At 41.7% G+C, this 57,671-nt stretch carries 50 protein-coding genes (1 of these 50 running past the window's edge); 33 read left to right on the top strand and 17 right to left on the bottom strand.

Going from position 1 to position 57,671, the window contains the following annotated elements; translation table 11 throughout:
* Positions 1-175 carry the start of a cellulose biosynthesis protein BcsG gene (gene bcsG, locus AN394_RS10405; RefSeq protein ID WP_055021465.1) on the bottom strand. It extends 1,406 nt beyond the left edge of the window, so the window shows 175 of its 1,581 coding nt (coding positions 1-175); its start codon is at positions 173-175; the stop codon falls past the left edge of the window.
* Positions 176-344: 169 nt separating this feature from the next.
* Positions 345-1,970: a cellulose biosynthesis protein BcsE gene (bcsE, locus tag AN394_RS10400; protein WP_055021464.1), complete on the bottom strand. Its 1,626-nt coding sequence runs from the start codon at positions 1,968-1,970 to the stop codon at positions 345-347.
* A 121-nt stretch (positions 1,971-2,091) separates the two neighbouring features.
* Here bcsE and bcsR point away from each other — a divergent pair, with 121 nt between their 5' ends.
* From bcsR to AN394_RS10340, 12 genes are all read left to right on the top strand, one after another.
* Entirely contained in the window at positions 2,092-2,304 is a 213-nt protein-coding gene (gene bcsR / locus AN394_RS10395) for a BcsR/BcsP family cellulose biosynthesis protein (protein WP_055021463.1), read from the top strand.
* A 10-nt stretch (positions 2,305-2,314) separates the two neighbouring features.
* Entirely contained in the window at positions 2,315-3,037 is a 723-nt protein-coding gene (bcsQ, locus tag AN394_RS10390; RefSeq protein ID WP_054561935.1) for a cellulose biosynthesis protein BcsQ, read from the top strand.
* On the top strand, positions 3,027-5,693 hold the full coding sequence (bcsA, locus tag AN394_RS10385; RefSeq protein WP_055021462.1) for a UDP-forming cellulose synthase catalytic subunit: 2,667 nt from the start codon (positions 3,027-3,029) through the stop codon (positions 5,691-5,693). The genes bcsQ and bcsA overlap by 11 nt, the downstream gene beginning before the upstream one ends.
* Positions 5,690-7,939: a cellulose biosynthesis cyclic di-GMP-binding regulatory protein BcsB gene (bcsB, locus tag AN394_RS10380; protein WP_055021461.1), complete on the top strand. Its 2,250-nt coding sequence runs from the start codon at positions 5,690-5,692 to the stop codon at positions 7,937-7,939. The genes bcsA and bcsB overlap by 4 nt, the downstream gene beginning before the upstream one ends.
* Complete coding sequence (gene bcsZ, locus AN394_RS10375; RefSeq protein ID WP_054561938.1) at positions 7,939-9,054, top strand: cellulose synthase complex periplasmic endoglucanase BcsZ; 1,116 nt, start codon at positions 7,939-7,941, stop codon at positions 9,052-9,054. The genes bcsB and bcsZ overlap by 1 nt, the downstream gene beginning before the upstream one ends.
* On the top strand, positions 9,045-12,857 hold the full coding sequence (locus AN394_RS10370) for a cellulose synthase subunit BcsC-related outer membrane protein (protein WP_055021460.1): 3,813 nt from the start codon (positions 9,045-9,047) through the stop codon (positions 12,855-12,857). The genes bcsZ and AN394_RS10370 overlap by 10 nt, the downstream gene beginning before the upstream one ends.
* A gap of 244 nt (positions 12,858-13,101) precedes the next feature.
* Positions 13,102-14,532 (top strand): peptide MFS transporter, encoded by a 1,431-nt coding sequence (locus AN394_RS10365; protein WP_054561940.1) that lies wholly within the window; start codon positions 13,102-13,104, stop codon positions 14,530-14,532.
* 115 nt (positions 14,533-14,647) lie between these two features.
* Positions 14,648-17,371: a metallophosphoesterase gene (locus tag AN394_RS10360; RefSeq protein ID WP_055021459.1), complete on the top strand. Its 2,724-nt coding sequence runs from the start codon at positions 14,648-14,650 to the stop codon at positions 17,369-17,371.
* 315 nt (positions 17,372-17,686) lie between these two features.
* A complete protein-coding gene (gene hppD / locus AN394_RS10355; RefSeq protein ID WP_055021474.1) occupies positions 17,687-18,733 on the top strand; it encodes a 4-hydroxyphenylpyruvate dioxygenase in 1,047 nt (348 codons plus the stop codon).
* Between the two features lie 144 nt (positions 18,734-18,877).
* Complete coding sequence (gene fahA / locus AN394_RS10350) at positions 18,878-20,191, top strand: fumarylacetoacetase (protein WP_055021458.1); 1,314 nt, start codon at positions 18,878-18,880, stop codon at positions 20,189-20,191.
* A gap of 151 nt (positions 20,192-20,342) precedes the next feature.
* On the top strand, positions 20,343-21,494 hold the full coding sequence (locus AN394_RS10345; protein WP_055021457.1) for a M23 family metallopeptidase: 1,152 nt from the start codon (positions 20,343-20,345) through the stop codon (positions 21,492-21,494).
* A complete protein-coding gene (locus tag AN394_RS10340) occupies positions 21,484-21,966 on the top strand; it encodes a polymer-forming cytoskeletal protein (protein WP_054561944.1) in 483 nt (160 codons plus the stop codon). Before AN394_RS10345 ends, AN394_RS10340 begins: the two co-directional genes overlap by 11 nt.
* Here the strand turns inward: AN394_RS10340 and AN394_RS10335 are convergent.
* A complete protein-coding gene (locus AN394_RS10335) occupies positions 21,963-22,439 on the bottom strand; it encodes a hotdog fold domain-containing protein (protein ID WP_054561945.1) in 477 nt (158 codons plus the stop codon). The genes AN394_RS10340 and AN394_RS10335 overlap by 4 nt on opposite strands.
* A gap of 177 nt (positions 22,440-22,616) precedes the next feature.
* On the opposite strand from AN394_RS10335, the gene AN394_RS10330 reads away from it, so the two are divergent.
* The 4 genes from AN394_RS10330 (at position 22,617) to AN394_RS10315 (ending at position 27,058) form a co-directional block, all read left to right on the top strand.
* The gene (locus AN394_RS10330; RefSeq protein ID WP_054561946.1) at positions 22,617-23,789 is read left to right on the top strand and encodes a multidrug effflux MFS transporter; all 1,173 of its coding nucleotides are present in this window, start codon (positions 22,617-22,619) and stop codon (positions 23,787-23,789) included.
* Positions 23,790-24,012: 223 nt separating this feature from the next.
* Complete coding sequence (locus AN394_RS10325; protein ID WP_055021456.1) at positions 24,013-25,854, top strand: S8 family serine peptidase; 1,842 nt, start codon at positions 24,013-24,015, stop codon at positions 25,852-25,854.
* Between the two features lie 98 nt (positions 25,855-25,952).
* Complete coding sequence (locus AN394_RS10320) at positions 25,953-26,585, top strand: LysE family translocator (protein ID WP_055021455.1); 633 nt, start codon at positions 25,953-25,955, stop codon at positions 26,583-26,585.
* A gap of 8 nt (positions 26,586-26,593) precedes the next feature.
* Positions 26,594-27,058, top strand: a complete 465-nt coding sequence (locus AN394_RS10315; protein ID WP_054551787.1) for a methylglyoxal synthase — start codon at positions 26,594-26,596, stop codon at positions 27,056-27,058.
* A 32-nt stretch (positions 27,059-27,090) separates the two neighbouring features.
* On the opposite strand, the gene yegD is transcribed toward AN394_RS10315, so the two are convergent.
* The 6 genes from yegD to AN394_RS10285 form a co-directional block, all read right to left on the bottom strand.
* Entirely contained in the window at positions 27,091-28,458 is a 1,368-nt protein-coding gene (gene yegD, locus AN394_RS10310) for a molecular chaperone (protein ID WP_055021454.1), read from the bottom strand.
* A gap of 67 nt (positions 28,459-28,525) precedes the next feature.
* Entirely contained in the window at positions 28,526-29,365 is an 840-nt protein-coding gene (locus AN394_RS10305) for a DNA ligase (protein WP_054561950.1), read from the bottom strand.
* 83 nt (positions 29,366-29,448) lie between these two features.
* On the bottom strand, positions 29,449-30,105 hold the full coding sequence (locus AN394_RS10300; protein ID WP_054561951.1) for an HAD family phosphatase: 657 nt from the start codon (positions 30,103-30,105) through the stop codon (positions 29,449-29,451).
* A gap of 48 nt (positions 30,106-30,153) precedes the next feature.
* Positions 30,154-30,453 (bottom strand): hypothetical protein, encoded by a 300-nt coding sequence (locus tag AN394_RS10295; protein ID WP_054561952.1) that lies wholly within the window; start codon positions 30,451-30,453, stop codon positions 30,154-30,156.
* Positions 30,454-30,563: 110 nt separating this feature from the next.
* The gene (locus AN394_RS10290) at positions 30,564-32,825 is read right to left on the bottom strand and encodes a TonB-dependent receptor (RefSeq protein ID WP_054561953.1); all 2,262 of its coding nucleotides are present in this window, start codon (positions 32,823-32,825) and stop codon (positions 30,564-30,566) included.
* 368 nt (positions 32,826-33,193) lie between these two features.
* Entirely contained in the window at positions 33,194-34,888 is a 1,695-nt protein-coding gene (locus AN394_RS10285; protein WP_054561954.1) for a mechanosensitive ion channel family protein, read from the bottom strand.
* Between the two features lie 155 nt (positions 34,889-35,043).
* Between AN394_RS10285 and AN394_RS10280 the strand changes: the two genes are divergently transcribed.
* The gene (locus tag AN394_RS10280; protein WP_054561955.1) at positions 35,044-35,592 is read left to right on the top strand and encodes an HdeD family acid-resistance protein; all 549 of its coding nucleotides are present in this window, start codon (positions 35,044-35,046) and stop codon (positions 35,590-35,592) included.
* Positions 35,593-35,615: 23 nt separating this feature from the next.
* Here AN394_RS10280 and AN394_RS10275 read toward each other — a convergent pair whose 3' ends face one another.
* Positions 35,616-36,488, bottom strand: a complete 873-nt coding sequence (locus tag AN394_RS10275; protein ID WP_054561956.1) for a mechanosensitive ion channel family protein — start codon at positions 36,486-36,488, stop codon at positions 35,616-35,618.
* Between the two features lie 195 nt (positions 36,489-36,683).
* On the opposite strand from AN394_RS10275, the gene AN394_RS10270 reads away from it, so the two are divergent.
* The 5 genes from AN394_RS10270 to AN394_RS10250 all read left to right on the top strand — a co-directional run bounded on the left by AN394_RS10270 (position 36,684) and on the right by AN394_RS10250 (position 42,288).
* Positions 36,684-36,893 (top strand): hypothetical protein, encoded by a 210-nt coding sequence (locus tag AN394_RS10270; protein ID WP_054561957.1) that lies wholly within the window; start codon positions 36,684-36,686, stop codon positions 36,891-36,893.
* Between the two features lie 217 nt (positions 36,894-37,110).
* Entirely contained in the window at positions 37,111-39,249 is a 2,139-nt protein-coding gene (locus AN394_RS10265; RefSeq protein ID WP_054561958.1) for a M3 family metallopeptidase, read from the top strand.
* A gap of 89 nt (positions 39,250-39,338) precedes the next feature.
* Positions 39,339-40,196: a carboxylate/amino acid/amine transporter gene (locus AN394_RS10260; protein ID WP_054561959.1), complete on the top strand. Its 858-nt coding sequence runs from the start codon at positions 39,339-39,341 to the stop codon at positions 40,194-40,196.
* A gap of 95 nt (positions 40,197-40,291) precedes the next feature.
* A complete protein-coding gene (locus tag AN394_RS10255) occupies positions 40,292-41,461 on the top strand; it encodes a glycerophosphodiester phosphodiesterase family protein (RefSeq protein ID WP_235575476.1) in 1,170 nt (389 codons plus the stop codon).
* An 89-nt stretch (positions 41,462-41,550) separates the two neighbouring features.
* Positions 41,551-42,288: a dienelactone hydrolase family protein gene (locus tag AN394_RS10250; RefSeq protein ID WP_054561961.1), complete on the top strand. Its 738-nt coding sequence runs from the start codon at positions 41,551-41,553 to the stop codon at positions 42,286-42,288.
* Here the strand turns inward: AN394_RS10250 and AN394_RS10245 are convergent.
* Positions 42,285-43,196 (bottom strand): LysR family transcriptional regulator, encoded by a 912-nt coding sequence (locus AN394_RS10245; RefSeq protein WP_054561962.1) that lies wholly within the window; start codon positions 43,194-43,196, stop codon positions 42,285-42,287. The genes AN394_RS10250 and AN394_RS10245 overlap by 4 nt on opposite strands.
* A gap of 134 nt (positions 43,197-43,330) precedes the next feature.
* Between AN394_RS10245 and AN394_RS10240 the strand changes: the two genes are divergently transcribed.
* Both AN394_RS10240 and AN394_RS10235 read left to right on the top strand, forming a co-directional pair.
* Positions 43,331-44,017, top strand: a complete 687-nt coding sequence (locus tag AN394_RS10240) for a type 1 glutamine amidotransferase domain-containing protein (protein WP_054561963.1) — start codon at positions 43,331-43,333, stop codon at positions 44,015-44,017.
* Between the two features lie 112 nt (positions 44,018-44,129).
* The gene (locus AN394_RS10235; protein ID WP_054561964.1) at positions 44,130-44,720 is read left to right on the top strand and encodes a rhomboid family intramembrane serine protease; all 591 of its coding nucleotides are present in this window, start codon (positions 44,130-44,132) and stop codon (positions 44,718-44,720) included.
* A 32-nt stretch (positions 44,721-44,752) separates the two neighbouring features.
* On the opposite strand, the gene AN394_RS10230 is transcribed toward AN394_RS10235, so the two are convergent.
* Positions 44,753-45,772, bottom strand: coding sequence for an endonuclease/exonuclease/phosphatase family protein (locus AN394_RS10230; RefSeq protein WP_054561965.1), 1,020 nt, complete (start codon positions 45,770-45,772; stop codon positions 44,753-44,755).
* 8 nt (positions 45,773-45,780) lie between these two features.
* On the bottom strand, positions 45,781-46,155 hold the full coding sequence (locus tag AN394_RS10225; protein ID WP_054561966.1) for an STAS/SEC14 domain-containing protein: 375 nt from the start codon (positions 46,153-46,155) through the stop codon (positions 45,781-45,783).
* Positions 46,156-46,266: 111 nt separating this feature from the next.
* Here AN394_RS10225 and yghU point away from each other — a divergent pair, with 111 nt between their 5' ends.
* From yghU to AN394_RS10210, 3 genes are read left to right on the top strand one after another with little or no spacing between them, the layout of a single operon-like run.
* Positions 46,267-47,106, top strand: a complete 840-nt coding sequence (yghU, locus tag AN394_RS10220; protein ID WP_055021453.1) for a glutathione-dependent disulfide-bond oxidoreductase — start codon at positions 46,267-46,269, stop codon at positions 47,104-47,106.
* 8 nt (positions 47,107-47,114) lie between these two features.
* Complete coding sequence (locus tag AN394_RS10215; RefSeq protein WP_235576258.1) at positions 47,115-48,440, top strand: MFS transporter; 1,326 nt, start codon at positions 47,115-47,117, stop codon at positions 48,438-48,440.
* 58 nt (positions 48,441-48,498) lie between these two features.
* The gene (locus tag AN394_RS10210) at positions 48,499-48,885 is read left to right on the top strand and encodes a hypothetical protein (protein ID WP_054561969.1); all 387 of its coding nucleotides are present in this window, start codon (positions 48,499-48,501) and stop codon (positions 48,883-48,885) included.
* Positions 48,886-48,945: 60 nt separating this feature from the next.
* Here AN394_RS10210 and AN394_RS10205 read toward each other — a convergent pair whose 3' ends face one another.
* Positions 48,946-50,868 carry a S9 family peptidase gene (locus AN394_RS10205; protein ID WP_054561970.1) on the bottom strand — a complete coding sequence of 641 codons (1,923 nt, stop codon included), beginning with the start codon at positions 50,866-50,868 and terminating at the stop codon, positions 48,946-48,948.
* A gap of 188 nt (positions 50,869-51,056) precedes the next feature.
* On the opposite strand from AN394_RS10205, the gene AN394_RS10200 reads away from it, so the two are divergent.
* Positions 51,057-51,656 (top strand): FMN-dependent NADH-azoreductase, encoded by a 600-nt coding sequence (locus AN394_RS10200; RefSeq protein WP_055021452.1) that lies wholly within the window; start codon positions 51,057-51,059, stop codon positions 51,654-51,656.
* Positions 51,657-51,711: 55 nt separating this feature from the next.
* Here AN394_RS10200 and AN394_RS10195 read toward each other — a convergent pair whose 3' ends face one another.
* Positions 51,712-52,179 carry a hypothetical protein gene (locus AN394_RS10195; RefSeq protein ID WP_054561972.1) on the bottom strand — a complete coding sequence of 156 codons (468 nt, stop codon included), beginning with the start codon at positions 52,177-52,179 and terminating at the stop codon, positions 51,712-51,714.
* A complete protein-coding gene (locus AN394_RS10190) occupies positions 52,176-52,463 on the bottom strand; it encodes an EF-hand domain-containing protein (RefSeq protein WP_055021451.1) in 288 nt (95 codons plus the stop codon). The genes AN394_RS10195 and AN394_RS10190 overlap by 4 nt, the downstream gene beginning before the upstream one ends.
* Before the next feature lie 168 nt (positions 52,464-52,631).
* On the opposite strand from AN394_RS10190, the gene AN394_RS10185 reads away from it, so the two are divergent.
* The 4 genes from AN394_RS10185 (at position 52,632) to AN394_RS10175 (ending at position 55,706) form a co-directional block, all read left to right on the top strand.
* Positions 52,632-54,128: a cryptochrome/deoxyribodipyrimidine photo-lyase family protein gene (locus AN394_RS10185; RefSeq protein WP_055021450.1), complete on the top strand. Its 1,497-nt coding sequence runs from the start codon at positions 52,632-52,634 to the stop codon at positions 54,126-54,128.
* The gene (locus tag AN394_RS21665) at positions 54,118-54,270 is read left to right on the top strand and encodes a DUF2256 domain-containing protein (protein WP_082401584.1); all 153 of its coding nucleotides are present in this window, start codon (positions 54,118-54,120) and stop codon (positions 54,268-54,270) included. Before AN394_RS10185 ends, AN394_RS21665 begins: the two co-directional genes overlap by 11 nt.
* Positions 54,271-54,359: 89 nt before the next feature.
* Complete coding sequence (locus AN394_RS10180; protein ID WP_055021449.1) at positions 54,360-54,788, top strand: OsmC family protein; 429 nt, start codon at positions 54,360-54,362, stop codon at positions 54,786-54,788.
* 126 nt (positions 54,789-54,914) lie between these two features.
* Positions 54,915-55,706 (top strand): putative porin, encoded by a 792-nt coding sequence (locus AN394_RS10175; RefSeq protein ID WP_055021448.1) that lies wholly within the window; start codon positions 54,915-54,917, stop codon positions 55,704-55,706.
* A gap of 65 nt (positions 55,707-55,771) precedes the next feature.
* On the opposite strand, the gene AN394_RS10170 is transcribed toward AN394_RS10175, so the two are convergent.
* A complete protein-coding gene (locus tag AN394_RS10170; protein WP_055021447.1) occupies positions 55,772-57,262 on the bottom strand; it encodes a dipeptidase in 1,491 nt (496 codons plus the stop codon).
* Positions 57,263-57,418: 156 nt separating this feature from the next.
* Between AN394_RS10170 and AN394_RS21660 the strand changes: the two genes are divergently transcribed.
* Positions 57,419-57,565 (top strand): DUF2986 domain-containing protein, encoded by a 147-nt coding sequence (locus AN394_RS21660; protein WP_064971746.1) that lies wholly within the window; start codon positions 57,419-57,421, stop codon positions 57,563-57,565.
* Positions 57,566-57,671: the final 106 nt, after the last annotated feature.

The raw sequence follows: 57,671 nt of genomic DNA, 5'->3' as shown, positions 1-57,671 counted from the left end.
CCACCACACTCATAGCGTGTTTGATACGAGATAACCAAACATGTTGAAAAGAGATAGCTAGAAAAGCAAAAAATGCTAAGTTTGCAAATAAATCAAAAGAAATATCACCTCGGCTATACAGAACAAACTTAACTAGAAAGTATAAATTCCAAATACCTAATCCTGAAAGCCTCACTTGTTATCCTTCTTGTGTCGTTTTGGCGTATAGGGCGTTAATAATACATGCCTAAATGTTAGTTTTCGGTAGAGCACGACTACTTTATTAAACAATACCTTACCTGTATTACTTAGCAAAATGCCGATTAACATTGCGATGATAAAAGTAATAAAAAACTGGTTTAAGCTCATGATAGCTCACCTTTTAAGGTCACTTTAATTGGCTCAGATATAGGTCGAATCACTTTTTTAAATTCCGGTGTCTCTGTATTTAAATTTGCAATGTCTGCTATTTTTGTATCAAAAATGTAACTGACGTTTTCTTGTAATTGTTGGGTAAAGTCGGTTATTTCAGTATTAGCAAAATGACGTTGCATACGGCGACATTCTTGCTGAATATAAAAATGATCAGCAATGACATTTTTTGACATAAAAAAGTCGCTTATCTGTAATTTAAATAAGTGTTTAATCGCACTTTCCACATCGTGCTCTCGACAAGCATGTAGATAAAGGTAAACCGTGCCATCAGCAAAACTAAAAATATCCCCTTCACGTTTTACATGAAATAAATGTAATGGATGTATGGCATCAATACGCGGTAAAAGCTGCAACATAACAAGCACGCCACTTACACCCAGATTGGCAGCTGAGTCACTATGTTTAGCAACCTGCTGTACGAACTTATCTGGAGGCAAATAACCTTTAGCCAATACATTTTCACTGTATTTTAGAACATCATCAATAGATTTCGGTAGTGGCCTTGTAAACTGAAACCCTTGAATTGACTGAATTTGTGACAGTAAACGCGAAGGCTCAGAATAACTATATAAAATAAGATTAACCCCTAAAGTTAAAAATAAGCACTCGTCCTGATGACGAATAATGCCATCAACATTTTGAATTACTAATTTCAGTCGGCGACCACATTTCTTTCGAAGAGAGAAGCAATCTTTGGCTAACGCTTTTAAATCAGTGTATCGGGTAACTGCAAAAACTAACGTCGCTGATTTTTTGGTAAGCCCTTTAGAAAAAAGAGCATCATTATCATCAATTATTTTATAAAACACGGGTAGCTTTGTACCCTCAGGTACAGCACTGCGAGTTAGCCATACCTCGTCTTCATCAAAGTCTTGCTCCGTTGCTTGCGACTTATCATCAGCCTCTTGCTCTACCTCAACTAATGCAAGTTGACCATCATGAAGCTGTAAATTAACCGAACGCCCAGCGATAACTCCTTCTTTATGACACCAATAATCATACTCAAGAGTGCGAATTGATGCCTCTTGAGTTATATAAATAAGGCCATCAAAGAAACGGTTTAAGGCTAATAACTGACGTCTCAATTCACTGACATAAGCACCTGACATTAAAAACATTAAAGTGACATTTTTTGATTGTGACAAAGCAACATAGAGCTTGAGTTTTTCACCAAGCTGCTGTTCGTTCAAAGAGACTAAATGTTCTGAATCGACATGCACGATAACCGTGCTGTTTTTCAGTTGCTCATACTGTTTTATTTCGTTAATAACACCACGGGAAAAATGCAAACTTTTTGATACATTCTCATTATGATGTAAATAGAAAGGACGTAGTACCCCTTGTTCGAACAAGGTAAATAATAACTCGCTTCCCTCTCCTTCGAAAAATAATTCGACTTGTTCAGAAAGCAAAAAAACCGAGTCTTTATGATTGGTTAAAAGATGCCTTGTTAACTCTAATAGCTGATTATCTAGCGGGGCAAGTAAAGCATAGTTTGCGCCTCGCTTTAGCTCAGAGAAAGCTCCGTTTAGTCCTGTAATATTTAAATGAGGCACCAACAAACCCTTAAAAAAGATACTTTAGTACTAGTTTTAAACGCTATTCTATATATAATGCAGATTATGTCCATGGATCGTGAACATTTTTAAGCTAATTTTTCTCATAACGGTTTTTTAGATGAATGACTTTGCAGTAAAAAATTCACATACCTTAACTCAATACGATATTGAAAAGCTGTTACGCCAATTTGGCGGCAAGGAAACGGATTATGTTGAAATTGTTGATGTTGAAAAAAATCGCAAAACGATTGAAAAGTACCCTTTGCTTAACGATATCGCATTAGCAACAACACAAACACAGAGCACGAAAAAATTAACAAAAACGCAATAAAGAATCATAAATGAAGCGAATTTTTTTAAAAGGAATTAAAGGTGGCACTGGTACAACATCTATTGTGGCCAACCTTGCTTGTGCTTTGAGAAAATCAAATGTGCCTGTGTATGCCATCGATTTAGATCCAAAAGGCGACTTAGGCCTACACCTTGGTCTTGCTTGGGAGCATCAGCTAGGCTGGAGTGATTACCCAAACTTTGCCTCTGCATGTGAGCAGTTTCACCAAGATAACGACGGCGTAAAGTTTTTACCCTATGGCAGCCGTTCGAACTTAGGGTTAGACTTTTCAAGCATTATTGAGAGTTGTCAGCAGCTTAATGACAGCGATGACAGCTGGTTTTTATTTGACTGCCCAGCCCATGTTGATGTGCACCGCTATTCACTAAATGAAGACGATATTTTCCTTGAGATTATTAATTGTGATGCTATTTGTCACAGTTTTGCTTTCAAACGTTTAAACACTCTAAAGCAGGCTGAATCATCTTGGCAGCATTATTTTTTAACCAATAAATATAATTCAGCCTCTGAGATTGAATCAGATTTATTGCAGCTTTGGCAGACTGAATTACCATTAATCGCACCTTTATATATCAATAAAGATGAAGTCATCAAAGAAGCAACTGCATTTAGAAATGTGGCGATTAACTGTGCTCCATACAGCGTTGCTAATGATGACTTTGAAACGCTAGCCGGTTGGCTTGTAAGCCGCGCGAGTCAGAATGACCAATAGCATCCATTCACTCGGTATCACACACCGACTACTTAAAGGTATTTTAGGGTTGTTTTTAACGAAGCAACTTGTGCGCTTCGTATTTATAAAATTTTATAGTTATTACAACCAACACAAAATGAGCCTATTGGGAGCGATTTTACTCCCCTTTTTTGTGCTTTTTTTGTCATTGTTTATTAAATTAGAAAACAATAAAAAACGTGAGTTAAAGCTTAAACTTAAACGCTTGTATCCTCATGTTTCTCAACCAGTACTTACACCAAGCAATTGCATTCGGATTGCATTGCAAAGTGTGTACCTTGCGCTATTCAATACCACCACAACCTCACAGCAACATATCGCCGTTGAGCAGCGTAAATCTTGGCGTAAAATCACGCGATCAGCTCGCTTATTGAGACTGGCAGACAGTAAACTAGTACGCTCTTTTAAAGGGTTTTGGTTAGTTGCTAGAAAGCAAACAAAAACTAAATCATATAAAGCAGTGAGTCGCTCTCCACTTTGGAGAAACAGCACCTTAAAGGTCGCTTTTTTCACTCTCATTATTTTTGCGGTGGCTATATTTGTAACCGTGCCATTTAGTATTGAAGCGCAAGCAGTGTTCATTAGTTTAATTTTGGTTGTTGCTTATTCTCTAAGGCGGGTTGAAGGGAAAATGGCCACTATTGTGATGATCACCCTTTCTGTTACAACCTCTACACGTTATCTATGGTGGCGCTACACTGACACTCTTAACTGGGGTGACCCTTTAGCCCTTACCCTAGGGATTGGTTTGCTGCTTGCTGAAAGTTACGCTTGGTTAGTACTAATATTAGGCTTTTTCCAAACCATTAATCCATTAAACCGTAAACCGATCGCTTTAGATAAAGATACAACAAACTGGCCAACAGTTGATATTTATATTCCTACTTATAATGAGCCGCTTGATGTTGTGAAGCCAACAACAATCGCCGCGCAAAGTATTGACTGGCCTGCAGATAAGCTTAACATTTATATTTTAGATGATGGTAAGCGCCCTGAATTTGCCGAATTCGCAAAGCAAATTGGTGTTGGTTATTTAACTCGCCCTGATAACAAACATGCCAAAGCCGGTAACATGAACCATGCGATGAAAGTAACTAATGGCGACTACATTGCTATTTTTGACTGTGACCATATCCCTGCTCGCTCATTCTTACAAATGACAATGGGACAATTCATCAATGACAGTAAAGTGTGTTTAGTACAAACACCTCACCACTTTTTTTCTGCCGATCCATTTGAGCGCAACCTCAAAAACCATCGTAAAATCCCAAATGAAAATATGTTGTTCTATGGCTTAATTCAAGATGGCAATGATATGTGGGATGCGACCTTCTTTTGTGGTTCGTGTGCTGTTTTAAGGCGCAGTGCCCTTGAAGAAATCGGTGGTTTTGCCGTAGAAACCGTCACTGAAGATGCCCACACCGCGCTAAGAATGCAGCGCGCTGGCTACAAAACAACATATATTAATATTCCACAAGCCGCCGGCCTAGCTACAGATAGTTTATCTGCCCACGTTGGTCAACGTATTCGCTGGGCACGCGGCATGGCACAAATATTCCGATTAGATAACCCGCTGTTTGGTAAGGGCCTAAATATCGCACAGCGCTTGTGCTATTTAAACGCTATGTTGCACTTTTTATCAGGCATTCCGCGAATTGTATTCTTAACAGCGCCACTGGCATTAATTTATTTTAATGCGCAAATTATCTATGCACCGTTTGTTGCCATCTTTCTTTATATTGTGCCAACCCTGTTACAGGTAAAAATAACCAACTCTCGAATTCAAGGTAAATACCGCTATTCATTTTGGGGCGAAGTTTATGAGTCAGTACTTGCTTGGTATATTTTAAAACCCACGACAGTTGCGCTTATCAACCCGAATAAGGGTAAATTTAACGTGACTGAAAAAGGCGGTTTAAACAAGCAAGATCACTACGATTGGACGATTTCAAAGCCTTATATAATCTTGTTGCTTGTTAACGTTTTGGGTATGACCTACGGCGTGTTTAGATTGCTCTTCGGCGATAGTTCACAAATAGGCGTACTCGTCATTAGCATGCTGTGGGCAAGCTATAACGTGATAATTTTAGGTGCAGCTGTGGCTGTTGCCGCTGAAGCCAAACAAGTACGCAGCTCACACCGCATTAAAGCAAATTTCCCTGCAGCTATTCGCCTTGCTAATGGCCGTACTATTAAAGTAAAAATTACGGACTACTCAAATAATGGTGTTGGTCTTGAAACTGACCATAATCACCTTTGCCGTGTAAATGATAAAGTCGAGCTACTCATGAGCCGTGGCTTGAAGCAGTTTTCATTCCCAACTTATATTTGTAACACCCGCGATAAACAACTGGGTCTTACCCTCAGGGATTTAGATTTAGAAAAACAAAAAGCCTTTATTCAATGCACTTTCTCACGTGCTGATGCTTGGCTTGATTGGCAAGAAAACTTTAAACACGACAAGCCTTCATACAGCTTTTCTCACGTTTTTTATACCAGTCTAAGAGGCTTTAAGAACTTGATTTTCCATGCCCCAAATGAATTAAGACCCGCGATTGCGTTTGCATCAAGAGTCTTGTACTTTGTGGCGTCGCTATTACCTAAAAAACCAACAAAAGTACTAAAAACATCATGATAAAAACTTTTTTAACCTTGTTATTAGCTTTTGGCACACTCGGCATATCTGGCTGGGCGATAAGTGCTGAGCCTCTCTCTAATAAAGCGATTTTTGATGATGGTTACCCAGAGCAAGCACCAATTGAAAGCATGACGCTAAGCTTTGAAAAGCTTGGTTTAAGCAAGTTCAAGCTTGATGGAGTGAGTAATAGTACCCGTGTTGATTTTACAAACCGCCTCGATAAATTAGGGAAAAAACTGACTCTAGACTTTTCATACACAACCTCACCATCACTTATTGGCCGTGTCTCACATTTGAAAATTTTCTTAAATGAAAACCTTGTCACTGTGCTACCTATTGATGATAAGACAACGCCAATTGGCACAGTCTCTGAGCGCAGCATTGTTCTTAACCCTAAGCTAATTAAAGACTTTAACCAAATTCGCTTCGAACTAGTCGGTTTTTACGATCTGGTTTGTCAGGATGACTATAGTAAAACAATATGGGCCGAGCTTAGTAAAAGCAGCCGTATTTCTATTGACCGTCAGTCACTTGCTCTTGAAAGCTTACTTGAGTATTTCCCTGCACCATTTTTTGATTCGCGAGATTACAACAAGGTCACTTTGCCATTTGTGTTTGCGTCACAACCTGATGAAAACACACTCGAAGCAGCGGCTGCACTATCAAGCTTTTTTGGCGCTCAAGCAAAATGGCGCAAAGCACAGTTCCCTGTGCAAATTAATGCAACACCGACAGAACATAGTGTCGTATTCGCAACAAACGACAACAAGCCTGATTTTTTATTGAATTACCCTGATGTTGAAAAGCCAACTGTAGAAATTATCAGCAGCCCTACTCAGCGCTACGCCAAAGTACTGCTTGTTTTAGGTAAAGACACAGCACAATTGAAAGAAGCCGTAGTAGGTTTAGTCTTTGGCTATAAAGTAATGACAGGTCGCAGTGCAACCATTGATGCAATTAGCAACTTACCGCTTCGAGAAGCCTACGATGCGCCACTGTGGATGCGTTCTGATCGCCCAGTAAGCTTTGATGAATTTATTGAATACCCAACTCAGCTGCAATCGGAAGGCTATCGCGGTCTACCTGTTCGGTTAGACTTGCGTTTTGCACCAGATTTATTCACTTGGCGTGAAAATGGTATTCCTATTACCTTGAATTACCGCAACACGCCTGTTGAGCAAAACATGTTGTCGCGTTTGAATATGTTGATTAACGGTAAGTTTGTGGATGGTTTTATTCTTGATAACGAAGGTGGTAAAACGATTACAACCGATACCTTGTTACCGCTTTTATCTGAATTCAATCCAACCAAAACTCGTCAAGACTTTGAGCTAACAGGGTTAGATTTAACAACAAATAACCAGCTGACTTATGATTTTAATTTTGCAGTCGTAAAAACCGGTGAGTGTAGCGCCATTCCTGCAGGCGGTGAATTTGGTGCAATTGATGGCAGCTCTACCATTGATGTAAGTGACTTCCATCACTATATTGCCATGCCAAACCTACGCGCCTTTGCAAATGGCGGTTTCCCATTCACCAAATATGCCGATTTACACCAAAGTACGCTTGTAATGGAAGCTAACAGCTCAGTTAACGCGATTAGTTTATTGCTTAATTTCACAGGTCATTTGGGTGCCATAACAGGCTACCCAGCGCACCGTTTAGACATTCAATTTCCAAGTAACCAATTGGCGCTAAACGATAAAGACATTATTATTATTGGTAAGCCTGACTCTTTCTTAAACTCACTTGCCAAAGACAGCGCCCTAAGTGTGCTTATCAACAACAACCAACGCATTGTTGATCAAGCTATCTATAATGGTGCCTACGACACTAAAGGTGCTGAAAAAATTAAAGTAAATATAAGCAGCATTGGTCGTTTAGCCGTGATGTCCGGGTTCCAGTCACCGTTTGATTCAGACCGCTCAGTAGTCTCTTTGATTGCCAGTAATGAAAATGCTTTTGCACTTCTCACTGATGCTCTACTGAATAATGATAAAACAGCTCAAATAATGGGAAGCTCAGCCATTATCAATAGCCAAGGCATCAAAACGATTAAAACCGATGAACAGTATTTTGTCGGTCACGTGCCTATTCATACCCTCATTTGGTTCCACTTTTCAGACCGCCCAGTATTGTTAGCGATTCTATCACTACTAACCCTATTACTTATTTCATTTATGTTGTGGCGAGTGCTCGCGCTACTTACCAAAAAACGTTTATCTGAAGGAGATCAGGCATAATGAAAACTATCGCTTCTTTACTATTCGTTTTTGTTTTTTCAAGCAACGCCTTAGCTCAGTTAAGCTGCAGCGCTTGGCCGCAATGGAATAACTTTAAAACTCATTTCATAACACCAGAAGGACGCGTAATTGATTTGGGTAGTGATTACAGTATTACCACCTCAGAGGGGCAATCTTATGCGTTATTCTTTGCTTTACTTGCCAATGATAAAGCCAGCTTCGATAAGTTGCTTGAGTGGACTGAAGTACATCTTTCTGAAGGTGATTTAAGTACCCGTTTACCAGCGTGGCAATGGGGAATAAAGCAAAATCAAGGACAAATCCTTGATTCAAATCCAGCTTCTGATTCAGATTTATGGATTGCTTATACCCTGTCGCAAGCAGCTATCTTATGGAATGAAAGACGCTACGCAGTGCTCAGCTCAGTGCTTGCTGAGCGCATCATTCGTGAAGAAACAGCGCAAATACCAAACCTCGGTCTGACTCTATTACCTGGGCCAACAGGCTTTGAAAAAGACAGTAGCTGGAAATTAAATCCAAGCTATGCACCGCTATTTATATTTGCGCAATTTGCACACCTATACCCGCACTCGCCTTGGCAAACATTACACGATAACTCGGCGCAGTTATTAATAGATACAGCACCAAAAGGCGTGAGCCCTGATTGGGTTAATTACAGCGTGGAAAAAGGCTTTTATCATGATAAAAGCGCCCCTGCTACAGGTAGTTATAATGCGATCCGCGTCTACCTTTGGGCCAGTATGATGGCAGAAGATGCCCCCTATAAAAATGCCCTTACACAGCAGTTTAAACCTTTTGTTGATAGCATTGTTTCTTCAGGCAAAGTGCCATTAGAAACCAATGCAGTCTCAGGCAAAACGGCAGGCAACGCCCCAAGTGGTTTTGTTGCCGCCTTATTGCCATTGCTTGCTGAAGATAATGCATCACAAACTGTGACAGCTTTACAACAGCAAATTATGATGGATACCCGCTTTACCACCAGCCGCTACTACGACAGCGTGTTGTATTTATTTGGTAACAGCGCATTGAACAAACGTTTTAGTATTGATAAAAACGGGGCTTTAACAACTAACTGGAGCAATGAATGCCGATAAAGTGGCTACTTGCTGCAGTTTTAGCAAGCTCCAGTGCATCCGCAGCAATAAACAAAGACCTTGATAGTCAATCAATTGATTGGTTAATTAGCCAAGTACAACTTGGTGAAATTGAGCGTGATAATCAATTGATGAGCGACAGCTTAGAAAAGCTGCAAAGCATTGCACCTAAAAATACTCAAGTGCAATGCGCCGAGGTGCGCGTTTTATATAGTCTCAAAGAAACCGACAAAGCCAATGCGCATTTAGCAGAGCTTAGTAACCTATCACATCCGTGCGTAACAAGCTTAACCCTACTTGCACGCGTCAATAACCAAGACAAAGAAGCGGTTCAACAAGCCAGGCTTCGTGCCAGGGCCGGACAATACAGTGACGCGGTAAAAATCTACAATCGGCTATTTAAATCCGCCTACCCTAATATTGAATATGAGCTGGAGCACATAAACTGGCTTGCTCAAGATCCAAATCAATATCAGCAAGCACTGCGCGGTTATCGTTCTTTACTAAAACGCTACCCAAATAGTGGCCGTTTTGAGCTTGCCTACGCAAGACATCTGTTAAAACAAAACCCAACAAACAAAGAAGCCATAGAATTACTGAGCCATTATGCACACAGTAACCAATATGGTGTTGAAGCTGAGTTTGCGTGGCTTGCAGCCCTTGAGGATATGCCGCTTAATAAACAAACTGAGCGCGAATATCAGCGTTACTTTGCAGCCTACCCTAAAAGCAGTAAAGGTCAGCTACAATTTAGTGACTTTAAAAAAGCGCATTTAGCGGAGCAAAAAAAGCAAGCAGACCCTGCGTATCAGACATGGCTTATGGGAAGTGTCGAACTTGAAAAACGCCACTTTGATACAGCAGAAAAGCTTTTTAATAAAGCACTGCGAGGTCGTCCTCAAGATCCTGAAATATACAATAGCTTAGGTTTATTGAACTTAAGGCAAGGTCGTAATGCCAATGCTTACCAGTACTTTAAAAAAGCTCAAAAATACAGCATAGATGCAAACCGTATAACAGTTTTAAAAGGCCTCGCCAATACTGCTCGTTTTTGGCAATACATAGATGAAGCTAAATCAGCCATTAGTAGCAATGAACTCAAACAGGCTGCGCTTAAGCTGGATTTAGCTGACACCTTAAATGAAGACCCTAATACGGTATTGTTTTACCGTGCTGAACTTGCCAAACAAGCAGGCCAACTGCAAAACGCAATGAACCTTTATAAGCAAGTGCTAAAAGACGACCCTCTGCAACAGCCTACTTTGCGTGCCATGCTTGAATTGACCGCCTCAGATGGTAATTATGCTCGTAGTCATCGTTTTTATAATGGCTTAACTCGTCAGCAACAGGCATTAATTGCTGAAGATTATACCCTATTACAAACACAGCAACTGAGAACCCGCGCTGATGAGCTTACTGCTGAAGGTAAGCTAGATGAAGCAGTTGATGTGCTACTTATGGCAATCAAACAAAGCCCACGTCAAAGCTGGCTTTACTACGACCTTGCAAATTTATATCAACAACAAGGTTTAGTTGATCATGCCAAAGCTCTGTATAAAAAAACCTTGTGGCAATTTCCGCTAGATGCAGATTTGCGTTATAGCCATGCACTATTTTTACGTTCGTTGAACGATTACCAAGGAGCACTGGCAACCTTAGATTACATTCCTAATAACGCGCGCACTGAACAAATTAATGTGCTTACAGAGCAGCTAAGTATTAATACCAAACTAGAAAGGCTCTCTGCCAACAATACAGCCACGAATAAAGCCACGGTGATTTATAAGCTCACCGAGTTAGAAGCACAGCCATTAACACCTTTAATGCAAGCTGAGCTTGCCAGTCAATGGCAACAAATTAATGAGCAGCAGTATGCAATAAGGCAACTGAAAAAAGCTCTTACTCGTGACCCAAGTTTGAGCCCATATTGGCACATGACATATGCAAATTGGCTAATTGAAAGCAACGATAAAAACGCTGCTGATAGCTGGTTTGCAGACTATCAACTGCCGAGTAACGCAACCGATGCAGAGCAATCACAATGGTTAGCACTACAAGTTAATTACGTTAATCGCTTTAGTGATAGTAACCAACGAGTTGCTAAGCTCTCAGAGCTTGCAACACGTTACCCTGATAACCCAGAACTGTCAGAGGCGCTGATCAATGCTCATATCGAGCAAGGCAATAGTAATCAGGCCATTATCCGCTTTGAGCAGCACGTTGCAAAAGGACAAACTGTGTCAACGGATACTGCTTTAGCTATTGCGACACTTGCTCGTCAGCAACAAAGAGATGGTTTAGCAGATCGCATCATTGCTGGGCAAATTAATCAGCTTTCAAGTGAGCAAAGCTATCGTCAGCAGCAATTAATGGCAGCCCTTGAACAATTTGAAGATACACAAAGTGCGATAAATCTAGCTGAGCAATTGCTAGCTAAATCAAACAACAACCAAGAGCTTTATTATCAAGCAGCAGCGGTTGCGCAAGCTAAGCAACAAACTACGCTTGCTCAAAGCTGGTACCGCGCTGCAGTTGATCCAGATACGGCAACGAGCACCTTAAGCGATGAGCAGAACTATGAACTGTATGCCCTTGATGAAAATGAAGCTTGGTATGTCAATAATGCCAAGCGTCAATTGCAAGGTATTGAGCGCGATGAGCAAGCGTATATCACTGCTGCAATCAACTTAAGTAGCCAAACCAGCACACAAAATGAGTCCACACTGGGCGCTGGTGCAACGCCTATTGAAGCAGGTTTCCCGCTATGGGGTGGCACTGGGATTGTGAAATTAGACCCAATGACAATATCGAGCCAAGAAACCCGCTTTGATGAAACCTTTGCTGGTAGCCGCTATGGTCAAGGAGCCCTGTGTATTTTTGACTGCCCACTTTTAAGTATAAAACCAAAGCAACAAGGTATGGATATTGGCCTTGCTTGGCAAAACGAGCAATGGCGAATTGATGTTGGGACCACTCCACTTGGCTTTTTAGTCGAAGATATCGTGTGGGGCGTTAATTACAATGGTGATTTAGGCGACTTTGGTTATGGCGTTACCTTTAATAAACGCCCGGTTACCAGCTCTGTATTATCTTACGCCGGACTAGAAGATGTCTTTACCAACCAAGTATGGGGCGGTGTTAGAGCTACGCAATTACAACTTAGTCTATCTCATGACCTTGGCCTAGATTGGGGTTTTTGGGGCAGTACTAACTATCAAATCTTGCAAGGTAAAAACGTAAAAGATAATCAAAGCTACAGCCTAATGGGTGGCAGTTATTATCGTTATATTCGCGAAAGAAACACCGAATTAAGTCTAGGCCTTAACTTATTACACTGGTCGTATAAGTATAATTTAAGTGAAGAAACCTGGGGACATGGTGGCTATTACAGTCCACAAAACTACTTGGGCGCTTCATTACCTGTGATTTTTGATAAGCGAGTTGGTCATAATTTTGTATACCGACTGCGCGCTGGCGTATCTTGGTCAACCACCACGACAGACGACATCGCATTTTTTCCTAACGACCCTATTTTGCAAGGCCAAGCAGAGGCTCAAACAGCTGTTACGGGCGTTGTACCTTACTTTGAAGGCGATACCAGCAATGGTTTATCGTATAACTTAGGGGCAAGTTTTGAGTATCGATTCACGCCTCATTGGTTCTTTGGTGGTTACGTCAACTTAGATAGAGCCGATTTTTACGAGCCGAATTATGCTCAGCTGTATTTTCGTTATTACTTTAATCCGGTGTATAGCGAACTGGCTTTCCCGGGTAAACCTGTTGTACCTTATGCAAGCTACTAACTGTCGCATCACAAGGGGCAAGTGTCGCAAGTTCTTCCCCTCTCCATAAGGTCTATGTATACTGTAGCGCACTTGTAGCTAGGATAAGGGTGTGTCCCTTTCCTTCAAGTACAAAACTTGAGCAACAAACCATTATCTTAGCTGCATCAAAAAACATGGCCGCCCGTTCACTAAATAAATACATAGAACGACCAAAGCAAAAACAATAAGGCCTCAAATAAAAACTTAGAGTTAGGAAGTAAATATGAGTTCATTACCTAAAGCAGGTGACTTTTTAGGGCATCCTAAAGGGTTATTCCTGTTGTTCGGCACAGAAATGTGGGAACGATTCGGTTATTACGGCATGCGCGCCATCTTAGTTTTATACTTAGTAGCGCTTGTACAAGAAGGTGGTTTTGGTTGGTCAAATGCAGACGCATTAAGCCTTTATGGTACCTTCACAATGGCTGTATACATCACCCCACTATTCGGTGGTTGGTTAGCCGATAACGTATTAGGACAACGTAAAGCAATTATCCTTGGTGGTTTATTGATGGCTGCAGGCCATTTCACTATGGGTATCCCACACAGCTACTTAGCTGGCCAAGAAGAAAATGTATTCTACATTGGTTTAACACTTCTTTGTGTGGGTAACGGTTTATTTAAGCCAAACATCTCAACTATGGTAGGTGATCTATACAAAGAAGGTGACCAACGTCGTGATGGCGCGTTCACTATCTTCTATATGGGTATCAACCTAGGTGGTGCATTAGGTCCTTTAGTTGCGGGTTATGCTGCAGCTGCAATGGGCTGGCAATGGGGTTTCATCGTAGCTGGTGTTGGTATGGTGTTATCTGTACTTTTACAGCTTGCATTAAGCAACAAATACTTAGGCGATATCGGTGTTGTGCCTTCTGCTAAGCTTTCTCAAGCACAGTCTGAATCAAACACTAAAGAGCCACTAACTAAAGTAGAAACTGACCGTATTAAAGTTATCTTTACTATGAGTGTATTCAGCATCATCTTCTGGATGGGCTTTGAACAAGCGGGTGGTTTAATGAACCTTTTCGCTAACGATTACACAGACCGTATGTTACTTGGTTTTGAAGTACCAGCTTCTTGGTTCCAATCTTTAAACTCAATTTTCATCATTGTTTTTGCACCTTTAGTTGCCATTATTTGGTTAAAGCTTGATAAACGTGAACCAAATTCACCGGTTAAGTTTGCTATTGCACTTATCTTCTTAGCACTTGGTTTCATTACTATGATCCTAGCGCTAATGACACAAGGTCAAGGTGAGCACCTACAAATCAGCATGATGTGGTTAGTTTTATTCTACTTATTCCACACCCTAGGTGAGTTATGTTTATCTCCAATTGGCCTATCTATGGTAAGTAAACTTGCACCTCTACGTTTAGCTTCAATGCTTATGGGTATTTGGTTCCTATGTACAGCGGTTGCAAACAAGATTGCAGGTTTCGTAGGTTCATTCCTAGGTGAAGGTGAAGAAGCGTTAGACAACGCGATGGGTATCTTCATTGGTTTAGGCGCAACAGCGGTTCTTTCTGCTGTGATCATGTACTTACTAAGTGACAAACTAGTTGCTTGGATGCACGGTGCTGAAGGTCAACACGAGCCACAAACTACTGAGCACATCCTAGCTGAAGAGCTAGAAGTGACAGCTGAAAAACAATAATACTTATTCCCCGTAGCACCCGCTGCGGGGAATTTCTCTCTCCCCTATTCCCTCAGTGTCCTTAAAACTGATACTATATTCTGATATTAATTTGGTTTGCAAAGGAACTGAGTAAGTGCGCTCTAACACTCAACTACTGGTTATTATTCTGACCAGCTTATTACTAACAGCATGCGGTGGCGATAAAACAACAAAAGAAGTCGCAACAGCTCCTGATCAGTCTGGTTTGATTATTTCTGTCGAAAATGGCTTATCGGCTGAATTTGCACAGGGCGATGTCACACTTAATGCAATAAGTAACACAGTCACAACAGACACCACATTTACTTACACTGAGACGAGCGCTTCAAGCACGGATATAGAGCAAGGTATTGTCTCGAGTATTCATACCTTTCGCCCTAATAACCTGATATTTGCTGAGCCATTAAGTTTAGCGATCAAATTACCAGATGAACAAACCAACCTTGCTTTTAGCATAGTGCAGTTAGTCGATGAGCAATGGCAAACTCTCAGTACAGAACAAAGCAATGATGGATTTGCAGTCAGTGCTATTACAGAATTTGGTAGCTTTGCTTTAATGTCTCGCACCGTTCCTGCAGCCAGTAAAACCATTGGCGAGCAATGTAATGACACTGCCAGTAACCAAACAGTACGCTTTATTCATGTTGCTGACTTACACGCGCGCTTTGGCTTTAAAGAGCAGTTATTCAGCCGTATTCGAAGTTACTACGACAAAGCTAAACTTGAAAACCCTAACACCTTATTCACCAATGGCGGTGACGATTATGAAAAGGGCACCGTAGCAGAACAAACATCACAAGGTTTAGCCACAGTCGAAGCAATAAAAGCCATGGCCTTTGACGTACGTGTGATTGGTAACCACGACTATGCATGGGGACCTGAGCAACTGTTGGACTTTGCCGATGACGATAATGCCATCGTGCTTTCAAGTAACACCGAATATGATGGTAGCGATGATACGCCGTTTGCCGGTGTTGATTTTTCGGTTGTCCAAGTAGGTTGCCTACGTATCGGCTTTTTTGGCATGACTTCAGTGCCTTGGAATGAACTCGATGAACCAGTTGAAGACGAGCCAATTCCTGATTTTATCGCTAATTTCAAAATGAATTGGCAGTGGCAAGAAGTGGCTGAGCAGCTTGTTAACCAATACCGTCAAGATGTTGATTATATGGTCATGGTCAGTCACTTAGGTGAAGGCACTGACACCCGCATCGCACAAAATGTTACGGGAATTGATTTAGTGCTTGGTGGGCATACCCATGGCGGTGAAAGTTATCAAACCTTAGATAACGGCAGTATTGTTATTCAGCCAAACTTTTTTGCACAAGGTCTAACGGATCTTACCTTAACCTTTAACCTTGAAGACAAATCTCTTGCAGATGTTGATTACAATACCGTCGCAACCACCAGCATTACAAGCCGAGATGAAAGCACTAAGGCCGCTATCGATGAAATCATGGGTCGCTATGCCCCAGATGCAAACACCGAAATTGCCGTTTCAGAAAACTACCCCACTGCAGAAGAACTCACCACGATTACAGCCAAAGCAACTATGCAGCAGTTCCCTGCTATTGATGCAGCGTTACTAGATGCAAGCCAAGTACAAGATCGTTGGCTACCGGGTACATTAACCCAAGAAGATTTTCATGCCGCGTTTAAGGTTGAACGCCAACCATCGAATACCCCGGGCTTTAATTCAATTTATCAAGTTGAGGTGACTGGCAGCCAGTTGAAAAGCATGCTCGAAAGCCAGCCAGAATGGGTCTCTTTACTGCCAGATAACATTGATGATGCAAGCACTTACCTCGTTGCTCTATTTAAAGGCCCAGCGCTAAATAGCGAGTTGTTCTTCCCAGCTCTGCCAAACTTAGAAGCACAATTGGTCGCTGAAAGTTGGTGGCTACTTGATAACTACGCGCGAGCACGCACCAGCCAATGTTTATATATCGATACCGATAACATGCTTAATGCGTGTAAAGCAGATGATGCGGTCACAGTATGGAATTTTAACAACCCTGAGCAAGGCTTTAGCAGTGACTTTGGCCCTGCAACACTCAGCTTTTATGACCCTGAAGACAAAAATTGGGGGCCAGAAGATAGCCAATTTGCCACCACCAGTGAGCTTGAAATAGCTGATTTAGCAAACGGTGCTTCAGGCGTGCTCGCCTTTGCTCGCCATAGCCCAACGCAAGGCTTAACCTTAACGGCTAATAGTGCTGCAAACGGTGATTACCAAACTGAAGGGCTTATCGCTGATTACACCTTAGTGATGGATATTATGTGGCCAGAACAAAGCACCAATGAGTGGCGCTCATTACTACAAAGCGATATCACTAACAGTGATGACGCAGACCTTTACGTTAGCCGAGATAACGCCATCGGTATTGCCACCAGTGACAGTGGTTACTTTGGCGAGCTTACAGCAAACAGCTGGCACCGTATTGCTTTTGTGTTTTATGCTGCTCCAAACAACGGGGCACTAAAAATTTATCTTGATGGCGAGCTGATTGGTATTAAAGATGAAGGTGAAATCAATGAGCGCTGGGCAATCAACGGTGCGGCCTTACTTTTAACCGATAATGACTACGAAACTAAGCCGGGTTACTTAAACGCCTTGTTATTTGCTGGTCGTGCGATGACTGATGCCGAGATTGCCAATATGGGTGCTGCACAGCAGCAACTTAATTTTACGCAATCAACCCGTACCTTAAACCAAGTGGTTGAGCGCCATTATCAAGCTGCGCCACAAATTATGAATAACCCTTGGTTACAACAACGCAGCAAGTTTTTTAACAAAGCGCGCCAAACTGTAAACTAAGCTATACAATCAACTTAATAAAAAAGGCCATTTCAGGCCTTTTTTATTGCCTGATAAATACTTAAATTTACCTTCAAATACATATAGATAACCACAAAATAGAATAGTAAATATTAGTCAACCTAGTGGCTTACTCATTGCCTTTGAAACTGCAATTGCTGAAATTAAAATCATTGTCCCATTTAATTTACAAAAGGGGCTTTGGCTAAATAGTGCGTGGATCTTCCCCTTATCGAGATTCTGGTTAATCATCCGCTCATTACAGAACAATAATTCTTTTTTAGCGCAGTGCTTATAATTGCGGGAGTAATGACAATGAGCGAAGTAAATAATCCATTAGGCCTAATGGGCATTGAATTCACTGAATACGCAACACCAGATGCAGATTACATGGACAAAGTGTTTACTGATTTTGGCTTCTCAAAGCTAAAAAAATTCAAAGGTAAAGACATTGTTTACTACAACCAACATGACATTCATTTCTTACTAAACAATGAACGTGAAGGTTTCTCTGCTGAATTTGCTAAAAGCCACGGCCCGGCAATCTGTTCTATGGGTTGGCGTGTAGAGAATGCACAAAAAGCATTCGAAGTTGCTGTTGAGCGCGGTGCAAAACCTGCAACAGACTCAACTCACAAAAACTTACCATACCCTGCTATTTACGGTATCGGCGACAGCTTAATTTATTTCATCGAGCAATTTGGCGACAAAGGTTCTATCTATGAGTCAGATTTTGAAGATTTAAGCGAGCAAAACATTGTTGAAGACAAAGGCTTCATCCGTATCGACCATTTAACCAATAACGTTTATAAAGGCACGATGGAAACATGGGCTAACTTCTATAAAGACGTATTTGGTTTTACTGAAGTTCGTTACTTCGACATTAAAGGTCAAAAAACAGCGTTATTATCTTACGCACTTAAATCTCCGTGCGGTACTTTCTCGATTCCAATCAACGAAGGTAAAGATAACAACAATAACCAAATCGATGAGTACTTAAATGAGTACAATGGTCCGGGTGTACAACATTTAGCATTCCTTACGAATGACCTAGTAAGTTCACTTGATAAGCTTGACCAATCAACGATTGCGACGCTTGATATCATCCCTGAGTACTACGACACTATTTTTGACCGTGTGCCTTGGGTTAAAGAAGATAAAGAGAAGATCCGTAAGCATCAGATCCTAGTAGATAGCCAAAGCGAAAATTGTTACCTACTACAAATCTTCTCGAAGAACCTATTCGGTCCTATCTTTATCGAGATGATCCAACGTGTAGATGACGGCGGTTTCGGTGAAGGTAACTTCCAAGCGCTGTTCGAATCAATCGAACGTGATCAAGAGCGTCGTGGTGTAATCTAAATCATCATAATGAATAAAAAGCAGCGTTATTCACACGCTGCTTTTTGTCGTTTTAAATTCTGTTTTAAACTAACTGTTTAAATTGCGTTGATTGCCTCCATATAGATAACTAATAAATCAGCGCGAACCAAATAAGGAAAGAGTATGAGCCTAATTAACGAAACCCACGATATTAATCTAAAAAGCTGGGTTGCATCTGCTAACAAAGCGAACTGTGACTTCCCAATTCAAAACCTTCCTTTTGCAGAAGTACGTCGTAAAAATTCAGACGAAGCGTTCCGTGGCGCTGTAGCAATTGGTGATCAAGTTATCGACTTAGCAAAAGTAAATGAACTTGGTTTATTCTCTGGTGATGCACAGGTTGCCGTTAAAGCCGCAAGCCAAGCTACACTCAATGAATTTATGGGTCTTGGTCAGCAGTATTGGTCTGCACTTCGTCTAGCATTATCAAAAGCACTCCGTGAAGGTGCGAGTGAGCAAGCGCAATTAAGCGAAGCGCTTATCGCTCAAGCAGACATCGAATTTGCGCTACCGTGCCGTATTGGTGATTACACTGACTTTTATACCTCTATTTACCACGCAACAGCGGTAGGTAGTCTATTCCGCCCTGATAACCCACTTCTACCTAACTACAAATGGGTACCTATTGGTTATCACGGCCGCTCATCGTCAATTGATGTTTCTGGTCAAACGTTCCACCGCCCTAACGGTCAAACTAAAGCGCCAGATGCAGAAGTCCCTTCATTCGGCCCTTGTAAACGCCTAGACTACGAACTTGAGTTAGGCATTTACCTTGGTAAAGGTAATGAATTAGGCGATGCAATTGCCATTGAAAATGCTGAAAATCACGTATTTGGTTTCTGTGTATTTAATGACTGGTCTGCACGTGATTTACAAGCATGGGAATACCAGCCGCTTGGTCCATTCCTTGCGAAGAACTTCGCTTCGACTGTATCTCCTTGGATTGTTACCACAGAAGCACTGGCACCATTTAGAACAAATTGGACACGTGACGAAAACGATCCACAACCAATGGACTATTTAGAGTCAGCTCATAACCGTGAGTTTGGTGCATTCGATATCAAAATGGATGTGCAAATTGAAACTGAAAAGATGCGTGCGGCTGGCGAAGCACCAACACAAGTATCTAAATCAAGCTTCAAACACTCTTACTGGACAGTCGCGCAAATGGTGACTCACCACACAGTAAATGGCTGTAACTTCCAACCAGGCGACATGTTAGGTTCAGGTACGCAATCAGGTCCTGAGCACGAAGAAGCTGGTTCATTATTAGAACTATCACGCGGTGGTAAAGAAAAGATCACCCTAGCTAATGGCGAACAACGTGCTTTCTTAGAAGATGGCGACAACGTAATCATGCGTGGTTGGTGTGAAAAAGACGGTTTTGCACGTATTGGTTTTGGTTCAGTCGAAGGTACAGTACTACCTGCCAAATAAAAATAACTAGCTATTTTTATTTCCAGAACAACGATTAAGGGCATTTTTTGCCCTTTTTTTTGCATTTTTTTCAGTTGAGTTACAATTTTTTGCTGGCTTTTTTAAATCAGATTGCTATCTTAGCTCGGTTATTAGTCAAATTTTGTACGCCATGTTAGTTAAACTTAAGTCTTTTTATCGCACGTTTTTTCCAGTTCGTCAGCTGTTGATCCGTCAAAATGGCGAGGTAAAACACTTAGTATTAGCCCCTTGGGTGCAATTAACGACTTTACTAGTCATTTTAACTGCTATTGTTTGGTTAAGCATTTCGACACTACAAATCATTTCTCAAGCTGACAAGATCACCAGCATTGAACAAACCCAGCTTACGAAACAACAAGAATGGCAAAAACAGCATTATCAGCAACAAGCTGTCTATGAAAAACAGCTCGAGCAATTAGCCGTACTTGAACAAAAGCAAGCGCTATTGCAAAGCATGATCGAGTCATTACCAGAATCAATGAACAAACCGGCACTGCCAACCGACGCAGAGCCATTGCTTTTACCTGTTCAGGAGCACGCTGAAGAGTTTCACGCACCTTTAGAAGATGAACAGCAACCAAAACAAGTTAAACGCTTAGAGAGCATTTCTGAGCGCCTAGCTCGCCTTGATGCAGCTTATAACAACAGCTTTGTTGCATTAGATGAGCAAATTAAACTTCGCCACCAAGAAATTGTTGCTATGTTAGAGGGCGCAGGCCTTGATAGTAGCCTTGCGAATGGTTCGGTATTAGAAGGTACAGATACAGCACAAGGTGGTCCATTAGACTTATTCGACGAATCAAAAATCCCTCTTGAGTTTTTAGCAATTGCCGACAAATTGCTGGCATTAAATAACCTCGAAAACTTACTGAGCGAATTACCACAAACACTTCCTGCTGCCGATTACTACATTTCAAGTAGTTATGGTCTACGAAAAGATCCAATGAATGGCCGCCGCGCTTTTCACAAAGGCGTTGATTTAGCAGGTTGGCATAAAACCGAAATTTTTGCTCCCGCTGACGGCACCGTTTTACGTGCTGGTCGTAATGGCGGTTATGGCAACTTTATCGAACTACAACACAAAAATGGCTTCGTTACTCGCTTCGGTCACCTTAATAAAATTAAGGTTAAAAAAGGCCAAACAGTGACTAAAGACGATGTCATCGGCTTAATGGGTAGTACTGGCCGTAGTACCAGCACTCACCTACATTACGAAGTTTTAGTGAATGGCAAACATGTCAACCCGGTTAAAATAACAAAGGCGCTTTCTCGTGTTCGGTAAAAAAAAACAATCAGCAGCTAGCTCGTCTGGCTCATCTTTAAAAAGAACCAACCACACCCCTTCTATTATTTCTGAAGACGTTCGTTTAACTGGCGGCCTCAGCAGCCAAGGTGAAGTTCAGCTTGACGGTCGCATCGAAGGCGATTTACGTGTTAAACATTTAGTGATTGGTCACACTGGCATGATTGAAGGTGTTATTGAAGCTGACAGTGTTATCGTCAAAGGTAAAATTATTGGTTCGCTTATTGCCAATAAAGTGACTATTGAAAGCACTGCAGAAGTTCATGGCGATGTATTTCATGACACCCTGAGCATCGAAGCCGGCGCAATCATTGAAGGCAGCTTAAAACATCGTAATGAAGAAGATAATGTGGCGCCTATTAAGCCTGAAGAACAAAACAGTTCTTCAATACTGGCTGATGATGACAACGACCTGTCGTTTGTAAACAAACAAGCCGCTGATAAGTCTTAACGTTTTTTAGCGGTTACATACATTGTAATATCCGCGGTGAAAACGAGTTCATCGCGGCTATTATAAACCTTCACTGGTACTAGCAAGTCTTGCTTTTCTAACCACTCACTCGGCACGTCTATCTGGGCAACAGCACGCATATCTGTGTCAATTTTCGCTAAATAATTCACTGTCATGCCTTTTGGGATCCAGCGATGTGTTTTTGCCGGCACAGTTGCATCAACCATCAAGCCAGCGCATAGCTCAGCAACATTACATTGTGCAATTGCATGGATGGTACCAATGTGATTATGGATTGCTCGGCGATTTTTAACAGTTGCGCTGCAATGCCCAGCAGTTAAATCTGTGATCAATGGCTTTATTGAACCAAAGTAAGGGGCTTTAAAGCACACGGCTTTACTAAACAACCAGTTACCCTTCGGCAGTGACAGGCATTTAGTCCAAATTTTTAATAATGATGATTGTGAGCTCACGACGTTTATCCATTATTTTTATGATGTGAGGTAAAAAGCTAACACATCAGACCAGATAGCGAAATGGAAAATTTTTGTTAGCAGTTTTAATGATTACGTATGTATTACACTTTTAGCCAAGTGAACGCTTTTCTTTTCCTTTAGGGGCACATAAAATACCGTTTTAAAGGAGAGCGAATGCAGTCACGCCAGCACAAAAACCTCAGCTTACTATTTATTCTTGGCCTTCTGGTTATCTTTAGCCCGTTAGCAATTGATATTTACTTACCCGCTTTTCCGACCATTGCAGAACAATTCAGCGCTTCAGAAAAGCAAATTCAGCAAACTGTCGCTATTTTTATGCTTACCGTTGGGCTTGGACAGCTCATTGCAGGGCCATTAGCAGATAAATTTGGTCGTAAGCCTGTGGCAATTACCGGTGTGACAATTTATGGTTTAGCGGCTTTTGGCGCGTATCTGGCACCTGATTTTACAAGCCTGATGATTGCAAGAGCACTGCAAGGTTTGGGGGCCTGTGCCACATTTGTAGTAGCGTTTGCCATTGTAAGAGATAGATTTGGTAGTGAACGTAGCGGCCAAATCATTACTTATCTTAATGGTATCGTCTGCTTTATCCCTGCCCTCGCGCCAATTCTAGGTGCTTGGCTCACAGTACAGTTTGGCTGGCGCATGAACTTTTTATTCATGGCTGTATTTGCACTCATTGGTTTATTCATAACCTTGTTAATGTACAAAGAAACCCGCCCTGCAGATAGTGTATATAGTGGTCATATTCTTGACCTGCGCCGTTTTATGCCAATTATCAGCACGCCATTGTTTTTATTTCATAGCTTAATTTGCTTGGTAACTATGTCGGCTATTTTAGTCTTCGTTACGTTAGCACCTGGCTGGCTTATTACTAAATTAGGTGGCAGTGTTACCGACTTTACTTTCTGGTTTACCTGTAATGCGGTCTTGAGCATTGTTGCAAGCTTTATTATGCCACTTTACATCAAACGCCAACCAAAACGCGCGTTAAAAGCAGGACTCTTGTTGCTTGTAATCGCAGGTGCCTTAATGTTGGCCTTTAGCCAACAACGTACTGCGCTTGCCTTGATGTTTCCGATGTTTATTGCTGCGTTTGGTTTTGCACTGACACTTGGCTCATCTGCAGGCCGTGCACTAAGTTTATTTCCTAAGCAAGCAGGCACAGCATCAGCACTTATTGGCTTAATGCAAATGAGTGGCGCAAGCTTATTAGTGTTTATAACGCAATTGTTAAATTTGACTACACCAGTATTAATTGGCGTGCATTTTTTAATGCTCATCCCTTTCACCTACTTATTGTTCAAATATAAGCACTTGTCATAAAAAAGTTTTATCATACTTTTAGTCATAACGGGTAAATGAGAATCGTTATATTCTATTTATCCGTTTAGACATCTTGTTATTTCCTACCGTTATAAAAAGCATCTTTCTAGAATAATTTGTTCCAGTTTTGTGGATTATTTTACTTGTACCTATAGCACCATTAATCTATTGTTTACTCACGTTAACATTTGGTTAACTCAAAAACATGTTTGGGATACGAATTATGAAAAAGAATAAATTAGCATTAGCACTGATCATCAGTGGACTATGTGCAGCAGGAACTGCAAACGCAGCAAATGACCGTTACATCATCCAAGTAGACAACAATAAAAAAGGCGTAGTTAAAGCACTCGCTAAAAAGCTTGGTGGTGATATTAAAGTTGATGGTAATGGCTTTATTGCAGCGCAATTTACAGGTCATGACCTTGCAAGCGTAAAAGGCTTACTAAACAACCCTCACATCAAACTAATTGAAGAAGACCAAAAGCGTGTACCAATGGCGCTTTATAACGATGACGCTGGTAATGCAATGCAGCAGCAATTAACGCCATACGCAGTTTACCAATCACAAGCTGATCAAGTTACCTTCGATGCAAATGCTGGCATGAAAGTCTGTGTGATTGACTCAGGTTTAGATGCTACAAACCCTGATTTCGTATGGGGTAACATTACAGGTGATAATGACAGTGGCACAGGCAACTGGTACGACAATGGTGGCCCACATGGTACCCACGTAGCAGGTACTATTGGCGCAGCAGACAACAATGTTGGTGTGGTTGGTATGGCGCCCGGTGTGGCAATGCACATCATAAAAGTATTCAACGCTGAAGGCTGGGGTTACTCTTCAGACTTAGCACACGCAGCAGATTTATGTTCTCAGGCAGGTGCAAATATCATCAGCATGAGCCTTGGTGGCGGTGGTTCAAATAGCACCGAGTCTAACGCATTTGCTAATTTCACAAGCGCTGGCGGTTTAGTTGTTGCTGCAGCGGGTAACGATGGTAACAACGTACGTTCATACCCTGCAGGCTATCCATCAGTAATGATGGTTGGTGCAAATGATGCGGACAACCAAATTGCAGATTTCTCGCAATTCCCTAGCTGTACATCTGGTCGCGGTAAACGCGCTACTACAGATGAAACTATCTGTGTTGAAGTAACAGCAGGTGGTGTTGATACTCTTTCTACTTACCCTGCTGGTATGGCAACGTCAGCTAGCTTAGCAGCTGATGGCGCAGGCTTTGCTACTTCATCAATGGAAAACGCGGGTAATGCATCAGGCACGGCGTATTACATGGGTACTGCTGAAAGCGTAGATGCTGGCGCAGCGGGGAAAATTTGTATGATTGACCGCGGCAATATCTCGTTCTATGACAAGGTAAATAACTGCGAAAACTCAGGCGGTATCGGGGCTGTTATCATCAATAACGAAGCTGGCATGTTATACGCTACATTAGGCGATACTAACGATACAACAATTCCAGCTGTCGGTGCGGCACTTGAAGACCGTTCAGCTCTTCTTTCAAGCACAACTATTGATATCGCGATTGGTACTAGTGATTATGGTTTCATGAGCGGTACATCAATGGCAACGCCTGCTGTTTCAGGTATCGCAGCGCTAGTATGGTCAAATCACCCTGAGTGTACGGGTACAGAAATCCGTGATGCACTAAAAGCAACGGCAGAAGATCAAGGTGCTTCCGGTCACGATGTTTACTTCGGTCACGGTATTGTTAAAGCAGCTGACGCAGATGCATACCTAACAGCCAATGGCTGTGCAGGTGGTGGCGATAATGGCGGTGGCACAACACCAGGTGGTGATGATATTAGTCTTTCTACTTCAGGTTATAAGTCAAAAGGCACTAAATACATTGATTTAAGCTGGAGTGGCGCTGCTACAAGCACTGTAGATGTTTACCGTAATGGTAGCAAAGTAGGCTCAGTGGCAAACACTAACAGCTATACTGACACTATCACAACAAAAGGTGGTGGCACTTACACTTACCAAGTATGTGAAGCACAAAGCACAACTGTTTGTTCAAACAACAGCACTGTGACGTTCTAATACTTTCCCCAACCCAATTCAGCGGGCATTGATTGTCCGCTTTTTCTTTTTCTAGAAGCTTGTTAAAATCAACTACCTAGCTTTTTATCTTTGTGCCGATGATCAATCCAGAATTTCTACTGTCGTTTTTAGGCGCCAGCTTTTTAATTGCCGTGGCCCCCGGCCCTTCTAATGCATTTTTAATGGCACAAACCTTTGCCAATGGCCGTAAAGCCGGGATGCAAAGTGCCTTTGGTTTTGCCTTAGGTGGTGTGGTGCATACTTTTTTTGCGGTGGTAGGTTTAACGGCAATTTTAAAAGCGTCGACTGTTGCCTATACCACAGTTCAGTATTTAGGTGCGGCGTACCTATGCTATTTGGGCATAATGACGCTAAAAGACACCTTTACACAGCCTGAGTCAGAGTGCGAAGAAAAACCCCATGTAAGTACCAGTAAAAAGCAAAATGTGATGTTTCAAGCAATGATGACCGAGGTACTTAATCCAAAAGTCGCTCTATTCTTTATTGCGTTTATTCCGCAGTTCGTCGATCCGAGCTTATCTTCAACGACCTTTCAGCTCGCTTTTTTTGGTTTACTTTACCCGCTTTTTGCTTTTCCAATCGACTGCACGTATATTTATTTCGGCGATAAGATAGCCAGTTATTATCGTGAGCACCCACAAACCCAGATTTGGATTGATCGGATCACGGGGCTGGTGTTTATTGCACTAGCAATTAACCTATTGATATAAGAGCACTTATGGAACAAAAACAACAAGCCTTACCAGCCAAAAAGAATATTGCCCTCGTAGCCCATGATGGTAAAAAAGCAGCCCTACAGGCGTGGTGTGAAAAGCACCAAGACATTTTAAGTAAGCACACGCTATACGGTACGGGCACAACAGGTCATTTAATCGAGCGTACAACAGGGCTTGAAGTAATTAAGCTGCTAAGTGGCCCTATGGGCGGCGATCAACAACTTGGTGCTAAAATTGCTGAACATGAAGTGCACATGCTGGTGTTTTTCTGGGATCCACTTGCATCGCAGCCACACGACCCAGATGTAAAAGCATTACTGCGTTTAGCTGCGGTTTGGAATATTCCTGTTGCCTGTAATGAAGTCAGTGCCGATATGCTATTAAGCTCACCTATGATGGAAACTGAGCTGTGCCGCACGTTGCCAGATTACGAAAAATACCTCGCAACGCGCCAAGTGACTCTTTAGTTCTATAAGTCGATATATCAAAGTGGGGGCTATTAGCTATAAAGCTTGTGCGCCCACTTAGTTAAACCTGCAGTAACACTACCAAAGTGATCCCCGTTCAGCATATTTATATCGCCTAAATGGGATTTTAACGCGGCCTTGATCAGCGGTGATTGCGCGCTACCGCCCGTTAAGTAAATGACATCAGGCGTTGTGCCAGCTTCTTGAATCGCTTGTTTAGCTAAGCTCACTATCTGGCTTATTGAGTCATCAACAGCTAAAGCTAGATCTTTTAGCGTTAAGCACTGCGTTAAGTCTGAATCTAAGAAGCGCAAATCTGTAGTAAATTCATTCGCTGACGAGAGCGCAATTTTTGCCGCTTCACCTTGCTGCACTAATTGGTGACCTTGCTTATTTTGCTGCAATTGAATTAAGCGTTTAAAAAGCGCAGGCTCTTTAACTTCACGAAGTTGAGTCAGTAACTCGCGATGATGGGCATCGCTATAAAACTGGCTTTGCAGATTTACATCATTGATTTTACAGGCTTGCCAAAACGGTTGATTCGGCAGTGGAAGACCCGATTTAAACTCAGTGCCTAAACCTAGTAATGGCATTAAACCATGAAAGCTCAGCGCAATATCTAAATCATTTCCACCTACACGCTTACCACTGTGAGCTAAAAAGTCATTGTCACGGCATTGCTTATCACGAAAGCTCGGCCCCATTTGTACAAATGAGCAATCGCTAGTACCCCCGCCAATATCGACAACCAACACTTTTTGGTCTTGCTGCAATGAGGTTTCATAATCAATGCCCGCCGCTAATGGTTCATATAAAAACGACACCTCTTTAAAGCCTGCGCGTTTTGCTGCTCGCTCTAATATACCGAGCGCTTGTTGATTAGACTCTTCACCACCGACTGATTGAAAGTTTACCGGTCGTCCAATTACCGTTTCTGTTAATGTGTCTTGCAATGATTGCTCGGCGCGTTGTTTAATTTTTAAAATCATCGCCGTGGCAATGTCTTCAAAGAAGTTTATTTGCCCTTGCTTTAAGCCTACTGCACCAAAGAATGACTTAGGCGATTTTACAAAGTAACCTTCTTCAGGAAATTGCACATACTCACTAATTGCTTCTCGACCTATAAATAAGGTCTCATCACCAGTTTGAATATCGAGGTCAGATTTAATACGAGGAATGGTATTTAAAAGCGCTTGTCGCTCAGTTTTAAAGTCGTGCTCAAATGGGCTACCCGTAAGGTGTTTTGTCACAAAATCGACAACTAATGCACTGTGATGAGTATAAAGTGTTGAGGGTAAATATTGCTTGCCCTGCTCAAGCGGCACTAAAGAGACTTGTTGCTCGTTATTCATTACACCGATTGCACAATTTGAGCTACCGTAATCAAAGCCTGCAAACATTCTAACACCTATACATCAATAAAAAGGCCGCGAAATTTACCATAGTCGCAGCCGTTTTTGAATGACGCTATGGCGTTTCATGTAAAAAGCTTGCAAAACGTGGTAGGCCATTCTTAGTAAAGCCATGATATTTGTAGGTAATAGTACTACCTATCGCTGGGGGCGATGATCTTTGTTGATCGGTAAACCCCGAGCCAATTTTAAACTCGGTACCATCACTGCTGCGCACCTTGAGTGCACCAAGCATATTTTTATACTTACCCTTTCCTGCGATATAACCGATTACAACCGCTTCAGCGTCAAAATAAGGCTTTAACTTTAGCAATGCATCACTTCGCCCTGCACTATGCTTTGCAGCTGCTAGATGCAGCATGACGCCCTCAGCTCCTTGTGCGATTAGTTCATCCATAAACAAACTAAGTTGCTTGTTATCATTAAAGTGCATTTGCGCAACGGCTTTAATATGCTCACTTTGCAGCTGGTTTACTAACCTTGTGTAGTTTTCATAACGTTGACTAAATGGCGTTGTCGCATCCGGCATATCAAATATCATGTAATTGACGGTTTGCCATTCTGATTCTACAGGTGTGACTTTTCGAACGATCCCGCTCACATTGGCAAAATCTTGGTGCTTAGTCCAAAGCTCTCCATCAAGCCAAACACCTGGCAGTGGATCTGTGAACCACTTGGGGGCATAAATTGGGTTACCATTTCGGGTTACTAATTGACTCCCTGTCCAAATAGCCCGAACGCCATCATATTTTTCACTAACTAAATAGTCAGATACATTTACCTTTTCGGCTTGATAGACGTTTGCTAAAAGCACTGAAGGAGCTTGTTGCGCTTCGGCTGAAAAGCCTATAAATAACGTGATTGCGCACAAAAGCGCACGAGTGAATTTAACCATTATTGCTTCCTTGCAAATTTGTGAGTATTAACGGGCTCTGGCTTTGACTACTTAACAAAAGCAGCTTAGCAACAGTCAGCTAATTATAGTTTAGTTTGTAGGCATTTGAAAAATTCGTTCAAATCAGCAAACACACCCGCGGCTTTACTAAAATCATGCTCTAACGTGAAATGATTTGGCACCGCATACACAGCAACACCTGCGTTGCTCGCAGCGGTAACACCGGTAAAGGTATCTTCGACAGCTACAGCCTCATTAGCCTTTATATCTAGTTTATCTAGGGCTAGTTGGTAAGGGTCACCAGCAGGCTTAGGATTATTAACATCATCTTTGGTAACCACACAGTCAAACCAATCGAAAATGCCATAGCCTTTTAAAATAGGATAGGCTTCATCTTTTGCACTACCTGTTACTAATGCCATTTTTAAACCACTGGCTTTGACTTGCTCAAGCACCGCTTTTGCATGTGGCATAAAGGCAGGTAAATTAGTACTAACAAAACGGCCAAATGCAGCGTACTTATCATCCGTTAACTGTTCTGGGCTGATAGTAAGCCCATAATTTGTCACAACCTCTTTAGCGGCTTCAAGTGTTGGTCTTCCTGAGAAGCGCTGACAAAACGTAGCTTCATCATACTGCACGCCAAAAGGAGCTAACAAGTCATTCCAAATATTAAAATGCACACTTTCAGAGTCAACCAAGGTGCCATCCATATCAAACAATACTGCTTTTAAAGTCATCCTCATTCCTTCAAAGTAAAAAGGTGCCATAGGCACCTTTAAATATGATTATTCAGTTAAGCCCGCAGGTGGCTCAGCAAAAGCTTCTTCGCCTGTTTCTACATCAACCAGCTCGTAGCCACGTTGCTTTCTTACCACTTTTAAAACCGGCTTAGAAAACGCTGTTTTTAAACGATCTGCATCTGCTTCAAGTTCTTCGACTGTATTACCAAATGGTGCTGCACCGGTTTCTGACCAGTTAGTCACTTTACCATTTAAGTTATATTCAACTTCATGAATTTGATATTGTGCCGCTTCATCTTTTGTTGCTTCACAAAAAATTACACGGTAGTTCCAAAATCCAGCCATAGTTATTCTCTTTCTCTTCAATTAATCCTGCCACTTTAGCAGTTACCAACGCGATTATAAACGAAAAAACCCGCTATACAGCGGGTTTTAATAGGACTTATTATTTCAGCTTAGAAGAAGCTTACTTTGAACTCAGCACCGATGTAACGCTCTTCGTTCACCATTGCTGTGTTGTTATTAAAGTCGATAGCACCGATTGATTGCTGCTCGTCGAACATGTTACGAACGAATGCTGATACTTCATATTCGTTGTCGCCTTCAGCCCAAGCATAACCTGAACGTAAACCTACTTCAGTTAATGGCTTGCCTTCAAACTCAACTGACTCGTATAAGAAGTAGTTGATTTCGCTGCGGTAAGACACGTCAGCGTAAGTGAAGAATTCACCGTCAGCTACTTCGCGGCTATAGCGTAATGTAAGGTTAGAGATCCACTCAGGTGCGTGCGGTAAGCTGTTACCATCAAGGATAGCTTGACCTGCGCTGTTTAATGAGTTTGTTACAGTACACTGCGCACACACGTCAACGGCTAGGTCTTTATCATCAAGCTCAGTGTTGTTGTAGCTTAAGTTAAATGTAGCGTTTAGGTTGTCAGTTAATACCCACTCAGTGTCTAACTCAAAACCGTAACCAGTTGTCTTATCGGCATTAACTAAACGGTTGAAGTTTGCACCACCACCTACAGCTGTTAATTGTTGGTCATCCATTGTGTAGTAGAACACAGTTGCGTTTACACGACCTTGGCCGTCAAGTACGTCTGATTTGATACCTGTTTCGAAAGACGTCACAGTTTCAGACTCAGCAACAGTTACTTCATCACCGAATAAGATACGACCTTGGATACTTGGTGCACGGAAGCTGTTAGCAACACGCGCGTACCAGTTTACGTCGTCGTTGATCTTGTAGTTAGCAGATAAATCCCAGCTAACGTGGTCGTCACTTGGATTTTCTGTTAGGAATAACGCACCGCCACCTGCTGGGCTTAAAGTACGGTTTGCAGAGAACTCTTTTTCGTCATCTGAGTAACGAAGGCCTGCAGTGATTTTTAAGTCATCAGTGATTGTGTAATCTAATGAACCGAATACCGCCCATGCTTTGGTATCTTGCTGCTGGATAACATAGCCGTTTAACTCACCTGGTGTTGAACCATAAGTGTCGTAGCTGAAGTTTTCGATTGTTAGCGCTTCATCAAAGTAGAAAACACCTACTTGGAAGTTTACGTCGCCAGCATAGTTGCTAGATAAACGAAGTTCTTGCGTGTATTGGTCTTGATCTGGAATACCGTCAGCACTTTCAGAATAGAACGGGATAAAACCTGGGCCCATATCTGGTAAGTAGCTTGCACCGTAACCACCGTCGATGTCAGCGCGAGAATAGATTTCAGCGCTTTCCCATGCAGAGATTGACGTAAGAGTTAAATCATTGATATCCCACTCAAGCTTTAAGCTTGCGCCTTGAGACTCAACTTGTTGTGTCGCACGAGAAGCAGCATCGTGGTAAACCACATCATGTTCGTAGTTATCAGCTAAATCGTTTGTGCCTGCTTTAATAGCGTTACCACGGAATGCGATTGGCGTACCGTCCATATCACGAACGTGGTAGTTGAAAAGACCTGTGAAATCGTCACCTTCATATAAGAACTGAACACGTGCCGCTTTTTCAGTGTAACCACCTAAAACGTCATCTTGTTCAAAACCAGGTGCACGGTTATCGATGTAATCGTCTTTTTCTTGCCAAAGTACAGAAACACGCGTTGATAAACGGTCTGTTAGGCCACCGCCAACAGCACCTTCAAAATCAACTGCGCCACGGCTACCGTAAGAAACTGAGCCATAGCCTTCAAATTCTTGTGATGGCTTAACTGTATCAAATTTAACAAGGCCAGCCGGTGTGTTACGACCGAATAAAGTACCTTGTGGGCCACGTAGAACTTCTACACGTGCTACGTCAAATACAGGGAAACCTTTTAAGATTGCGTTCTCTTGAACAACTTCGTCTACAACTAACGAAACTGGTTGAGAAGCATTTAGGTCAAAGTCAGTGTTACCTAGACCACGAACATAAAAGCGTGGGAAAGAACGACCAAACGAAGATTCGATTGATAAGCTTGGGATCTTCGCATTCATAAAACGAATATCCATACCAGCTGAGCTGTAAGCGTCTAAGCTGTCACCTTGTAATGCAGATACAGCTACAGGTACTTCCTGAGCGTTTTCTACACGTTTACGAGCGGTGATTTGAATAACTTCTAGTTGGTTGTTTTTTTCTGCTGTCGCTTCGTCGGCAGCAAGAGTTGAAAATGAAGTACCTGCTACGGCAGAGAACAACGTTGCATTGATAAGTGTTGCTAACGTAGATCTTTTCATTGCTTTCATGTCGGGTTTTAACCTTTTTTATGCACTCTTATTCAACGGTGATGATGTTGCGTCAATTCATTTGACGGGCTCGGCCAATTTTTCGCGCCTTGTAATAAGCTGCGCGGACCTCTAGTTCGAGAGTGCAAAACGAAGTAAAGAGGCTGAACGAACGCTGACGATTATAACACTTTATGACACTTTTACTGCATTAAAAATTAGAAATATACAATTTTTTTACAACAATTAGCGGCAACATCGCCACATTTAGAAGATTTTATGCAATTATTTTTCACTAAAGCGGACATATGTCCTGTGCATCTAATTGCAACAATGTGTAGACATTATGTACAAATGAGAGCCGCTTTCATTTACCCCTTTTTTAGCAACTAATCAGTCACACGTGCGAATTCTGGGTTAGCTAATTCACATTCATGCTCATTTAATAAGCCTAAGATTGCTAAGTTTAACTCTTCGATTACTTCCATATAAAAAGCAAAGTCGACGGTCTCTACGTAGCTTAGTACATCCACTTGTAAAGCCCAAGGCGTGAAGCCTTTAAAGCGAACACGGCAAGGCTCAAAGGCAATGTGCTTATGTTGCTCTAAAAGCTCTCTTAGGGCTTGCATAAACGACATTAGGTTTTGTTGCTTAGTATTGGCACTGAGCATCAATTTAGGTCGATAAGAAATACGCTCCCGTTCCGAAACATTCTCAAGCTGCATATCAACAAACTTTGCATTCGCTACATAGATAACTGAACGATCAAGCGTTCGAATTCGCGTCGCTCTTAGCCCTATCTCTTCTACCGTGCCTAACTGGCTGCCAAACTTACATAAGCTACCTATTTTTACTGGTGCAGAAATATATAAGGTGATTGCTGCAATGATATTCTCAACAGTTTTTTGCGCTGCAAGGGCAATTGCAAGGCCACCAATACCTAAACCTGCCAGTAAGGTAGTGGCATTAAAGCCTAAGTTTTCAAACCACATGAATAGCAACGAAATGACAATCAGGGTTTTAGCTACATTACTTATAGGGCGTAATAAGAAAATCGCTTGTGGTTTATCTTGTCTAATAAAGCGCTGGCTTAATCTGTGTTTGGCAAGATCAACTGCCCGTAGGCAAATCCAGCCCCAAGCGATCAATAATACGGTCGCGCCATGGAATAGCGCCATCACAGCAATAGTTACATTAGATTGGTCGTTCAATGAACGCGCCATAAATACTGCAAGTAACAGGCTAACTGGCCCATTAATAAAACCAATAACATCTTTTTCTACAGGGACTTTTAAGTGTGCGAGAACAAACGTAATTAGGCGGGTTATGATAATCGCGACCGCTAAAAACAGAACAAATGTGAAGGCAAAATAAATCCACTGCCAAAGCATCACCCCTAAAAACTCTATGTCTGGCAGGTTATTGTAAAGCCACTCACCGACTCGGTTATAGCCATACTCTTTGGTGAGTAAAGGAATTTGACTTACGGTGGCATTCGATATTTTCCAGATCCGATTACCTGTTTTATCATCCGGTACACTTTGCAATAAAATTTGCACCTTACCTTGTGAAGTGCTGATTTCTCCAACCAAATCACGATAACTAGGCACGCTTTCTTTTTGTTTTCCTTTAGGCTTATTGCTCAAGTTATCAACATCGACCCATAAGGTACGATCAAGTACCACAGATAAACTTTCAGCAAGCTGGATTTTTCCTAATGCCTCAACGTCTTTGGGTAAGTTACGATAATCAAGATAATGGCTTGCACGTTCAAAATCGCGGTCCCGGGCCGCTTTTAAGTACCCCTGCATGGAGCTGCGTGGCGTAATTCGGTCAAACGCATCATAGGGTAAGTCATCTTCAAGAGGCTCCTGCACTTTTTCCGTTGTAGCAGGTGTATTTGTTTCAGATTCTTGTTTGGCCGGTTTTTGTTCGGCTTGCTCTTCCTTGTTGTCTTTATCAATTAAAGATTTAACGGTCACTTCTGGTGTGGTTGTTGCCCATAATGGCGCATTAAACAACAGTAAAAAACACACTAATAACTTACTAAATTGTAATGAAAACTTGGTATTACAACGGCTCACACTCTATTCCTTGTTCGATAAACATTAAATCGCTGAAATAATCAGCTAATTAAATTAGAGCATGGTTTGTGTAACTGTACAAAAAATAATTAAAAATCTTTGCAAGCAAGCACTGAAATGTTAGTTATATAGAGACTTAAGCAAAGGATACTATTATGCAAATCTCAAGTTCACTGATCCCCCATTGGTCATCATTAATGATCCACGGTGCCATTGCCATCGTTTTTGGCTTATGTGGTTGGTTTGCCCCAGAAGCCTCATTAGCGATTCTGATGTTTATTTTCGCCGCTTACTTTTTTGTCGATGGTGCCATTAGAACTTGGTTAGCTATTGCTTCAAAAAATGAAAACCCACTTTGGTGGATGCTATTAGTGGGTGGTTTAATTTCAATTGCTGCTGCACTTGTAACCCTGTTTGCTCCCAACGTAACAGCTATCTTAATGCTGTACTTTATTGCCGCATGGGCCATTGCTATCGGAGTGATTGAAATATTGATTGCGAGTAAGCTACGCAAAGAGATCAGTAATGAATGGCTGTTAATTGGTAGCGGTATTATTTCGATTATCTTTGGTGGTTATCTGATATTTAACCCTGGCGCGGGCATAATCACCCTACTTTGGCTAGTTGCAACCTATGCCATCGTATTTGGCATAATGATGGTGTTGCTTGCTATGAAGCTAAAAAAACTCAATGAACGAGCATAAAAAAAGCGGCTAAGCCGCTTTTTTTATTTTTGGTTATTACGCCTTGTTAAAGCTATCTCACCATCGATATGAATATCGCGCTGCGGGAATGCGATGGTAATGTTATTTTCAGCAAATACTTTATAAATGCTAAAACGCAGCTCACTGCGCACTTGGCGAAGCGGGGCTTCTGATTCAGCACACACCCAGAAAATAGCGCTAAAAGTTAAAGAGCTATCAGCAAAGTCATCAAATAACACAGATGATGCAGGTGTTTTTAAAATGGCTGGGTGATCATCAAGAATTTGCTTCATCAGCTTCTCTACAAGCACCACGTCTGAACCATAAGCAACGCCAACATTCACAAATGAACGGGCATTACGGTCAATTAAGGTCCAGTTAGTTACTGTGTTTTCTAATAACTGGCTATTTGGTACCAGCATATGCACACCATCGTTACGGCGGATACGGGTTGAGCGAGTATTAATTGTCTCAACGACTCCTTTAGCTGTGCCCACTTCTAAAAAATCACCAATACGAATTGGTCGCTCCCACATTAAAATCCAACCACTAATGAAGTTATTGATAATGTTTTGTGCACCAAAACCAACACCAATCGCAATGGCACCAGAAACAAATGCAAACGCCGTTAGAGGAATATTGAGTACCTCTAGCGAGGTAAACACAAGCACTGCGATGGTCACAACAAGGTAAATACGGGTAAATAAGTGAACCGCGTCAGGGCCTAGGTTTTTTGCCAGTAATGCTTTTTTAATTAATCGACCAATCCAGGTAACCACAAACCACATTAAAAACAGCGCCAAAGGCACTTGAATTACTTTTAGTACAGTAATTTGCACATCATTGTAGGTGAACAATACAAACGATAATGCAGATTGCAGATCAACAAGGGTCATAAATTAACATTCCTAGTAAAAATCAGTTTGGTTCAGTTGTGACTAAGTTTAGCACGGCATAATAGGTGAAAACTTGGTAAATACTAAGTTCTTTATGCGCAATATGCGCTAATTATTAACTATTTTAGACTACAGCTGCTATATACATAGAGAGCTTGAGGTTTCACAGGCTTTGAATAGCACGAGGAGAACACAATGTCACAAATGACACTCACACAAAAACTTGCCACTTTACAACCCTTGGTTGATCTAAACTTATTTGAATCAAGTTTGGAGTACCGTAACCGCATCTTAAACTTACTTGCTGAGCAAGAACACTCACTGAATTTAATTAACAAAGAGTTTGGCAACGCTATGCCAGAGAGCTTTGGCTCAGAGAAAAAGTTTGTGTTGGGTTACAACTAATCTATGGTGACTTATTACCATCAAGATTTAAACTGGCAGCTAGTGCCACTTTTTACTTAAGTGAGCCATTAATAAACAATTGATGGCTTTTTACACACATTTATCCTCTCAATCACATTATTTGCGTTCAAATTCCCCAATCAAACGACAAACTTGATTGTTTCTAGCCAAAAATTTGGTAAGTTAGAAAAAATTTATCCACATTTTTGGAGCTCTCATGCGTAAGACCTTAGTAGCAACTACGATTGCTAGTGTGCTTTTATTATCTGCTTGTAGTTCACAACAAGCCGACACTCAAACTCAAGTTGAAACTGCCGCTGAAACACAAACAGCTAATGTTGAAAACGTTCTTTTCAAGCCAAGCCCTTTACAATACATGGCCCCTGAGTTTGATAAAATTTCGACCAAAGACTACGAGCCAGCGTTTGAAGCAGGCATCGCACAGCAAAAAGCTGAAATTGCAAAGATTGCAAACAACCCAGAACCAGCAACATTTGAAAATACCCTTGTTGCAATGGAGTTCTCTGGTGAGCTATTAGACCGCACATCTGCGGCATTTTTTAACTTATCAGGTTTAATCTCTGACAGTGAGTACCAACGTATCGCCGCGAAAATGGCGCCGATTATGTCAGCTCACACTGATGACATTTACCTAAACAAAGCTTTATTTGCTCGCGTACAAAGCATTTACGACAACAAAGCATCTTTAAATGCTGAAGATCAACGCCTTGTTGATTACTACTACAAAAAGTTCGTTAACGCGGGTGCAAAACTAACTGAAGCTGAAAAAGCAAAAATGCGTGAAATCAACGCAGAGCTTGCCAAGCTTTCAACTGAGTTTTCACAAAACATCTTAAAATCATTTAAAGAAGATGTGATTTTAGTTAAAGATAAAAGTGAATTAGCGGGTTTATCTGAAGGTGAAATTGCAAGCCTTGCAGCTGCTGCTAAAAAAGCAGGTAAAGAAGGTTACATGATCACATTGGTGAACACGACTCGCCAACCTATCTTACAAAGCCTTGAAAACCGCAAGCTTCGTGAAAAGATTTGGACAACTTCTTCAACGCGTGCACAAGCAACAAACAGCCCTATCATCATCAAAGAAACTAAACTACGTGCAGAAAAAGCGGCATTACTTGGTTATAAAGATTGGGCTTCGTATGTAATGACTAATCGTATGGCGCAAACAACTGAAAATGTTTACGGCATCCTTGATGACTTAGCACCGAAAGCGGTTGCTAAAGCAGAAGCTGAAGCAGAGCAAATCCAACAAGTAATTAAAAAGTCAGGTGAAACGTTTGCGCTTCAACCTTGGGACTGGGCGTTTTACGCTGAGAAAGTTCGCCAAGAGAAGTACGACTTAGACCCTGCTTTAGTTAAGCCTTACTTTGAAATGCAGTCAGTGATCCACGACGGTTTATTCTTTGCGATGAATAAACTTTACGGCATTACCTTTAAAGAGCGTAAAGACTTACCGGTTTATCACGAAGACGTCATGGTGTTTGAAGTATTTAACGAAGACGGTAGCGCTATCGGTCTATTCTACATGGACCCTTACGCACGTGAAGGTAAACGTGGTGGTGCATGGATGAGTGCTTATGTTAGCCAAAGCGGCCTTAAAGACACTATGCCTGTGATCTACAACGCACAGAACATTCCTAAGCCAGCTGAAGGTCAACCTACACTTATGACTTTCTCTGAAGTAACGACTATGTTCCATGAGTTTGGTCACGCTGCACACGGTTTATTCTCTGATGTTAAATACCCAAGCTTAGCGGGTACAGCAACTGCTCGTGACTTCGTTGAATTCCCTTCACAAGCACATGAAGACTGGAATATTGAACCAACAGTACTTGCAAACTATGCCAAGCACTACAAAACAGGTGAACCAATTCCACAAGCGCTTTTAAATAAAGTACTTGAGTCACAAAAATTCAACCAAGGCTTTGATACAACTGAGTATTTAGCTGCGGCACTGCTTGATATGGAATGGCACTCATTTGGTGTTGATGCTGACATTACAGACGTTCAAAAGTTTGAACATGATGCATTAGACAAGCACGGTATTGCTTACTACCCAGTACCACCACGCTATAAGTCTTGCTACTTCAGCCACACCTTTGCCGGTGGTTACTCAGCGGGTTATTACGCTTACCTTTGGACTGAAGTATTCGCAGCAGATGCGTTTGCACACATGACCGAAGAAGGTGGTTTAACACGTGAAAACGGTGATAATTTCCGTAAAGAGATTTTATCTAAAGGTAATAGCCGCGACTTAATGCAAAGCTACATTGAGTTTCGTGGTCAAAAACCAACAACAGACGCACTATTAAAGCGTCGTGGTTTAGTTGAATAATCTAAAATTATTCGCAAAATGATGAAAGCCCGCAATTAATGCGGGCTTTTTGTTATAGTGCAATTTTTAAAATTACAAATTAATCAAACATGACCTACTTATTTGCTGTAACCCTACTTTGGGCCTTTTCGTTTAGTCTTATTGGTGTTTATTTAGCAGGCCAAGTAGATGCATGGTTTAGTGTCTTAATGCGCATCGGCTTGGCAACTTGCGTGTTTTTGCCCTTTTTGCACTGGCGTAAAACCCCTAAAGCCTTAGCCCTAAAGCTCATGGCAATAGGCGCAGTACAACTTGGTGTGATGTACAGCTTCTATTACCATTCGTTTTTGTACCTCAGTGTGCCCGAGGTACTGCTATTCACGGTAATGACGCCACTTTACATCACTTTGTTAAACGATTTGCTTGAAAAACGTTTTAATGCAAAGTTTTTATTCGCCGCAATGCTAGCTATTTTAGGCGCCGTTGCTATTCGCTATGAAGGCGTCGATGAAAACTATCTTATTGGTATGTTAATGGTTCAGGCTGCCAATATTTGCTTTGCTACCGGTCAAGTAACTTACAAACGTTTAATGCAAGATGAGCAACTCCCTCACTCTCGGGTGTTTGCTTGGTTCTTTATTGGCGCTTTAATTGTCGCACTGATTTGTTACGGCTTATTTGGTGATACCAGTAAGCTACCCACCACAACGACACAATGGGGCGTGTTAATTTACTTAGGCACGATTGCTTCAGGGCTTGGTTATTTCGCGTGGAATAAGGGCGCGACTATTGTCAATGTAGGTGCCTTGGCCGTAATGAATAACCTACTGATCCCAGCTGGGATCATCGTTAACATTGTGATTTGGAATCGTGATGCCGATATCATCAAGCTTGCTATCGGCGCAGCGATTATCTTATTAGCACTTATTATAAATCAGAAACTTAATAAAACTGCCACGGAGTCATGATAGGCTAAACTCTATTCGATTAGAGGGATGCTGTTATGCGCGCACTGGTTTTATGTTGTTTAGTTTTCGTTATTCAAGGCTGTAAGAATCTGCCTATGGATCAGGCAGTGCAAGTGGGTGCAAGGCCTTACTATTTAATCGACAAGATGACAGATGGGCCTTTAAAGCAGCAACTTGCTGCCTGCGGTAATGACCCTTTTTACAAAACTGATTTTGTAATTGGTCATCGCGGTGCCCCCATGCAGTTTCCTGAGCACAGCAAAGAGTCATATTTAGCCGCTGCAAGAATGGGCGCAGGCGTACTTGAATGTGACGTCGCCTTTACTAAAGACAAACAACTCGTGTGTCGCCATTCACAGTGTGATTTACACACTACTACCAACATTTTAGCGATTCCTGAGCTCGCTGCAAAATGCAGCCAACCTTTTACCCCGGCCAAAGACGGCCAACCAGCTCATGCTAAATGCTGCACCAGCGATATCACCCAAGCTGAGTTTTTAACCTTAAAAGCTAAAATGGATGGTGCCAATGCAAATGCCAAAACGGTCGCAGAATATATGCAAGGCACACCAAGCTGGCGCACTGATTTATACGCAAACAGTGGCACCGTAATGACCCACCAGCAAAGCATTGAGTTATTCAAATCACTGGGTGTAAAAATGACACCCGAACTAAAAAGCCCAGAAGTTAGCATGCCATTTAACGGTTTTAGCCAGCAAGATTATGCGCAAAAAATGCTTGATGAGTACCGAGCTTTAGGTGTGAATAGCCAAGATGTTTATCCTCAATCATTTAATCTTGAAGATGTGAAGTATTGGCTAAACAATCACCCTGAATTTGCAAACAACAGTATTTATCTTGATGGCCGAGATGAGCAAGCAGACTTTGATGCCATGGATGAAACAACTTGGCAGCCATCAATGCAGGCTCTATATAACGATGGAGTACGCATTATCGCACCGCCAATGTGGATGCTTTTGAGCCTTGATGAGTCAGGTGCAATCGTGCCTTCCCTTTATGCTATTAAAGCTAAACAAGCTGGACTGAACATCATTACTTGGAGTTTAGAGCGCTCTGGTCCATTAAATAATGGCGGTGGTTATTATTACCAGTCGATTGCCCGTGTAATTAAACAAGATGGGCAAATGATGAATGTGATAGACGTGCTTGCTAAGCAAATTGGTGTAATGGCTATTTTCTCTGACTGGCCTGCTACTCTTACCTATTACGCAAGCTGTATGCAGTATCCTGCCTCAGAGAGTTAACTGAGCATCAATAAATTTCAAGGGCTTTTACTCGTCCAAAAGGTGGAGCTGAGGTATTATTAGCTAAACCGTTTTTTACAAGGATAAACATGATTATTCAGCACCATAGCCACGACATAGCGACTAACACAGGTGTAATGCGCACCAGTATTTATCGTCCTGTAGAAGAAGGTAAATACCCGTGTATTATCTTCTATTCTGAGATTTTCCAAGAAACAGCACCAATTGCACGCTCTGCGGCAATACTTGCTGGTCATGGTTTTGTCGTGTTAGTGCCAGAAGTTTTTCATGAGTTAAATCCTATTGGGACAGTACTTGCCTATGATGATGCTGGTAAAGACAAAGGCAATGCCGACAAATGGGCAAAACCGCTTGAGAGCCATGACTCAGATACTGACGCCTTAATTGCATTTGCACGTCAGCAAGAATACTGCACAGGAAATGTAGGTGCGATGGGCGTATGTATTGGTGGTCACCTTGCATACCGTGCTGCATTAAACCCAAGTATCAAAGCCGCTTTTTGTTTATACGCGACAGATATACACAGCGATACTTTACCAGCACAAGCAGGTAATAACTCATTTGAGCGCATGGCAGATATTAAAGGTGAGATCCACTTTGTTTGGGGTAAACAAGACCCACATGTACCAAAAGAAGGCCGCCTTAAAATTTACCAACAAGCGGTGGCAACAGGCATTAATTACCAGTGGCAAGAAGTGAACGCCCAACATGCGTTTATGCGCGACGAAGGCGACCGATACGACCCAGCTCTTGCCATCAGCATGTATCAACAAGCAGTCGCTTTATTTAATCGCACACTTGTTTAAATCGTCATAGTGGCTACTTGATTAGTAAAATAATCCTTCAAGTAATCAAGTAAAACCCGCAGCTTTTTACTTCCCGCCGCCCCTGGCGGGAATACGCCATAAAGTTCAATATCAGCAGTTTTGTAATCATCTAAGATTGTGCGTAACAATCCTGCTTTGATCCTTGGCAATGCATCATAAACTGGGATTTTCGCTAAGCCATGCCCAGCTTCTACAAAGGCAGTTCGTGCAGCAGCGTTGTTGGTACTTATGCCACCACTAACTGCCACCTCAAAGCGGCGTTTATCTTTTTCTAGCGTGACAACAGCACTACTTGGTTGATACACCACCCATGTATGCTCCGCTAAATCGGCGATGCTCTTTGGTATAGGGTATTTTGTAAAGTAATCGACTGAGCCACATAAGCAAGTAGCCATACTTGCAAGTTTAGAGGCTTGTAAGCTTGAGCTTTCAAGGGCCACGCCTCTAATCGCTAAGTCGTAGCCTTCTTTGATGATATCAACCACATCATCACTAAGCTGTAAATCAATATCAATTTTCGGATACAAACGCTTAAACTGAGCCAGTGCTGGTACCACAAGTTGCAAGCCTACATTCACCGGGCAACTCAATTTAATAACCCCAACCGGTTCACTCTTTAAGTTTTCAAGGTGTAAGTTAGCTGCCTCAGCGTGCTCGGTGATAGCCTGACAACGTTCATAATAAGCCATACCTGCTTCGGTGAGGGTCATGGTACGCGTTGAGCGGTTAAGCAAGGTAAGCTTTAGTTGCTGTTCTAATTTCTTTAAGTGATAACTAACAACAGCCCTTGATAAACCAAGTTGCTGAGCTGCTTTAGTTAAGCTGCCTTGCTGCACAATGTGGGCAAACACCACCATGCTTTTTAATTGCTCAAACGATACTTTCATACAAACTCCTAATCTAACCTGAATAATTGTATCAATTATTAAACCAATGAAGTCAAATTTATCTGCGTTGTTTAACTCTATTTTCACCCCTATAGTGTTATCAACGATGTTTAATACACAAAAAGGGATTCACTATGTCAGCTAAGAAAATTTTAATGGTACTCACTTCACACGATGAGCTTGGCGATACAGGCCATAAAACAGGCTTTTGGGTTGAAGAATTTGCGGCGCCCTACTACGCCTTTATTGATGCTGGTGTAGAGGTAACTTTAGCCTCTGTTAAAGGTGGCCAACCTCCGGTTGATCCAAACAGTGCAGCCCCTGATGCAGCAACCGATGCCACAAAACGTTTTGAGCAAGACAGTGCGGCAAAAACTTTAATGGCTAACACTAAACCTCTGGCTGAAGTTAAAGCCGATGATTTTGATGCGGTATTTTACCCTGGTGGCCATGGTCCGCTATGGGACTTAGTTGATAACCAAGATTCAATTAGCTTAATTGAGCAATTTATTAATTCAGAGAAGCCAGTGGGTGCAGTATGTCACGCCAGTGCAGTATTACTGAATGCGAAAAATGCAGCTGGTAAATCTGTGGTATTTGATAAAAAAGTAACCGGCTTTAGTAATTCAGAAGAAGACGCCGTACAACTTACCAATGTTGTGCCATTACTTGTTGAAGATGAGCTAATCAAACAAGGTGGTCAGTATCAAAAAACCGATGATTGGGGCGAGCTTGCGATTGAAGATGGCCTACTAATCACAGGGCAAAACCCTGCAAGTTCAGAGCTTGCTGCGAAAAAACTATTAACCAAATTAGGTTAAAATAAGTCAACATGCCCTAGACCTTTAGTAAACACCTTGCATATCAAGGTGTTTACCTTCACTTTTAATAAGTTATACTCATTCGGTCACATTGATTTAAGAGCTTCTCATCATGACTGAAAAAAAAGCTGTCAAAATTCCTCCTATTAGTAGTAAGCGATTCGCAATTTTAGGCATTATGCTGGTGTGCTTGGTACTGCAAATAATTAATACCCTACCCGGCATAAACTTAAACGGCTTAGGTATTTTGCCAAGACAAATGTCTGGTTTATCGGGGGTGTTTTTTGCGCCATTTTTACATGGTGGCTGGGCACACCTTTTTAGTAACCTAGTGCCATTTGCGATTCTCGGCTGGCTAGTTTGCCAATTTAGCGTAAAACGCTTTTGGCTGGTGTTTGCAGGCACAGCGCTCATTGGTGGGTTATTAGTATGGCTATTTGGCCGCAGCAATATTCATGTAGGACTAAGTGGTGTTATCTACGGTTTATGGGGCTACTTAATTAGCTACGGCATTATGCACCGCTCATTCAAAGCCATTTTAATCAGTATTGCGGTTGTTGTGTTATACAGCGGCCTGATTTGGGGTGTCTTCCCGCAGCGCATTCATATTTCATTCGAAAGCCATTTATTCGGCGCAATTAGCGGCGCATTCATCGGCTATATTATGGCAAAGCGTGATAAGCAAAAGAGACCTAAGCTTTAAACTGAAAGCTGAAAGCTGAAAGCTATTAGCTTCTAGTCTCTCAACTTCATTGTCACCATCACAACGCCATGGTCGGTACTTTGATCATCATAGGCAAACTGGGGGTTGATCAAGTGCTGATCATAGGTGTGATAATCAACCACCTCAAAAAAGCTACCCTGAAACCCGGCATCAAACTCACGGGATAACAAAATATAATCAAATACTGAGCTGCTACTGCCAAAATAGTGGGTGGCTTCTCTGTCGTTCTCGGTGACAACATGGCGCTGATAGAGTTGCCAACTATCTTGTAGTTTAAACTCTGAACGAGATGGGCTATTTTGCCTATGACCGCTAAAACGAAGGTGGTCAGCGATTAAATGGTTAAGCACGCCATCGTGTAACTCATTATTAAAGTCCCCCATCACAATCACAGGGTTATTAGTGTGCGCTCTGCGCTTAATGATTTCTACGAGTAACAGCGCTGCTTCACTGCCACGCTGCATGCTTGATGCCCAGCGTCCAAGAACTTGCGATTTTAACTGCATAACTAAGTTTTGCTGTTCGCTTTGGCTTTCATCCTCTTGGTGATGGAGCATGCTGCGCTTAGATTTAAAGTGCACTACATAGCAATCGACGTGTCCTAAGTGAGGTACTTCAAGTGTCGCGCGAATAATACTGCGGCTAAAGTTAAAATTATCGCTCAAGCCCATCGCTAAAATATCATCTTGCTCTGCCTCAACCTGACTGACAGCAACAATTTTATAGCGTGAGGCAATAGCCACAACCGGATCGCGATAAATAAAGTCATCAATCACCGTTGGCTCATCAACGACTGCAAAATAGGGGTAACCCTCTGCGTTAACTTGTTGTTTTAGCTCATTGATACTGAACACTTCTTGAAAGCCAATGATATCTGGCTGCTGATTTTTAAGGTAATCAGCCAACCAGCGCTGCTTTTTGGCCCACTGCTCAGCGCTATAAATGCGCTGAAAATCATAAAATGCGTCAGGTGGCGATAAATAATTATATAAATTAAACGTCGCCACCTTTAATTGACTGTTTTCTATCACTTAACTCCTTATTCGTGTAACCACTCAGTGGCAATAATCAGGTCTTCAAAGTATTTCACTTCGCCACTGATAAACCAGTTACCCACTTTGCTTGCCACTTGTTGCCAGTTTTTATTACCAAGCACAGCTATACGGCAAAACTCTTTGTTATGTTTAAGGCCTAACTTAAAATCATCCCACGCCGCTTGTAACTCCCAGCCTTCTAACTCAGTAATATCAACATAGGCTCTTATTTTTGCACTCGGAACTGCCGCTACAGCATTATCTATAAGAGGAGTGAGAGTTTTATAATCCTCGTGGGTAAGCTTTCCGACTACTTTAATTGTGAGATAAAAAGTCGTGCCAGTTCGCTCAAGGCCAATGGCTAAACCATGCTTTTTCATGTCATCCTCCTTGTTATTCATAATTAATAACTGTACTTCCCTTGCTCTATCTGATCAACTAGGATGGTAGTCTAGTAATGACATTCATTAAAGCACAATTTAGGAGTTTCAATGAGTAATACCGACAGTTATACGCCACCTAAAGTGTGGCAATGGGATGCAGAAAACGGTGGTGAATGGGCGAAGACTAATCGTCCGGTCTCAGGTGCAACCCACGAGCAAGACTTGCCCGTTGGTAAACACGATCTCCAACTCTACTCACTTGCGACACCAAACGGCCAAAAAGTGACTATCATGCTCGAAGAACTATTAGAGCTTGGTATTGATGAAGCTGACTACGATGCATTTTTAATTAAAATTGGCGATGGTGATCAATTCTCTTCAGGGTTTGTCAGTGTTAACCCTAATTCAAAAATCCCAGCCTTAATGGACCACAGTACCACGCCCGTTACTCGCGTGTTTGAGTCAGGTGCAATTTTACAATACTTGGCTGAGAAATTTGATGCGCTGATCCCAAGCGATCACGCCAGTAAAACAGAATGTCGTAATTGGCTGTTTTGGCAAATGGGCTCTGCCCCCTACTTAGGCGGAGGCTTCGGTCACTTTTATAGTTATGCACCATTCAAAATGCAGTACCCAATTGACCGTTTCACCATGGAAGTAAAACGCCAGTTAGACGTATTAAACCGCCATTTAAGCGACCATGACTACATGGCTGGTAGCGAATATTCAATTGCCGATATCGCTATTTGGCCTTGGTATGGCAGCTTGGTACTTGGCAATTTATATGATGCGGCAGAGTTTTTAGATGTTGAGTCATATAGTCATGTGATGCGCTGGGCAAAACAAATTGAGCGCCGCCCTGCTGTAAAACGAGGTCGCAGAGTAAACAAAACATGGGGTGATGAAGCTGAGCAGTTAGCAGAGCGCCACTCTAAGGAAGATTTTTAAGGGCTTAAATGCCCTTTTTCATAAAAATAAAAAGTATGCAAAAGCTCAGTAAAGAAGATATCTACCAACGCCTCAGTAACACCGAGGATGCCCGTGCCTGCAAAGCAATTGATGAAGCTGCTTGTAAAGTAGTGCCCGGCAATTTTCTTACCTTATTAGTAAGCCAACTATTTAGTAAGTTTGCAGATGCCCTGTTAAACCCTAAAGTGACCCTGCCTTGGCTTTTACAGAGCATTAATGTACCAAGTAGTTTTATTGCTTGGCTTGTGCCTATTCGTGAGTCAGGCTCAATGTTGCCACAACTGGCCATCGCAAGTGCTATTCGTAGGCTGCCTGTCAGAAAGTGGGTTTGGGTGATTGGCGCCATAGTGCAAGCCTTGTGTATTGTAGGCATGCTTATTTGTGCTTTAACACTTCAAGGTGCAACGGCAGGTTTTGCTATCATCGCTATTTTGATTATCTTTAGCCTTGCTCGTGGCTTTAATTCCATTGCTGCAAAAGATGTATTAGGCAAGGTCATACCTAAACAACAACGAGGCAGCATTAGCGGTCTTGCTGCGAGTTTTGCAGGATTTGCAACGCTCACATTTGGTCTTGGTTTATGGTATCTACAAAGCCTTGGCTATGAAAATGGGGTGTATGTTGCTTTAATGCTGGCCGCTTTAATGTGGCTGTTTGCAGCGCTCAGTTATAGCCGCATTCAAGAATACAAGGGTGCAACCGAGGGCGCTGAAAACGGCTTTCTGCATGCTTTATCAAAATTAAAACTGCTTTACCAAGATAAACAATTTGCTCACTTTATTATCACTCGTGCGTTGTTGCTATGTTCTGCTTTGAGCGCCCCGTTTTATATCGTTCTTGCTAGTGAACAGGCTTTCGACTTTTCACTACTTGCTACGTTTATGGCGCTTTCTGGGCTTGCCAGCTTAGTCTCTGCGCCTATCTGGGGTCGACTAAGTGATTTATCGAGCCGCAAGGTATTAGTGTTTGCTGCAATGCTCGTCACCCTCAACGGTTTCGCCGTTTATTTAGTTGCTTATCTGAGCCCACAAACGCTCAATGAATTTTGGCTATTACCGCTCTGTTATTTTTTACTCACCGTAGCTCATCAAGGGGTTCGCCTTGGTCGTAAAACCTACCTTGTTGATATGGCTGAAGGAAACAAGCGCACTGACTATGTCTCTGTTAGTAATACGGTGATCGGAGTTATATTATTACTGCTAGGTAGCGTCGGCTTACTAAATACCTACTTAACGACTGCTGAGTTAATTTTTTTCTACAGTATCTTAGGCTTACTTGGTGCAATTAGTGCGTGGTTTTTACCCGATGCCTAGACCATGCAGTAAAAAAAGCGCATAATCGCGCTGATTTTATCTCCAAAAAGGACTTACTATGAAAAAGGCAGCTCTTGCACTTCTTACGCTACTTACACTTTCTGCTTGTAGCACCAGTGTGCCTATTCGTAACTTTGACGCAAACCCTGTACCGCAAATGGCGTCTGGCCAACATGACCTTGAAAGTATCAAAACCAATATTTTAAAAGCATGTATGAAACTAGGCTGGACGTGTCGTTCAAATGCCGAAGGCCAAATCTTAGGTAAACTTGATATTCGTAAACACCAATTACGCGTTGATATTACGTTTAACGAGCAAGAATATTCTATTGATTACAAAGATTCGATAAACCTTGATTACAATGGCAAAAAAATCCACCGCCAATATATCAATTGGGTTACCAACTTAATGCGCAATATTGATGCTGAATTAGCTTATAAATAAAATTGACGCAGAATCAGGTATTAAAAAAGGCGACCTAGGTCGCCTTTTTCTTTGCTAATTCTAGTTTTTCAAGTTCTTATCGAAGAACTCTAAAAACGCTTTTAACGTTTTAATTCTATACGGCTGGTGCGATAAGTAATGGTCGCCATCTTCGAGCTCAATATAAGTAACATCTTTGCCTTCGTCTTTAAGTTCATCATCCATTTCACGACTATGATAAACAGGCACTACATTATCATCAGAGCCATGAACCAATAGCACCGGACGATTAATTTGCTTTGCAAAATTAACAGGCGACACTTTTTCTAGTTTATCGCCATCAGTTCCAAATTGCTTACGCACAATTTCTTTATTAGTGAAATAACGCGCTTTACTAACAATACGCTCAAGATCAGTAACGCCAGCAAAGCTTGCTGCACATTTGAATGTTTCAGGGTGTTTAACCACTGCCATTAATGCAGCATAGCCACCATAACTTGCCCCGCCAATACAAATTTTATCTTTATTAGCGATACCTTCTTCAACAAGCCAATTCGCCGCATCTTGCAAATCATCTTGCATTTCTTTACCAAAACCTTGAACTGCAGCCATCTCAAATTCATGCCCATAGCCACTTGAACCACGGAAGTTTGGTTGCAGTACTGCATAACCATTATAAGCAAGTAACGCAGTCCAATAGTCAAAACCAGCGTAATCACGAGCCATTGGCCCACCATGCGGGAACACAATTGTTGGTAACTTATCACCTTCTTTGTAGCCCACAGGTAGAGTTAAATACCCTTCAATAGTTAAGCCATCACGAGCTTTATAACTAATTTTCTTTTTACCACTGTAAACAGTTTCATCAACATCTGGAAATGCCGAGGCAAATGCAGTTAATTCGTTAGAATCCCGGTCACCCAACATATAGGTACCAGGGATTTGCTCACCTGAAACGTAAACCACATATTGACGCTGTTCTTTACTAGTATCAATAATATCAATATCAAACTTATCTGCCGGCAATACAGCGCGTAAGCCATTATAAAGGTTGTTTAAATCTTCATCCCAGTAACGGATCCCCTCATCTAATTGAGAGTGCGTAAACCCTGCTACTTCACCTGTAAGAGATGAATAGAATATATGACCATCGAAGTCATAATTATCATCGCTGAACACTAACTCTTTTTTCATGGTCGTTAGGTCCATTTTATAAAGCGCATCATAGCCATCTTTAAGAGCTTTGAAGTAAAGAATATTAGGGTCTTTATCGAAGCCCAAAACAGTCACTACATCAGGGCTAAATGCTTTATATTTGAATAACGTTTTACGGTTATCTCGATCTTCGTCATAAAGAATATATTCAAATTCGTCTTCATCCATTTTTAGGGCAATACGCACATTACCTTGGCGGTCTGCTGTCCAATCAATCACTTTACTACGTGAGCGCTGAATTTTTTTCTTACGAAGTGTACTTAAATCAAGTTCATACACGCCAGGGGCATTGGCAACATCAAAATCACCTTGAACTAAAATTTTATCTTTTTTATCGGGTAAAAAGCTGATTACCTGATCACCAAATTGCGGTTGGCGTTCATCACGATTAAAGTTAGGCTTTATAGCCAGTTTCGCCTTGCCATCACCACCAATTTTATATGCATATAAACGTGTAGAGGTATATTTAGGGCCGCCAAATTGGCGTTGAATATAGCGGGCACCTAAAAGAAGTACCTCATCATTTGCCCATTCATACCAATCGAAGAAAATAGTATGATTATCTGAACGAATAATAGAATCAGCTTCTTTAGTTTTACGGTTATAAACCATTAAAACCAGCTCACCATTTACATTTCGAATAAACGATAAATTTTTACCATTTGGCGAAAATTTTACTTGGCTAAAAGCGCGTAAAGAGGCGAATGATTCTACAGGGAGTTGTGTGTTTTCAGCAGCACGAGGCATTAAGCTCAGCACTGCAAAAAGAGTAAGCAGTAAGTACTTCATAATAAAGTCCATTTCTTTTTTATTGTCGCGGCAATAGTAACATTAAATTACAAAAAAAGACTAATTCAAAAAAATTAGACACCTCTTCCATTCGTTTAAAACGAACGTAACACTCGATTAATAGCATTATTAATTTATTTTTTGCTAATTATAATAGCTGCACAACTTCAGTTTTCTTAGGTGACATGATGAAAAAAGTACTTGTGTTAAATTCATCTTTAAATGGTGAACAAGGTAATTCAACCAAGCTTAGCCAACTATTTGTTGAGCAGCTTGCTAACAACCAACAAATTTCAGTAACAACTCGCGATTTAAGCGACAATGCGATTGCTCACTTAACGCAGACAGAAATGGCTGCTTGGATGACTGATGCAAACGAACGTAGCGATGAGCAAAAGCTACTTGCTGCAATTTCTGACGATTTAATTGCTGAACTTAACGATAACGAACTGATTGTCATTGGTATGCCAATGTATAACTTTGGTATTCCATCAACATTCAAAACTTGGATTGATCGTATTGCTCGTGCTGGTATTACATTTAAATATACAGAGCAAGGCGCTGTAGGTTTAATTAAAGACAAAAAAGTAGTGGTACTTGCTGCCCGTGGTGGTGTATATCAAGGCACCGACATGGATACACAAACTAAATACTTAAAAGATGTACTTGGTTTTGTGGGTATGACTGATGTTAACTTTATTTACGCTGAAGGCCTTGCAATGCCAGGTGCAGATCAAAGCTTAGAAGCTGCACAAAACGAAATAAAGGCTTTCACCGCGTCACTTTAATATGTGATTAATAAAGCTAGATATAAAAAAGCGGTCATCATGACCGCTTTGTGATTTACGCTGTGACCGATAACAGCGAATCACCTTCAGATAAACCAAACTTTTCTTGCACAGAGGCTAGAATCGCTTCTTTATCTTCTTCTCCCAGTTGATCAGAATATTGCGCTAACAACTCATCTAAATAACTGACAACTTCTTCGCTATCAACCTGCTCAAGTGAATTACCACTTGGCGGCGGTGGTGGCGGACCAGGCGGACGCTCACCTTCAGGACGACCTAATTCACCGACTTCAGCGGCATCAAAGCCAGCTTCAGCCATAATTGCTTCCATTTCTTGACCCGGTTGAATACCCGCATCCATAAATGTCTGCATAATAGATTGTGCATCTTCTGCAGTTAAGTTTTCAGGATCAAACTGAGCTAAGGTTTCATTCATTAACTCTGTTTGTTCACTGGTCAACGGCTCTGCTTGAGGTCGTTGCATGGGCTGAAAATTCGCACCCGATGAAACACTGTTGATCATCGTTGATTTTCCTTACGTTTTGGTGGTTTATGGTTGTTGAACTCGTCTTCAGTTACTTCACCATTTTGATCAGCATCCATGTCATTAAAAATGGTTTGCAGCATATCTTCAGGCATAGGCTGTTCACTAAACTCAGTAAAATCAATCGCCCCATTGCCATCTATATCAATCGATGCAAAGTCAGGTCGCTGGGGTGGACCGCCTTGATGGTCGCGAGCAAAGCAAGCGGGCGCTGTGGCTAACAACGAAATAGCTAAAACAGAAAGTGCAGATAATTGCTTCATAGCGAACCTCTTATGTCATTCAATTGACCGTAAGCATAATCTGAATACCATCCAAAAGTGTGTGGGCAATATGCTACAAATGTGGAAACTTTGTGGATTGCTTTAGTAATTAATCTAAGTTGTGACTTGCTACGTATAATCATTAAAGCAATTTTCAACTCCACGTTTATGGCAGGCTCAAAAAAACAAAAAGTAAATCTTGTTTGGTTTAAACGTGACCTACGACTATCTGATCATCAGCCACTTGCCAGTGCAATTGCATCAGAGCTGCCTTGCTTACTTATTTACAACTTTGAGCCCCTATTACTCGAAGACCCCCATTACAGCTTTAGGCACTGGCGTTTTGTTGCTCAGTCACTTAAAGACATCAACCAACAGCTCGAAAAATACAACGCTGAAATCGCTATTTATAATCAAGAAATGATTACCTTGTTAGAAACCCTTAGTGAAGATTTTGATATTGCAGGGGTTTATAGTCATGAAGAAATAGGTCTTTACAATACCTTTGAGCGAGATAAACAGGTCAAACGCTGGCTAAACAGTAAAGTAATTCCATGGCACGAAACGCCACTTGGAGGTGTAAAACGAGCGCGGCCAAAACAGTTTGATTGGCAAACACATTGGCATGGCGTGATGAACCAACGCCTTGTAACGCCAAATTGGCAAGCTTTTAATGCAGTGCTGCCTCATAATTACCAAGCAGCAACCTGTGCTGATGATTTTCTAAAGCACGACCCGCAGTTTCAATATGGTGGCCCTCATGCAGCCAGAGCTTGCCTACAGAGCTTTGTAGAAGAGCGTGCAAAGAGCTACCAAAGTGGTATCTCGAGTCCTTCCAAAAGTAGAGATTCATGCTCTAGGCTTTCGCCTTACTTAGCCTTTGGCAACTTGAGCCTCAGACAAGTTTATCAAACTCTAAAATACTATTTAGCAAAGCAGCCTTTAAGCTGGCGTCGCTCATTACATGCTTTCGAGTCAAGGCTTCACTGGCATTGCCATTTTATGCAAAAATTCGAAACTCAATGCAGCATGGAGTTTGCACCGCAAAATGCGGGCTACAAGCACTACCCTTATCGCGATGATGAACTCGTTGCAGAGCACTTAAAACGCTTTGAGCAAGGTCAAACAGGTATTCCCATTATTGATGCGTGCATGCGCTGCCTCGCAGCAACGGGTTACATTAATTTTCGAATGCGCGCTATGTTGGTCAGCTTTATGACTCATCATATGAACATTCATTGGCAATCAGTCAGCTTTATTTTATCGCGTTATTTTTTAGATTTTGAGCCTGGTATTCACTACCCACAAATCCAAATGCAAGCATCGGTCACAGGAACCAACACGATTCGTTTGTATAACCCAATAAAGCAATCTGAAGATAAAGACCCAGATGGCATATTTATTAAAACATGGTGCCCTGAGCTTAAAAACTTACCCATAGAAGATCTCCACCAGCCATGGCAACAGCCGCCAATGGAGGCCTTATTTAATAACTTTAAACTCGGCGAAGACTACCCTGAGCCTATGGTAGATATTGAACATGCAGCCAAACAAGCACGTGAGCGATTATGGTCATTTCGAGAACGTGATGATGTAAAGCATGGCATAAAAGCCGTACTGAATAAGCATGTGATAAGCCTAAAAAGACAACGCCATGGCTCATAAAAAGCTTAATTTACCCAGCAAAACCTGCCCCGTTTGCGACAGGCCATTTATGTGGCGTAAAAAATGGCAACGTGACTGGGAGCATGTAAAGTACTGCTCAGAACGTTGCAAGCGTGAAGCAAAAAGAAATATTGGCGTTTAAGTTGCACTTATATCGTTAACTCACAGTTTTCGGCACAAAACCCTGAAAGCCTTTCACGGTTGTCGAAATAATTTACAAAGGAGATGACGATGACGATTAAAAAATCTGCACATACGAGTTGGTCTGGTGATATTAAATCTGGCAAAGGCTATATTTCTAGTCAAAGTGGCGCGCTTGAGAAACAGCCATTTGGCTTTAACACTCGCTTTGAAGATAAGCCGGGCACTAACCCTGAAGAGCTGGTTGCAGCGGCACACAGTAGCTGTTTTAGCATGGCGCTATCGCTTGCACTAACTGAAGCAGGCTTTGTCGCTGACGACATAACGACCAAAGCAACAGTGAGTCTTGATGAAGTTGATGAGGGCTTCGAAGTGAGTCACATTGCACTTGATGTTAGTGCAAAGATAAAAGAAATTTCGAGCGAAAAGTTTGAGCAACTTTGTGAGCAAACCAAGCAAGGCTGCCCTATTTCTAAACTGATGAATGCCGAAATATCACTCACCACAACGCTTAATTAATCTCTGTAGGCCAAGCACTGCTTGGCCTTTTCACAAACTAACAGACCCACAACACTTTATTACAATGTAAATACCTACTTGTTGTATTATCTTGATGAAGCAAAACCAAATACAACAAGGATATGTATGTTTAAACAACTTGCCCCTATTGCTCTGGCAGCACTTGCTTATTCAAGCTGCTCGATCGCAACAGAACAACAGATGAGTAAACAATGGTTCAATAGTATCGACTATACGCACATAGAGAGTAACAGATATAGTTTTAATGCTTACCAATTAGTGAGCCATTACTACTTTGAGGAGCAGCAGAGCTCTGGGGTACTTGATGATTATGGCTACCTAGATACAGATTCCAACATCCGAGTGAATTACTTTAATAGCGATTACACTGATTATCTTGGCTTGTTTGGTGAAGGATTTTATAAAAACTGGTTTGTTACAGGTGAAATTTACGATGTTGATGATGCTGATGACTATACCTTAGGAATAGGCTATTTATTTGCCGATGCCTTAAAGGTCTCTGTAAATAAGGATGTGCGTGAATATGGTGATGATTATTTCCGCTTAAAAGCGCAGTATAACCTCCAAATAAACGATAAAGATTACCTTGGTTTTAGTGCAGAAACAGATGATGAACTCGACGTTTGGAATGTCTCTGCCAGATACTTTAATCATTTAAGTGGTAGCCATTACATTACTGTCGATGTTGGCCACCAAGACAGCCTTAATGATTCAGCAAGCAATGCCATGATCAGCTACTACTTCGGCGATCACTATGCCATAGGCGCAGGTTTGGATGATTCTGAACTCGTTTTACAAGGCAAGTACTTTATTAATGATAAATACTATTTAACCGCTAATTACACTGAAAGCGGCTCTGCTGAACTTTATAACCTTAAGTTTGTTGCCCAGTTTTAAACTGATATGAGCCAACAGCTTTAAACAAAAACGCCGCTATAAAGCGGCGTTTTCAGTTTATAGAATTACATATTACCTAGCTTAATCATCATTGCAGTGTACATTTTTAAGTTCAGTGCTAACTGCTCTTCAGTAATAAACTCATGCTCTGAGTGACCTGTGTACTTTTTACCTGGCATTGATGGACCAAATGACACCGCATTATCAAACAGCTTAGCATTTGTGCCACCACCAATTGACACAAAGCCCGCGTCTTTATCGCCGGTAAAGTGCTTAAAGATATCGAGTAATGCTTCTGCATGAGGCGCACCATCTAACAGCATTGGCGTACCAATCACCACTTTCGTGTCTTTTAACGTAACTCCATTAGTGGTTTGCCAAGCGCTAAGCGCTTCATTAATTTGCTGCTCAAGCACAGCTTCTTGTTTACCTACCGGGCGACGCATATTAATCGACAGTTTAATGTCGTTACCATCGCGGCTTAATAAGGTTGGCGATACAGTCATCGGGCCCATAAAGTCATGCTTGTAACCAATTTCACCGAATTGCGCGCCGTATAAATCAAGGCCAATTAGCTGATTGATAAACTCAATTGCTTGGCCATCGCTATTGTTCTCAAGATCAATACCTTTAAATATTTCTGCAAGGTGCGCAACGGCATTTTCACCCGCTTCTGGCTCAGATGAATGCGCTGAAATCCCCTTCACTTGGACTAACAAGCCATTGTCTTGCTCAGTCATCGCCACTTTGACGTTTTTGAGCTTAGCGACATTATCGTGCAATTTAGCCACAGTTGCCGCATCAGCGTTATGTACTAACACACTGGCATCTTCAGGGATTTGGCTAACAAAGGCGCCGCCTTTTAAGTCACTAACATATAAGCCTGTTTGTGCTGAGGTCGCTGAGAAAGTCGGGGCAATTAAGCTCCAGCCTTTTTCTGCAACAACCACAGGGTATGAAGCATCAATAGTGACTGCGTATTTTGGTTGCTGATAGGTTTTCATGAACTCTTCGAGTGGTGCCCAGTCAGACTCTTCTGCAAGGTAAACCATTAATTCAATACGGTTATTTAATGTAATACCCTTGTCTTTGATCGCCTTCATTGCATGCAGTGCAGTCGCAATTGCCCCTTTATCATCTTCTGTACCACGTGCAATTAGCTTTCCTGGCTCAGAGGTTTTATCCATTTTAAATGGACTTTGCTGCCATTTACTGGCATCTGCTGGTTGCACATCACCATGGGTTACTATGGTTACTTTTTCAGCTTGGTTACCCATGCCAATTAACACTGTGTAGCCTAAATCTTGATAATCAAAACCAAACTGCGCCGCTTTCATTTTTAAGAACGACTTAAAGCCAATGAAATCTGGGTTATCAGGAGTCGCTAGACCTTCTTTATTTACCGTTGGATACGAAACTAAATTCTCTAAGGTATGAATTTGCGCTTGTTGATATTGCTCTACCGCGTAGTTAGCCAGCTTTTCACTTTGCTCAGACACAGCAGCCTGACTAGAGAAAGCACTTAATAAAAATGCAGCAAGTAATGAATGTTTCAAGATAAGCTCCAGAGTTTAAGAAGGTTTTTAGAAAGTCGCCTTGATTGTAACGCTTATAACGCCGACATAACATCTCTAATTCAAGCAAAATAGATCGCTTAAAAATACCAACAAGGTACAATAGCCACTCACCCTATTAATTCGTTTGTTAGACTCATGAACCGCAGAAAAAAGATCTTCACTAAACTTAAGCAAAAAGATAAGCGTGCCAATGCAAAATTGCATAAAAGCAATAAACCGGCATACATCTCAAAAGCAGAACGCGAAAAATTAGCACAGCAAGAAGCTGAGCAGGAAAGTTAAAAATACCTAGTTGTCAGCAGTCAGCGGTCAGCGGTCAGCGGTCAGCGGTCAGCGGTCAGCGGTCAGCGGTCAGCGGTCAGCGGTCAGCGGTCAGCGGTCAGCGGTC

The organism is Pseudoalteromonas sp. P1-26 (assembly GCF_001401795.1).
Taxonomy (GTDB): domain Bacteria; phylum Pseudomonadota; class Gammaproteobacteria; order Enterobacterales; family Alteromonadaceae; genus Pseudoalteromonas.
The sequence above is the reverse complement of the archived record's forward strand: the minus strand, read 5'-3'. Positions and strand labels throughout refer to the sequence as shown.

Coding starts and splice junctions, on each gene's coding strand:
- bcsR (WP_055021463.1), top strand. CDS start 2,092: ATGAATGACTTTGCAGTAAAAAATTCACATACCTTAACTCAATACGAT.
- bcsQ (WP_054561935.1), top strand. CDS start 2,315: ATGAAGCGAATTTTTTTAAAAGGAATTAAAGGTGGCACTGGTACAACA.
- bcsA (WP_055021462.1), top strand. CDS start 3,027: ATGACCAATAGCATCCATTCACTCGGTATCACACACCGACTACTTAAA.
- bcsB (WP_055021461.1), top strand. CDS start 5,690: ATGATAAAAACTTTTTTAACCTTGTTATTAGCTTTTGGCACACTCGGC.
- bcsZ (WP_054561938.1), top strand. CDS start 7,939: ATGAAAACTATCGCTTCTTTACTATTCGTTTTTGTTTTTTCAAGCAAC.
- AN394_RS10370 (WP_055021460.1), top strand. CDS start 9,045: ATGCCGATAAAGTGGCTACTTGCTGCAGTTTTAGCAAGCTCCAGTGCA.
- AN394_RS10365 (WP_054561940.1), top strand. CDS start 13,102: ATGAGTTCATTACCTAAAGCAGGTGACTTTTTAGGGCATCCTAAAGGG.
- hppD (WP_055021474.1), top strand. CDS start 17,687: ATGAGCGAAGTAAATAATCCATTAGGCCTAATGGGCATTGAATTCACT.
- fahA (WP_055021458.1), top strand. CDS start 18,878: ATGAGCCTAATTAACGAAACCCACGATATTAATCTAAAAAGCTGGGTT.
- AN394_RS10345 (WP_055021457.1), top strand. CDS start 20,343: ATGTTAGTTAAACTTAAGTCTTTTTATCGCACGTTTTTTCCAGTTCGT.
- AN394_RS10330 (WP_054561946.1), top strand. CDS start 22,617: ATGCAGTCACGCCAGCACAAAAACCTCAGCTTACTATTTATTCTTGGC.
- AN394_RS10325 (WP_055021456.1), top strand. CDS start 24,013: ATGAAAAAGAATAAATTAGCATTAGCACTGATCATCAGTGGACTATGT.
- AN394_RS10320 (WP_055021455.1), top strand. CDS start 25,953: ATGATCAATCCAGAATTTCTACTGTCGTTTTTAGGCGCCAGCTTTTTA.
- AN394_RS10315 (WP_054551787.1), top strand. CDS start 26,594: ATGGAACAAAAACAACAAGCCTTACCAGCCAAAAAGAATATTGCCCTC.
- yegD (WP_055021454.1), bottom strand. CDS start 28,458: ATGTTTGCAGGCTTTGATTACGGTAGCTCAAATTGTGCAATCGGTGTA.
- AN394_RS10305 (WP_054561950.1), bottom strand. CDS start 29,365: ATGGTTAAATTCACTCGTGCGCTTTTGTGCGCAATCACGTTATTTATA.
- AN394_RS10300 (WP_054561951.1), bottom strand. CDS start 30,105: ATGACTTTAAAAGCAGTATTGTTTGATATGGATGGCACCTTGGTTGAC.
- AN394_RS10295 (WP_054561952.1), bottom strand. CDS start 30,453: ATGGCTGGATTTTGGAACTACCGTGTAATTTTTTGTGAAGCAACAAAA.
- AN394_RS10290 (WP_054561953.1), bottom strand. CDS start 32,825: ATGAAAGCAATGAAAAGATCTACGTTAGCAACACTTATCAATGCAACG.
- AN394_RS10280 (WP_054561955.1), top strand. CDS start 35,044: ATGCAAATCTCAAGTTCACTGATCCCCCATTGGTCATCATTAATGATC.
- AN394_RS10275 (WP_054561956.1), bottom strand. CDS start 36,488: ATGACCCTTGTTGATCTGCAATCTGCATTATCGTTTGTATTGTTCACC.
- AN394_RS10270 (WP_054561957.1), top strand. CDS start 36,684: ATGTCACAAATGACACTCACACAAAAACTTGCCACTTTACAACCCTTG.
- AN394_RS10265 (WP_054561958.1), top strand. CDS start 37,111: ATGCGTAAGACCTTAGTAGCAACTACGATTGCTAGTGTGCTTTTATTA.
- AN394_RS10260 (WP_054561959.1), top strand. CDS start 39,339: ATGACCTACTTATTTGCTGTAACCCTACTTTGGGCCTTTTCGTTTAGT.
- AN394_RS10255 (WP_235575476.1), top strand. CDS start 40,292: ATGGATCAGGCAGTGCAAGTGGGTGCAAGGCCTTACTATTTAATCGAC.
- AN394_RS10250 (WP_054561961.1), top strand. CDS start 41,551: ATGATTATTCAGCACCATAGCCACGACATAGCGACTAACACAGGTGTA.
- AN394_RS10245 (WP_054561962.1), bottom strand. CDS start 43,196: ATGAAAGTATCGTTTGAGCAATTAAAAAGCATGGTGGTGTTTGCCCAC.
- AN394_RS10240 (WP_054561963.1), top strand. CDS start 43,331: ATGTCAGCTAAGAAAATTTTAATGGTACTCACTTCACACGATGAGCTT.
- AN394_RS10235 (WP_054561964.1), top strand. CDS start 44,130: ATGACTGAAAAAAAAGCTGTCAAAATTCCTCCTATTAGTAGTAAGCGA.
- AN394_RS10225 (WP_054561966.1), bottom strand. CDS start 46,155: ATGAAAAAGCATGGTTTAGCCATTGGCCTTGAGCGAACTGGCACGACT.
- yghU (WP_055021453.1), top strand. CDS start 46,267: ATGAGTAATACCGACAGTTATACGCCACCTAAAGTGTGGCAATGGGAT.
- AN394_RS10215 (WP_235576258.1), top strand. CDS start 47,115: ATGCCCTTTTTCATAAAAATAAAAAGTATGCAAAAGCTCAGTAAAGAA.
- AN394_RS10210 (WP_054561969.1), top strand. CDS start 48,499: ATGAAAAAGGCAGCTCTTGCACTTCTTACGCTACTTACACTTTCTGCT.
- AN394_RS10205 (WP_054561970.1), bottom strand. CDS start 50,868: ATGAAGTACTTACTGCTTACTCTTTTTGCAGTGCTGAGCTTAATGCCT.
- AN394_RS10200 (WP_055021452.1), top strand. CDS start 51,057: ATGAAAAAAGTACTTGTGTTAAATTCATCTTTAAATGGTGAACAAGGT.
- AN394_RS10195 (WP_054561972.1), bottom strand. CDS start 52,179: ATGATCAACAGTGTTTCATCGGGTGCGAATTTTCAGCCCATGCAACGA.
- AN394_RS10190 (WP_055021451.1), bottom strand. CDS start 52,463: ATGAAGCAATTATCTGCACTTTCTGTTTTAGCTATTTCGTTGTTAGCC.
- AN394_RS10185 (WP_055021450.1), top strand. CDS start 52,632: ATGGCAGGCTCAAAAAAACAAAAAGTAAATCTTGTTTGGTTTAAACGT.
- AN394_RS21665 (WP_082401584.1), top strand. CDS start 54,118: ATGGCTCATAAAAAGCTTAATTTACCCAGCAAAACCTGCCCCGTTTGC.
- AN394_RS10180 (WP_055021449.1), top strand. CDS start 54,360: ATGACGATTAAAAAATCTGCACATACGAGTTGGTCTGGTGATATTAAA.
- AN394_RS10175 (WP_055021448.1), top strand. CDS start 54,915: ATGTTTAAACAACTTGCCCCTATTGCTCTGGCAGCACTTGCTTATTCA.
- AN394_RS21660 (WP_064971746.1), top strand. CDS start 57,419: ATGAACCGCAGAAAAAAGATCTTCACTAAACTTAAGCAAAAAGATAAG.